Here is a 57,296-nt window from a genome sequence, read left to right on the forward strand (position 1 = left end):
AAGACCAATCTGGTCGAGGCCGTCGGCTATCTGGCGGCGCTGTCCAGCCACCGGGTCTCCACCGACGCGCCGCTGGTCCGGATGGGCGCCGAGCGCGCGGTCGTCCGGGCCCAGGTCGTGCAGGGCGACCGGCAGCAGCTCGTGGAGCTGGAGATCAATCCGGGGCGGGCCAACCGCGCCCGGATCAACCGCTCGGCGCCCGGCCGCCCGCGCGACCTGCTGGGCATCGTCCGCAGCGTGCTCTTCGCGCCGGAGGACCTGGCGCTGGTCAAGGGCGACCCGACCGAGCGCCGCCGCTTCCTCGACGAGCTGATCACCGCCCGCACCCCGCGCCTGGCCGGGGTCCGCAGCGACTACGACCGGGTGCTCAAGCAGCGCAACACCTTGCTGAAGTCCGCCGCGATGGCCCGCAGGCACGGCGGCAAGGGCGGCGATCTGTCCACCCTCGACGTGTGGGACCAGCATCTGGCGCGGGTCGGCGCCGAACTGCTCGCGCAGCGCCTGGACCTGGTGGCCGCGCTCCAGCCGCTGGCCGACAAGGCGTACGAACAGCTCGCCCCCGGCGGCGGCCCGGTCGGCTTCGAGTACCGGGGCTCGATGGGCGAGAGGATGGCCGGGGCCGAGGGCCGCGAGGACCTGTACGGGCGGCTGCTGGAGGCACTGGGCGAGGCGCGCAGGCAGGAGATCGAGCGCGGGGTGACGCTGGTCGGGCCGCACCGCGACGACCTGCTGCTCAAGCTCGGCCCGATGCCCGCCAAGGGCTACGCCAGCCACGGCGAGTCCTGGTCGTACGCGCTCGCGCTGCGCCTGGCGTCGTACGAACTGCTGTGCTCCGACGGCGGCGAGCCGGTGCTGGTGCTGGACGACGTCTTCGCCGAGCTGGACACCAAGCGGCGCGAGCGGCTGGCGGAGCTGGTCGCGCCCGGCGAGCAGGTGCTGGTGACGGCGGCGGTGGACGACGATGTGCCGGGTGTCCTGGTGGGGGCCCGGTTCGCGGTGGAGCAGGGGACGGTGGAGCGGGTATGAGCGAGCGCGGCGCGAAGCGGGCCAGGGGCGCGGGCGGCACGGCACTCCCGGCGGACGGCACGGCCGACACCGCTCCGGCAGCGCCCGCGGGTACACCGTCCGGCACGCTCCCCGAGCAGACCGGCGTCGACCTCGCGCGGGTCGCGCTGCGCGCCGCGAAGGAGCAGGCCAGGGCCCGTGGCGCGGCGGCCGTGCAGAAGAAGCAGGCCAGGCGCGGCGGGCTGCGCAGCGGCGCGCGCGCCGACGGCCGCGACCCGCTGCCGCTGGGCGCCGCGATCAACCGGCTGATCACCGAGCGCGGCTGGGAGGCCCCGGCCGCGGTGGGCGGGGTGATGGGCCGCTGGCCGCAGCTCGTCGGCCCCGAGGTGGCGCTGCACTGCGCGCCCGCGCGGTACGACGAGGAGGACTCGGTCCTGACCGTCCAGTGCGACTCGACCGCCTGGGCGACCCAGCTCCGGCTGCTGGCCCCGACCCTGGTGGCCCGGCTCAACGCGGATCTCGGCCACGGCACGGTGAAGCTGATCAAGGTGCTCGGCCCCGCGGGCCCGGCCCGCTCGTACGGACGGCTGCGCGCCCCCGGCAGTGTCGGCCCCGGCGACACGTACGGCTGAGAACGCGCCGGTGCGCGTACGGCGGGGAGCGCGTTCGTACGGCGTCCGTAGCGACTTCGCGCCGACCCTGCTCAGCGTAGCCGGGGGTTGACAGCCGGAAGCCCTGGACGCCCGTGTGAGCGGTTTTGGCACCAGGGCCGCGTGTAGGGAGTCGGGCGGCGGCGGTTCGGGACGGCACATGGGAACTCAGGTACCGCCAAAGCCCCATTCATGTCGGCGCTACCGGTAGACTGATAGGCAGACCGCCCTCCCCTGGCAGCAGACAGGGGGACACCAGCGGAACATGTCGAAGACGCAGCCGATCCCGCCCCGCGGGAGACGGCTCGTGCTGTGCCAGAAAGGGCGCTTCGTGGCCGATTCCGGCAACCCCAACGAGAATTCCAGCAAGTCCTACGACGCCAGCGCGATCACCGTGCTCGAGGGTCTCGAAGCGGTGCGCAAGCGCCCCGGTATGTACATCGGTTCGACCGGTGAGCGGGGCCTGCACCACCTCGTCCAGGAGGTCGTCGACAACTCGGTCGACGAGGCGATGGCCGGTCACGCGGACACCATCGACGTCACCATCCTCGAAGACGGCGGCGTGCGCGTCGTGGACAACGGCCGCGGCATCCCGGTGGGCATCGTCCCCTCCGAGGGCAAGCCGGCCGTCGAGGTCGTGCTGACGGTGCTGCACGCGGGCGGCAAGTTCGGCGGCGGCGGTTACGCGGTCTCCGGCGGTCTGCACGGCGTCGGCGTCTCCGTGGTCAACGCGCTGTCCTCCCGGGTCGCGGTCGAGGTGCGCACCGAGGGCCACCGCTGGACGCAGGACTACAAGCTGGGTGTGCCGACGGCGCCGCTGCTGAAGAACGAGGCGGTCGACGAGACCGGCACCACGGTCACCTTCTGGGCAGACGCGGACATCTTCGAGACCACCGACTACTCCTTCGAGACGCTGTCGCGGCGCTTCCAGGAGATGGCGTTCCTCAACAAGGGCCTGCGGATCTCGCTGACCGACGAGCGCGCCGACCACGTGGACGAGGAGGGCAAGCCGCTCACCGTCACGTACCACTACGAGGGCGGCCTCGTGGACTACGTGAAGTACCTGAACTCGCGCAAGGGCGAGCTGATCCACCCCACCGTCATCGACATCGAGGCGGAGGACAAGGAGCGGCTGCTGTCGGTCGAGGTCGCCATGCAGTGGAACACCCAGTACAGCGAGGGTGTGTACAGCTTCGCGAACACGATCCACACGCACGAGGGCGGCACGCACGAGGAGGGCTTCCGCGCGGCGATGACCGGCCTGGTCAACCGCTACGCGCGCGAGAAGAAGTTCCTCCGGGAGAAGGACGACAACCTGGCGGGCGAGGACATCCGCGAGGGTCTGACCGCGATCATCTCCGTCAAGCTCGGCGAGCCGCAGTTCGAGGGCCAGACGAAGACGAAGCTGGGCAACACCGAGGCGAAGACGTTCGTCCAGAAGGTCGTGCACGAGCACCTGACCGACTGGCTGGACCGCAACCCCAACGAGGCCGCGGACATCATCCGCAAGTCGATCCAGGCGGCCACCGCCCGGGTCGCGGCCCGCAAGGCGCGGGACCTGACCCGCCGCAAGGGGCTGCTGGAGTCCGCGTCGCTGCCCGGCAAGCTGAGCGACTGCCAGTCCAACGACCCGACGAAGTGCGAGATCTTCATCGTCGAGGGCGACTCGGCCGGCGGCTCCGCGAAGTCCGGCCGCAACCCGCAGTACCAGGCGATCCTCCCGATCCGCGGCAAGATCCTCAACGTGGAGAAGGCGAGGATCGACAAGATCCTCCAGAACACCGAGATCCAGGCCCTGATCTCGGCCTTCGGCACCGGTGTGCACGAGGACTTCGACATCTCCAAGCTCCGCTATCACAAGATCATCCTGATGGCGGACGCCGATGTCGACGGCCAGCACATCAACACCCTGCTGCTGACCTTCCTGTTCCGCTTCATGCGGCCGCTGGTCGAGGCTGGGCACGTCTACCTCTCCCGCCCGCCGCTGTACAAGATCAAGTGGGGCCGGGACGACTTCGAGTACGCGTACTCCGACCGTGAGCGGGACGCGCTGGTGGAGATCGGCAAGCAGGCCGGCAAGCGCATCCGCGAGGACTCGATCCAGCGCTTCAAGGGTCTGGGCGAGATGAACGCCGAGGAGCTGCGGGTCACCACGATGGACATCGACCACCGGGTGCTCGGCAAGGTCACGCTCGACGACGCGGCCCAGGCCGACGACCTGTTCTCGGTGCTGATGGGCGAGGACGTGGAAGCCCGCCGCTCCTTCATCCAGCGCAACGCCAAGGACGTCCGGTTCCTGGACATCTGAGTCGGCCCCCACTGGCCGTGTGAAAGGACTAATCGACAGCGATGGCCGACGACACCTCCAACGTTCCCCCCGTGCCCGACGTACCCCCGTCCGAGATGGACGAGCGCAACGAGTCGGGTGGCCTGCGCATCGAGCCCGTCGGGCTCGAGACCGAGATGCAGCGCAGCTATCTCGACTACGCGATGTCCGTCATCGTCTCGCGCGCGCTGCCGGACGTGCGGGACGGCCTCAAGCCGGTGCACCGCCGCGTGCTGTACGCGATGTACGACGGCGGCTACCGGCCCGAGAAGGGCTTCTACAAGTGCGCGCGCGTCGTCGGCGACGTGATGGGCACCTACCACCCGCACGGTGACTCCTCGATCTACGACGCGCTGGTCCGTCTCGCGCAGCCGTGGTCGATGCGGATGCCGCTGGTGGACTCCAACGGCAACTTCGGTTCCCCGGGCAACGACCCGGCCGCCGCGATGCGGTACACCGAGTGCAAGATGATGCCGCTGTCCATGGAGATGGTCAGGGACATCGACGAGGAGACCGTCGACCTCCAGGACAACTACGACGGCCGCAACCAGGAGCCGACGGTCCTCCCGGCGCGCTTCCCGAACCTGCTGATCAACGGTTCCGCGGGCATCGCGGTGGGCATGGCGACGAACATCCCGCCGCACAATCTGCGCGAGGTCGCCGACGGCGCCCAGTGGTGTCTGGCCAACCCGGACGCCACGCCCGAGGAGCTGCTCGACGCCCTCATGGAGCGGATCAAGGGCCCGGACTTCCCGACCGGCGCCCTGGTCGTCGGCCGCAAGGGCATCGAGGACGCCTACCGTACGGGCCGCGGCTCGATCACGATGCGCGCGATCGTCGAGGTCGAGGAGATCCAGAACCGGCAGTGCCTGGTCGTCACCGAGCTGCCGTACCAGACCAACCCGGACAATCTGGCGCAGAAGATCGCCGACCTGGTGAAGGACGGCAAGATCGGCGGCATCGCCGACGTCCGTGACGAGACCTCGTCGCGCACCGGCCAGCGGCTGGTCATCGTCCTCAAGCGGGACGCGGTCGCCAAGGTCGTGCTGAACAACCTGTACAAGCACACCGACCTCCAGTCCAACTTCGGCGCCAACATGCTGGCGCTGGTCGACGGCGTGCCGCGCACCCTGTCGCTGGACGCGTTCATCCGCAACTGGGTGAACCACCAGGTCGAGGTCATCGTGCGGCGGACCCGCTTCCGGCTGCGCAAGGCCGAGGAGCGCGCCCACATCCTGCGCGGTCTGCTCAAGGCGCTGGACGCGATCGACGAGGTCATCGCGCTGATCCGGCGCAGCGACACCGTCGAGGTCGCGCGCGAGGGCCTGATGGGCCTGCTCCAGATCGACGAGATCCAGGCCAACGCGATCCTGGAGATGCAGCTCCGCCGGCTGGCCGCCCTGGAGCGGCAGAAGATCATCGCCGAGCACGACGAGTTGCAGCAGAAGATCAACGAGTACAACGCGATCCTCGCCTCGCCGGAGAAGCAGCGGCAGATCATCAGCGAGGAACTCCAGGCCATCGTCGACAAGTTCGGCGACGACCGGCGCAGCAAGCTGGTGCCCTTCGACGGCGACATGTCCATGGAGGACCTGATCGCCGAGGAGGACATCGTCGTCACGATCACCCGTGGCGGCTACGTCAAGCGCACCAAGACCGAGGACTACCGGTCGCAGAAGCGCGGCGGCAAGGGCGTACGCGGCGCGAAGCTGAAGCAGGACGACATCGTCGACCACTTCTTCGTGACCACCACCCACCAGTGGCTGCTGTTCTTCACCAACAAGGGCCGGGTCTACCGGGCCAAGGCGTACGAGCTGCCGGACGCCGGGCGGGACGCGCGCGGCCAGCACGTGGCGAATCTGCTGGCCTTCCAGCCGGACGAGCGGATCGCCCAGATCCTGGCGATCAAGGACTACAACGCGGCGCCGTACCTGGTGCTGGCCACCAAGGCCGGACTGGTGAAGAAGACCGCGCTGAAGGACTACGACTCGCCGCGCGCGGGCGGTGTCATCGCGATCAATCTGCGCGAGTCCGGCGCGGTGGACGGCGACGCGGACGGCGAGGGCGCGGTGCTCGGCACCTCCGACGAGCTGATCGGCGCCGAGCTGGTCTCCGCGGAGGACGATCTGCTGCTCGTCAGCCGTAAGGCGCAGTGCATCCGCTTCACCGCCACCGACGACGCGCTGCGCCCGATGGGCCGCGCCACCTCGGGCGTGAAGGGCATGAGTTTCCGTCCAGGTGACGAACTCCTCTCGATGAATGTCGTCCGGCCCGGTACGTTCGTGTTCACCGCCACGGACGGCGGGTACGCGAAGCGCACATCGGTGGACGAGTACCGGGTCCAGGGGCGCGGCGGACTCGGTATCAAGGCGGCGAAGATCGTGGAGGACCGCGGTTCTCTGGTCGGCGCTTTGGTTGTCGAGGAGACCGATGAGATCCTGGCCATCACGCTCAGCGGTGGGGTGATCCGTACGCGGGTCAACGGGGTCAGGGAGACGGGCCGTGACACCATGGGCGTCCAACTGATCAACCTCGGTAAGCGGGACGCCGTCGTCGGCATCGCGCGGAACGCCGAAGCGGACGACGACCCGGAGTCGGCCATCGTGGCCGAAGCCGGTGAGGACGACGGAGCGGTCGCGGGCCTGGAGCCCGAGACCGGTGAAGCGGAGGAGTAAGCCGTGAGTGGAGCCACGGGCGCCGCAGGTGGGGCGGGCAGGACCGGGGGTGCCCATGGCTCGGCCAACCTCAACGGCCCGCAAGAGGGGGGATACACCGTGACTGACACGCGTCAGCCGCCGCCGCACCAGCCGGCGCAGGCGTACGCGCCGCCGGCACCCGCCACACCTCCGCCGACGCCGGGTTCGCCCGCCGCCGCGGGGGTGCGCAGGCCGCGTCCCGCGGCCCGGTCGGTGCCGCGCACCCGCAAGGCGCGGCTGCGGATCGCCAAGGCCGATCCCTGGTCGGTGATGAAGGTGAGCTTCCTGCTCTCCATCGCACTGGGCATCTGCACGATCATCGCCGTGGCGGTGCTGTGGATGGTGCTGGACGCGATCGGCGTCTTCAGCACCGTCGGCGACACCATCAGCGAGGCCACCACGTCCGAGCAGGGCGGCAGCGGCGGCTTCGACCTGGTGTCGTTCCTGTCGCTCTCCCGGGTGATGGTCATCACCTGTGTGATCGCCGTGATCGACGTCATCCTGGCCACCGCGCTGGCCACGCTCGGCGCCTTCGTCTACAACCTCTCGGCGGGCTTCGTCGGCGGTGTCGAGCTGACGCTGGCGGAGGACGAGTAGCCGTCCGTCAGGGCGGCAGGTCGGGGCGGCGGATACCGATTTTGGGACATGGCCCAGGGTGCGCTAATCTTTCGGTGCAGCGCGGGGCTATAGCTCAGACGGTTAGAGCGCTTCCCTGATAAGGAAGAGGCCCCAGGTTCAAGTCCTGGTAGCCCCACCGCGTGAAGGCCCCCAACCGCAAGTCGGTTGGGGGCCTTCGGTGTGTACGGGGGGTGTGAGGCCGCGCTGTTGAGGGTAGAACGAAAGGCCGCACAGGTCACCGTTCGGTATCGGCCGCTGTGTATAGTCGGGCGCGTCAGAAGCTCTCCCCACGGAATCAAGGAGGAGGTCACGCGATGAAGAAGTTTCTCCTGGTCGCCCTGGCCGCCGTCGCCGGACTGTTCGTATACCGACAGATTCAGGCGGACCGCGCCGAGCAGGACCTGTGGACCGAAGCCACCGACACGGTTCCGGCGGGATCCAGCACGACCGTGTGAACCGTACGTACTGTCTTCGGGCCCCGGCCGCACTCATGGGTGAGTGCCGCCGGGGCTTCGCTGTTTCCGGGGGCCGTGGGGGCGGGTCAGGGGACTTGGCCGCTGCCGGGGCGTGTGGGCGAGCCCGGCTCGGCTGTTGCGGGACCGTGACAGGAACCGCTTGAGTTTGCCTGAGCAAATCCTTAGGTTTGCTCTTGCAAATGAAGTGGAGCGAGGGGGATGTGACGGCATGGAACGACGACCACCACCGGGGCGGGCAGCCGCCACCGCCGCGCTGCTCGGGGCGCTGCTCCTGGCCTGCGCGGCCGTGCTGACCGGCGCGGGAACCGCCGCCGCGGCCCCGGCCGCACCCGCCGCCCCGGCCGCCGGCCAGGACGGCAGCCTGATCATGGTGCTGGACTCCTCCGGCTCGATGGCGGGCCCCGACGGCTCGGGCAGCACCCGGATCGCCTCGGCCCGCAAGGCCGTCGGCTCCGTCGTGGATTCGCTGCCGGACGGCTACCCGACCGGACTGCGGGTCTACGGCGCGGGCAAGCCGCACGGCTGCGACGACACCTCGCTCGCCAAGCCGGTCACCCCGCTCGACCGGGACGCGGTTAAGCGCGCGGTGGACGCCGTACAGCCCAAGGGGGACACCCCGACGGCGCTCGCGCTCACCAAGGCGGCCGACGACCTGCCCGCCGACGGGCGGCGCACGATCCTGCTGATCTCGGACGGCGAGTCCAACTGCGGGGCGCCCAAGCCGTGCGACGTGGCCGCGCGGCTCGCGGGCGACGGCAAGGACGGCATCGACCTGCGGATCAACACGGTCGGCTTCCAGGTCAAGGGCGCGGCCCGCGACGAGCTGGAGTGCGTCGCCCGCGCCGGGCACGGCTCGTACTACGACGCGCCGGACGCCGCCTCGCTCGCCCGCCAGCTCGTGCGCGCCTCCCAACTGAGCGCGGACGCGTACCGCTTCGAGGGCACCCGGATCACCGGCGGCGACTCGGCGGAGCACGCCGCCTCGATCAGCACCGGTCAGTACCTCGACACCATCGGCCCCGGCGAGACGCGCTGGTACGCCGCCACGCTGGACGGCGTCTCGACCGCCGACGCGTCGGTCACCGCGGCCCCGCAGCCGGGCGTGCCGGTCACCTACGGCGACGGCCTGGAGCTGAAGCTCACGGGGACGGGCAAGTACGCCTACTCCTGCGACACGCAGTCCGCGCACTTCGGGCAGAACGAGGGCGCGATGACGCTGACCGGCGCGGTCAGCCGGGTGCCGTCCGCCGACCACAAGGACGACTGCGACAAGGCGGGCCGCTACCTGCTGTCGGTGCACCGGACGAGCGCGCCCGCCTCCGACCGGAGCCGCTGGCCGGTCGAACTGCGGCTGGACGCCGAGGCGCCGCTGCCCGCGGGCACCACACCGGCCGCCGCGCGGACCGACTACGGGACCGCGCCCGCGCCCGTCACCGGCACGCCCAAGGACCTCGTCGGCGGCACCGGCTTCAACGACGCCGCACGGGTCGGCACCGGCGTCTGGCGGGACCACCTGCTGCCCGGCCAGACCCGCTACTACAAGGTCCACCTCGGCTGGGGCCAGCAGCTCACCTACGCGGCGGAATTCGCCAACGAGCCGGTCCTGGACGACTCCTCGTCCCACGCGTCCACCTTCGTCACCACCTCGGCCTTCGCGCCCGGCAGGCTCCCGATCGAGAGCGCCTCCGACGCCCGCGGCGAGCGCTCGTACTTCGGCAAGCCGCTGTCGGTCGGCCTCGGTACGGTCCCGGTGACCTGGACCAACCGCTGGACGGTCGGCGACCCGGCCGACACCGTGCACAGCGCGGGCGACTACTGGATCGCGGTCGGACTCGGCCCGAACGCGGCGCAGTTGGCCAAGAACGCCGCTGTCGGCGTCATCCTGCGGGTCGCGGTCACCGGCGACGAGCTGGCGGGCCCCGAGTACCAGGCGCCGAAGCTGGCCCGGCAGGGCGGCGACCGGAACGGCGCGAGCGGCGCCGACGGCGGTACGAAGGGCCGGGCCGCGGGTGACGGTGACGGTGACGGTGACGGTGACGGTGACGGTACGGGCTCCGCCGCGGGGTCCGGCATCGGCTCGGTCACGGGCAAGGACCTGCTCGCGGCGGGGACGGGCGGCGCCGTGGCGCTGGCCGGGGTCGGGGTGGCGGCGCTGATCCGCCGCGCCGGGGCCCGTCAGCGGTTCCGTGCGCAGGCCGACACGCTGGTCGGCCCTCAGACGGGCACTCGGACCGGCACACACACGAGCACACAGACCGGCACTCAACCGGGCCCACAGCCGGGCACACAGTCCGGCACTCAACCGGGCACTCAGTCCGGCGACGACTACAGGGGTGGGGCATGAAGCGCCAACTGACGTTCACCGCGGCGGCGGGCGTGCTCGCGCTCGCCGCGCTCCAGGGGCAGGCGGCGGCCGACACGGCGTCACCGTCCGCGCCCCCGTCCTCCGCGTCGGGGTCGTCCTCGGCCGGTTCCACGGGGGTCCCGACCGAGGCCCCGGCCACCTGGAAGCCGGAGGGCACCGCCGTCTCGGGGGCGCAGACCACGGCGGACGCGCCGCCGTTGAAGGCCGCGACCACGTACCGGGACATGATCAAGCCGAACGAGACCCGGATGTACGGGATCACGCTCGACGCCACGTCCTCGGCGTACGCCTCGGCCTTCGCGCTGCCGCCGACCGGCTCGCGGGTGGCGTACAACGACGGGCTGGAGCTTGAACTCCAGAGCGCGGACGGCACCACCTGCGACAGCCGGGACGCCAACTTCCGTGACGACGACGCGACCCGGCCGATCGGCTCGGCGGTCGCGCGGCTGGCGGGCGTCGGCACGTCCTGCCAGGAGGCCAACCAGTACACGCTGTCGGTGCACCGGACGAGCGCGGGGACGTCCGACCCCGGCGCGTGGCCGCTGGAGCTGCGCTTCGTCCTCGAACCCGCGCTGAAGGCCGGGACGACGGCGCAGCCCGCGCCGAACTTCGGCTCCGCGTCGCCGACCCCGCTGACCGCGGGCACGCCGCGACAGGCCCGCGGCGGCCCCAGCTTCGAGACGGCGGCGGCCGTCAAGACCGGCATCTGGAAGGACAAGGTGCTGCCGGGCGAGACGCGCTTCTACAAGGTCCCGGTCGACTGGGGCCAGCAGGCCACCGTCTTCTCGGACTTCTCCAGCGCGCCGGCCAACGGCGACAGCGCCACGTACATCGGCCAGGGCGTGCGGCTGACGGCGTACAGCCCGGTCCGCGAGCTGATCGACTCCGTCGACCACTCCTACTCCGGCGCGCCGACCTCGCTGAACGAGCGGCTGGCGCCGGTGTCGTACGCCAACAGGGCGGGCAGCGCCACCGATGTGGTGCGGGTGCGGTACGCGGGCTGGTACTACTTCGCGGTCACCGTGCACCCCGATGTCGCCAAGGCGGTGACGGGCGCGGTGCCGGTCACCCTGCGGGTGGACGTCAAGGGCGAGGCGCTGCCCGCGCCCGCGTACGACGGTGATCCGGGCGCGGCCGGCATCGGCGTCAGCGCGCACGACGTCTCGGCGGCGAACGGCTCGGGCACCGGGTCGTCCGGGTCGTCCGGCAGTTCGGGACTGCGCTTCCTCGCCTTCGGCGCCATGGGCGCCGGGACGGTGCTGCTGCTCACGCTCGTGGTGTGGTTCGTCGCCGCGCGGCGACGGGCGGCGCGGACGGCGGACGCGGTGCCGCCGCAGCCGGGGTACGGGCCGCCGCCTGCCTGGTAGCGGGTGTCTTGTACGGGCTCTCGTACGGGCTCTCGGACGGGTTCTTGTACGGGTGCCGGTAACAGTCGCTCTCCTGGAGGGCGGCTGTTACCCGTTTCCGCGCGGAGGCACGGCGGCTCTAGGAGGCCAGCAGGGCCAGGATGCCGACGACGAAGCACAGGACGGCGACGACGAGGACCGGCACGACCACCTTGGCCGAAGGGCCCGGCGTGGGCGCGCGGACCGGGAGGCGGGCCGAGACCGTACCGGCGCTGTGACCGGCCGCGGGGTCCGCGGCGGCCGGGCCGGTGGCCGCCGGGTCGGGCAGCGGGCGCGTCGGGGCCGTACGGGCGATGGGCGCGGCCGGGGGGAGCGGCTGGGCGGGGGTGTACGGCTCCGCGCGGGTCCTGGTGTGGGTGACCGGCTGTACGGGGGCGGGGGCCGTTGTCTGCGGGGCGACTGCCTGCGGGGCGGTCGTCTGCGGGGCGGCTGTCTGCGGGGTGGCCGTCTGCGGGGTGGCGAGGGGGAAGCCGGTGGTGAGGGCGCGGGCCGGTTCCGGGACGGCCGGGGCGGCGGGCGCGGCGGGTTCCGGTTCCGCGGGCCCCGCGTGCCTCGCGCGTTCCGCGGACTGCGAGGACTTGGCGGGCAGCGGGCCGTCCGGGCCGAAGCCCTCGGGCAGCGGGCCGATCTGGTCGAAGACCTCCACCGGTTCGTCGCCCGCGGCCGGTTCCCCGATCAGCTCCACGGCGGCGGCCAGCGCCTTGCGCGCGCCGTTGGCCGTACGGAATCTGGCCCGCGGGTCGGGTTGCAGCAGCGCGCCGATGACCTGCCACAGCGGCTCCGGCACCCCCACGGGCGCGGGCGGCATGCCCATCGTCAGGAAGCGCTCCGAGATCGCCTGCGCGTCCGGCTTCTGCCCGCCCAGCAGATAGAGCGCGACCAGGCCCACCGCGTAGAGGTCGGCGGGGACGTCGGGCTCGGCGCCGAGCATCTGCTCCGGCGCGAAGTAGCCGGGCGTGCCGACCACGTAGTCCGTCTCGGTCAGCCGCGGCTCGCCCTTGCGCATGGCGATGCCGAAGTCCGACAGGCGCAGGTGCGGGGTGCCGGTGCCGGTCGCCTCCAGCAGGATGTTCGCGGGCTTGATGTCGCGGTGGACGACGCCCTCGGCGTGCACGGCGGTCAGCCCGGACAGCAACTGGTCGAGCAGCACGCACACATAGTGCGGCGGCAGCGGCCCGTAGTCGCCGATCAGGTGCGACAGCGAGCCGCCGTGCACCAGGTCCATGGTGAACAGCACCTTGTCGTCGTCGGCCGCCCAGCTCGCCGGGGCCAGCACATGGGGGTGGTCGATCCGCATCGCCTGTTCGCGGACGAAACGCAGCAGCGCGTGCGCGTCGCTCTGCTGGAGGACCTTGGCGGCCACGTAGCGGCGCCTGCGGCGGTCCCACGAGCGCCAGACCGCGCCCACGCCGCCGCGGCCGATCGGGTCCACCAGTTCGTACCGGCCCGCGAAGACCTCACCCATGGTGCGCGCCCCTCCCCTCAGTCCTGATGCGCCTCGTAGTGCGCGACCGCCTCACCGGTCCGCCCGGCGCCGTACACACGAAGGAACTCTGCCAGTTGCGGGTGGGCGGGCGCGAGGGAGTGCGCCGCCCGCTCGATCTCCTGCGCGGACGCGACCGACCGCAGCACGTCCTGGATGCCCCGCACCACCTGCCGCGCGGGCGCCGCCGGGAGCTCCCCGGCCGCCGAGTGCGTCGTCGTCCCGCCCAGCACCGACGACCCGGCCAGCTCCCGGATCTCGTCCATCCGCGCCGCGGCCTCGATCGCCCCCGTCCGGCCCTCCGCCACCTGCCACGCCAGCTCCTGCAACGCCTGCAACCGCTGCACCACCGCCGGATTCCCGATCTTCGCCCGCTGCCCGCTCATGAGCTGCGACAGCATCGGAGCCGACAGCCCCAGCACCGCCGCCAGCCGCGCCTGGTTCAGCCCCAGGTCCGCCAGCAGCCGCCTGAACAGATCCCCCAACGGCTCCCCGTACCACCCCCGCTGCAACTCCCTCGCCTCCTGCGCGCGACGTGCCGAGTCCTGCGCCGACGCATCCATACGCGCTCCCAATTTGCTCCCGCGAATCCAGCAAACCCATCCTACGGACCCACCCCCATACCCGTTCGGCCCCCGCCCCCGGAACCGGTACGCTGTCTCCCGTAGCGGGGCCTTAGCTCAGTTGGTAGAGCGCTGCCTTTGCAAGGCAGATGTCAGGAGTTCGAATCTCCTAGGCTCCACAGCGTTCCCGCAGTTCAGCGGCCCCCTTGCCCGGTCCGGGCGAGGGGGCCGCTGGCGTGCGGGACACATTTAGTACACATGCGGCCGCGGCCCGCCCCGGGGCCGCCGACCTCCCGTGCCTTACGTTCGGCCTTCTCCGCTATGGCACTTGCCATGTTCAGGACGCACAGGTCGAGGACGAGCCAGGGCGTACCGTGATGGCGTGGCGAAGGAAGATCTGGGGGGTACGCTGCGGCGGTTGCGTCGCTTGGCCGATCTCACGCAGGAGGAGTTGGCGGAGCGTTCGAACGTCTCGGTGGACGTGATATCACGCAGCGGAATTCGACGCCGTGATGGAGGCGCTCCCGGCCCTGATCTCGCAGGCCCGTTCCGCCTCGGTCTCCGGCGGGGACGACGACCGTGCGGCTGGGTTCGCGGCGCTTGGCAAGGCACTGCAACTCGGCGGACACGTCGCCGTCCGGATGGGCAAGACGGACTTGGCGTTGACGAGTCTGGAACGTGCCATAGGGGCTGCCGAGCAGTCCTGCGATCCGCTGCTCGTGCCGATGATCGTCAACTCGATGGCGTGGACCTACCAACGGCAGGGCCGCCTGGAGGACGCACTGGGCATCGCGCTCGGTGCCGCCGACGCCATGAAGAAGGCCGAGCACACCGCCACGGCCGACGGGCTCAAGGTGTGGGGCGGACTCACCATGAGCGCCGCCACGTCCGCCGCGAGAAGCGGCGACTACGACCGGGCGGCGGCGATGATGGAAACGGCCGAGGCGGAGGCCGCGCGGGTCTCCAAGCTGCCCGATGGCAGCGACAATCGCATGATCAGCGTCTTCAGCCCGTCGTCGGTTCGCATCGAACGGGTCCGCCTGGCAGTCCAGTACGGGCACGCCGCCGACGCTCTGACCCTGGCCAAGGGCATGCGCCTGTCCAAGGACACGCCTCCCTCATGGCGAACGTGGCTCCTCCTCGACGTCGCCCGAGCGCACTCGGACATGGGGGACGCGCCCGGAGCCGTCAAGACGCTGGAATCGTTGCGCCGCGTCGCGCCGACCTGGATGCAGCACCACACGTTGGCCGTCGCCATCGTGCGCGACCTGTGGGCGCTCCCCAATCACCCCGCGGGGCTGCGGCCGTTGGCCGAGTTCCTGGGCGTCGCTGATTAGCGTCGCCAAAGTGGGACGCTGCGTCACTGTTGGCGCACTCGGCGCTTCGTAAGTCTGGCTCTTAGGACCCCGGCGGCCGTGCTCGCGGCCCCGGGGCATGGCCGACGCTGCGAAGGAGCGCTGACGTGCAGAACCCTAGCCGCCACCTGTTCGGTTACCGGAGGGGCGTGTGATGTCTTCTGTCGTGCCGTCAGCTCCGGCCGGATGCCGTCCCCTTGTGGAGAGAGCGTGGCCGCCCGCCCTCCTGTCGGTACGGATCGAGGTGCACGACGCCGGCTCGGGCAAGCCTGAGCGCGTCCGGGCGTCGGCGGACGCGGAGTCTGGGCGCGGCCTCGACCTGGTCGACGCCCTGACCGGCGGGGCCTGGGGAGTGAGCGACCGGGACGGTGTCGGCAAGATGGTGTGGGCCGTGTGCCTGGGCATTCGCCTTAGGGGGGCGGACGAATGACGTTTCCTGACACGACGTCGGTGCCACGTCGGTGGGAGATCGTCGCCACCGACGGTCGGGCGGCCGAGACGCTCCACGACTTCGCCGACCTGCTCACCGACCGGGTCGCGCCCGGTCTGGCCGCCGCTCATCAGCGTTGAAGTGATCTTCAGGTCTGATGAGTACGAGGCCCCCTTGGCGGTCGCAGGAGCGACAGCTTCCTGATCGACCAGCGCACCCACTCCCAACGCGGCATCGAATGCCTCCAGGAAGTCCGTTGCGGCTTCGCACCTCACCGCACCGAGCCTTGGGTCAAGGAAGTGACGAAGCGCATCGCCGGCCTGGCCGCATGACCCTCGTCTCTTCCCCGACGACCGGTCCTCGCTGAGGGGGCGGCTCACTCGCGCATTGCGGGCGAGTCGCAGCCCTGGTGTCCGATGCCCGGCCGGCCCCGGCCGACTCCTCGCACGCGAACCGCCTGAAGTTGCCCGGCCCCCGGAAACGTGGTGCGTCTCCGGGGGCCGGGCTAGTTTCAACGCTGCGAGATCAGGTGCGCCAGCACCAGAAAGATGCAGCACGCCCCGACGTGTGTGACGCCCGCTTTGACGGTTCGTACGGCGCGGCGGGCGGTGCCCCTCGGCACGGTGAGACGGGTCCGGCCGACAGTCAGATCGACGTATGCGCGGCGCTTGTCCTGCTTCTCCCGACGGCGGGAAGTCTTTATGGAGGGCATGCTTTTTCTCCTATCCGTTCGTTGTCGGACAGGACTGTGGGGCATGTGGGGGTAAGCCGCGCAACCCCACTCTGACATGCAGTTTTGTCGAAGGCAGGCGCGCCTGGCACCGACGGGGTTAGCTGCGCAAGTCCCCGTTCACGTCTGCACGGCCTCTCTCCGCAGCAGAGCACCCCCCGCCCCTCAGGCGGCAACGGTTCCTCGTGCTTGGCGTAGTGCAGGAGCTGCCGACTCCGTGCGGAATGACGAAGTTCGCTGATGTCCACGATCTTGGCGGCGGTGTTGGCGGAGAGTGGAAGCTGGCATGGCTGCCACTCATGCGCATCCAGCACACGTGCACACCGAAGACCGCGGACCCGTCCCGTGCCCGGTCCCTCACCGCCCGCGCTCCATCCTCCGTCGTTCACCGTCTCACGCGTGCGGGGTGACGACTCGGGTGGATGAGGGCAAAGCCTGCGCGAACGGGGGGAGTTGACGGTAGCGTGCGGGCCGATATGGTCCCTTTTCCTGATGATTGCGACGTGCCCGACCGCGAGGCGGTCCTCGCCCAGGCGATTCCCTTCGACCGCGACCGCTGGATATCCCGTTTGCCGGATCCGGCATGGTGGCCGGTCGCGCTCGACGCGTGTCCGCGGGACGGACGCTGGCAGCGGGTGGACCGCAGGACCGTCTTCCGCGTCGCCGAAAGCGCCGACAGCGTGGAGGGGCGTCGGCATCTGCTGGTCGCCTCTTTGGTGTGGGGATCGGGCACCAAAGCGTTGACGGTGGACAGACGGGCGAGGATCTTCGCGGATCCCGCGGCCGCCGCGGACATCGACGCCCGGCTGACCGCGGCACTCGGCACGCTCCGCACGCACGGCCCTGTCGAGGCGTACCGGGCCTTGAAGAGCGGCCAGCGGATTCGCTTTCTGGGACCGGCCTTCTTCACCAAGGTTCTTTACTTCGCGGGACACGACGGGGGAGCCGATCCGCGACCGCTCATCCTGGACAGCGTGGTCTCCCGCGCCCTCCGGAAGGCCGGGCTTGTGGACGGCGGGTGGCCGAACAACGGGTGGACCCCGCTCCAGTACGAGCGGTACCTGGAGGGGGTGTGCGCGTACGCCGAGCGACGTGGGGTGCTCCCGGACCAGGTCGAGGCAGCGCTGTTCGCGTGCGGCAAGCGGGTGTGAACGGGCCGGGGCCGGGGGCGGTCAGGTGGTGCGGGTGGCGCGTAGTGCTTCCACCGCCAGTCGCGCCGCCGTGCCGATGACGGCGTCGGCGCGCGGGAGTTTGGTGTCGGAGCGGGCGGCCTGGGTGAAGACGACGGCGGTGTAGGCGGTGCCGTCGGGGAATTCGACGACGCCCGCCTCGTGGCGCAGTGAGCCGAAGGTGCCGGTTTTGCCGTAGACGGTGATGTCGTCGTAGGGGAAGCCGGAGGCGAGGCGGTGGGTCCAGGGCTGTCGGCGCATGACGTCGCGCATGAAGGCGCAACGGGCGGCGGAGGCGGCCTCGTCGGTCCAGATCGCGCGGAGCAGCACGGCGATGTCGGCGGGGGTGCCGGACGCCGTGAAGGCCGGGTCGTACACGCCGGGGGGTGCGACCGAGTCGTTGTCGGCGACGCGGGCGAGGGCCGCGTCCAGGGAGGCGGCGCCCGTCTCGGCGACCAGGCGGCTGAACGTGCCGGCGGCGCCGCCGTGGACGCGGGTGTCGGGCATGCCCAGCTCGCGGCACATGGCGTCGACCACGTCGGGGCCGACCGCGCGGAGGACGGCGTCGGCCGCGGCGTTGTCGGAGATGGTCATCATCAGGACGACCAGGTCGCGCAGGGACATGGTGACGGGGTCGCGGAGTACGGAGACGCCGGTCGCGCCGGGGACGCGCTCGTCGGGCTCCAGCGTCACCGGGCGGCGCGGGTCGAGCAGCCCGGCGTCCGCGAGGCGGCAGAAGGCGGCCATCAGTGGCACCTTGTAGACGGAGGCGATGGGCAGCCGCTCGCCGGGGTCGATCGTCACCTGGTCGGACGGGCGGCGCAGATCCGCCACGTGCAGCCAGCCGCGGACGCCCGCGTCGTCGAACAGGGCGCGGATGGCCCGCTCGACCCCGCTCGTGTGCCGGGTGCCGCTCACGGCGCCACCCGCCGGGCCGGGACGCCGTGCGGAGAGTGCCCAGAGGTGTGAGGGGCCGCGACGCCACGGGCCAGGCTCTCCTCGAACCGCCGCGCCGTCCGCGCGGTCTCCCCCGCCCCCGGCCGCCGCGGATCCCAGGCCACCCGCAGCCGCAGCGGAAGCGGCGGATCGGCCGCCGCGCGCCGCTCCACCCCCGAGGCCGTCAGCGTGTCGTCCGCCGTGACCAGCACCGCCTGGCCCGCCGCCACGAGTGCGAGCCCGGCGCGCTCGTCGGAGACCACCACCGTCTCCACCCGGCGGCCACGGCTGGCCAGGGTGTCCACGAACAGGTCGTGGGCCGCGGGCGCCTCGGCCCGCGGTCGTACGGCGACGGGCAGCCGCGGCGGCGCGCCACCCCCATCGTGACCGTGACCGCCACCCCCACCCCCGCCGTGAGAAACGTGCGGACCTGCCGGGGTGAGGAGCCAGGTCGGCAGCAGGATCACCCGGCCCGCGGTGAGACCGTGCAGCACGGACGGGTGCCGGATCACGGCGATGTCCAGCCGCCCGGCGGCGAGGTCGTTGAGCAGTACGGCCGTCGGCGCCGTCGTCACGCCGATGCGCGTCCGTTCACCGGTCCGTACCGGCGCGCCCGCGACCTCGGCCGCCGCGTCGGCCGCGAGGGGCGCGGGCACCTCGGGGGCCAGCCCGAGGCGCAGACGGCGGCCGTCGGCCTGCTCACGGGCACCGGTCTCGCGCAGCTCCGCGAGCGCGGCCAGCGCCCGGCGGGCGTGCGGGAGCAGCAGGGCGCCCTCCTCGGTGAGGGACACCCCGCGCTCGCGGTCGAAGAGGCGGACGCCGAGCAGCGCCTCCAGCCGCCGCAGGCCCTGCGACAGCGGCGGCTGCGTGATGCCGACCCGCTGCGCGGCGCTCCCGAAGTGTCCCTCTTCCGCCAGCGCGACGAAGATTTCCAGATGCCGTTCCGTCAGCAATCCGTACCCCCTGGCGTGGGCCGATACGGCCTGTGAATCGATCCGACATCAAGAGCATATTCGACATACGGCCCGGTCGCGGGCTTGACTCCGGGACGAGGGGCCGACCGTACGGTGTGCCCCCGCACTGACGCCGTGGGCCGTCCGCGGCCACCAGGACCGGCTCACCTACTGAGCCGACCGGCGGCCCCCCGGTGCGAACCCACCCCCTTCAGAACTGCGAACCCACCCCCCCAGAACGGAGTCCCGCGCCCCATGGACACCCGCGCTCCTGTCTCCCGCCGTTCCGCGCTCGCCACCCTCGCCGGGATCGCGGCCGTGCCGATCACCGGCTGCGGCGGCTCCGGAACGTCCGCCCCGACCCGGTCGGGCGCGCGGCCGACGACGACGTCCCCGCCCGCGACCCGGCCCACCGGGCCCACGCGACCCGCCCCGGGCGCGACGAACGCCGCCGACCCCGCGACACGGCGCGCCTTCGCCGACCTGGAGAAGAAGTTCGACGCCACCCTCGGCGTCCACGCGCTCGACACCGGCAGCGGCCGTACCGTCGCGCACCGCTCCGACGAACGCTTCGCGTACGCCTCCACCTGCAAGGCCCTGCTCGCGGGAGCCGTTCTGGAGAAGAACTCGCTGCGGCGGCTCGACCGCGTCGTGCGCTACGGCCGGGGCGACCTCGTCAGCAACTCACCGATCACCGAGAAGCACGTGGCCACCGGAATGAGCGTGCGCGACCTGTGCGACGCGGCCATCCGGTACAGCGACAACGCCGCCGCGAATCTTCTCTTCCGCGAACTCGGCGGCCCCCGGCGGCTCCAGGACGCCCTGCGCGCGCTCGGCGACCACGTCACCCACTGCGACCGGTACGAACCCGCGCTCAGCGACGCCGTCCCCGGTGACCTCCGCGACACCAGCACGCCCCGCACCCTGGCCACCGACCTGCGCGCGTACGTCCTCGGGACCGCCCTCCCCGCCGACAAGCGCGCCGTGCTGACCGACTGGCTCGTGCGCAACACGACCGGGGACCACACCATCAGGGCCGGTGCGCCGCGCGGGTGGCGGATCGGCGACAAGACCGGCACCGGCGGGTACGGCACCCGCAATGACATCGCCATCGCCTGGCCGCCCGGCGGGGGCGCGCCGATCGTCCTCGCCGTCCTGTCCCGCCGCGCGGCCGAGGACGCGACCCGCGACGACGCGCTCATCGCCCGGGCGGCCGAAGTCGCCTTCGGAGCACTGACGCGGTAACGGCGTCACCCGCGTCACCCGTGTCCGTACGTCACCGCGTCGTCCCCCGCCTCGCCTCAGCCGCCCTCCCGCTTGATCCAGTCGGTGTAGCCGGGCGGGTAGTCGTAGCCGGGACGGTTCACGTCGGCGCTGGTACGGAAGGGGACGCCCTTGTTGTCGATGTGGAGGGTGCCGTGGCGGGTGCCGCTCGACCAGTCCAGGAGCAGGTCCCAGCGGACGTCGTACGCCTTGGTGGTGACGGTGACGCGGAAGACCTCGGGGTCCGACTCACTGACGCTGTACGGGAAGTCGCGCTGGCCGTTCTCCGGGGTGAGGTGCGGGCTGCCCTTGTCGAGGTCGACGCCGAAGTCCGCCGTCCCGACATTGCCGCCGCAGCCGACGGCCATCGCGTAGTCGTTCCAGGCGAGCGGCGCGGCCTTGGAGACGATCCGTACGTGCAGGGCCTCCAGGACGACGGTCTCGGAGCCGGTGCCCTGGACGGTGAGGGACAGGCGCTGTTCGTCGGAGGAGACCGCGCCGTACGCGGCGGCCCAGCGCGGTGAGTCCTGCTCGCTGGCGGGCGGCCCCATGTGCGAGGGCTCGGCGTCGACGAGGAAGTGCTGGCTGCACGGGTTCTCCTCGGCGCGGACGTAGGGGTGGACGTCGACGCTGACCGGCGGGGCCTTGCCGTCGCCTTCGCCGTCGCCGGTCCTGGTGGCGGGCGCGGCCCCGCCGGTCCTGGTGGCCGAGGGCGTGGTGGACGGGGTGCGGCTCGGCGCGGTCGAGGACGGGGTGGCGGGCGGCGTCGCGGTGGCCGCCGTACCGGTGGTCGTGGCGGCGGTGGTGCCGGTGGCGCCGACGGCCCGCTGTTTTCCGTCGGCGGAACCCCCGCCGTTCCCGCCGTCCCAGGGCCGGTCCACGGCGAGGACCACGGCTCCCAGGACGGCGGCCACGGTGACGGCCGCGATCAGGGCGTGACGGCGGCGGCGTGACGGCGGTGCGGGCGCGGGCGTGCGCGGCAGGTCGGTGACGACCAGGTCACCGTTTCCGTCGGTCTCGGCCTTGGCCTTGGCCCCGGTCCCGGCTTCGGCCCCGGTCCCGGCTTCTGCCCCGGCCCCGGCCCCGGTCCCGGTCTCGGCCCCGGCATCCGCCTCCGCCGCTTGCGACAACGGCGCCGCCTGCTCCGTACCCGGTGCCTCCGCCGCCGCCCCCGCTTCCGCCGCCGCCGCCCCCGCCCGCGCCGCCGCGGCCTGTTCCGCGCGCCGGTCGCGCGCCGCGTCCGCGAGGATCCAGCGGCGGTGCAGTTCCATCAGTTCCTCGGGCGTCGCCCGGCAGACCCGCGCCAGGCGCTCGACCGGCGCGTACTCGTTCGGCACCGCGGTGCCGTTGCAGTAGCGGTGCAGCGTCGACGTGCTCATGTGCAGCCGCTTCGCCAGCGCCCCGTAGCTCAGGCCCGAACGGTCCTTGAGCTGCCGCAGCAGGGTCGCGAACTCGTTCGTTTCACCGGCCCCTGTTGCCACCGACATCAGTTCCTCCATCCCCCCGCGTCCCAGTCACGCATTCCAGGGGATGTGCGTTCCCCCTGCTCAGAGCCGGTTTCTCCATCCCAGCGTCCCCAACTGCCCGCCGACGGTGGTGGCTGGGACGGATTGCCCCGCAAGCTCCAGTCATCCAAGCAGCACCACCACCCGAACGACTAAGGGGCACCCGCCACATGTCCAGCATCCGGAACTCCCGTACCCGTACCCGCTTCGTCACCGCCGCCGCGACCGTGGCGCTCGCCGCGTTCGCCCTGACCGCCTGCGACGACGGGTCGGGCAGCAGGGACGAGGGCGCCTCGCCGGCCTCTTCGTCCTCCTCCGACGGCTCGCCCTCGGTCACCCCGACCCTCACTCCCGGTTCCGGCTCCACCACTGCGGACGCCGGGGGCACGCCGGTCGGTTCGAAGCCTGCCGCGGACGCCTCGACCAAGAAGCCCGTGGCCAAGGCACCCGCGCCGAAGAAGCCCGGGGCCAAGGACACGGCGGTCACCTGCCAGGGCTCCAACACCAAGACGGTCGCGTCCCCGCTGAACCGTCCCGTGAACCACATGCTGCTCACGGTCACCAACACCGGCGGCAACCCCTGCCTCCTCTACACGTACCCGTCCGTGCAGTTCACCGACGCGCAGGCCGAGCCGCCGGTCATCGAGGAGTCCCAGCCGCAGGCGGTCGTCACCCTGAACCCGGGTGAGTCCGGCTACGCCGTCATCGTCCTGGCCGCCGCCGACGGCAGCGCTGAGCACGGCCGCACCGTGAAGACCCTGAACGTCTACTTCCACGGCCGCTCCGGCAACGAGAGCGTCGGCACCGGCGCCCACCCGTCGCTGCCCGCCGGGGGCACCTACATCGACGACTCGCTCAAGGTCAGCTACTGGCAGCAGTCGATGAACGACGCGATCTCCTGGTAGCCGCCCCTTCGGGGGAAGGAGCCCGCCGACGCGGGGGCGGTTGGTTGACTGGCGCCATGACGTCATCGACCTCATCGAGCTCACCGAGTTCACCGACCTCAACGGTTTTCGAGACCGTCGCTCCCGGCTCCGTCGTCTACCTCGACCGTCTCGCCGCGACCGACCTGGGCCGCTTCTACAAGGGCCGCATGCTCGACGCACTCGATGTCAGGACCGGCCAGACGGTCCTGGACATCGGCTGCGGCCCCGGCACCGACCTCGGCGCCCTCGCCGACGCGGTCAGCGGTACGGGCTCGGGCTCCGCCCCCGGCGCGGTCATCGGTGTGGACCACGACCAGGTCGCCGTCGACACCGCCAGGGAACGTACCGCCGACCGGGACACCGTCACCGTCCACCTCGGTGACGTCCACGAACTGCCCCTGGCCGACGGCAGCGTGGACCGCGCCCGCACCGACCGAGTGCTGCAACACGTCGCCGATCCCGTACGGGCGCTGCGCGAGGCCCACCGTGTGCTGCGGCCCGGCGGGCGGCTGGTGCTGGGCGAGCCGGACTGGGACACGCTGACCGTCGACCACCCCGACGACGAGCTGTCGCGCGCCTACACGCGGTACGTGACCGACGAGGTGATCCGTAACGCCCGGATCGGCAGGCAGCTCCCCCGGCTGGCGGCGGAGGCCGGTTTCACGGTGCCGACGGTCGTCCCGGTGACGCCCGCCTTCCGGGACGTCGGCGCCGCCGACAAGGTCCTCGGCCTGGAGCGGACCACGCAACGGGCCCTCGCCGCCGGGTACTTCACCGTCGAAGGGGCCCGTCGCTGGCTGGACCACCTGGCCTCAGGGCCCTTCCTCGCGGCCGTGACCTTCTACATCGTGGTGGCGCAGGCGTAGCCGGGGCGTCATTCCGCGAGCCCCCGAGGGATCAGGGAACCCTGAGGGGTCAGGGAACCCCGAGGGATCAGGCGGCCCGCACCGGCTGCCACAGCGCGTCGACGGCCTCCTCCGCCGCCGCGAGGCTCTTCTCGGCGAGCGGGATCAGCTCGGACATGGCCGGGGTGACCGGCGCGAGGGTCAGCTCGGCGGTGATGAAGCGCGGGACCAGGCCGGTCATGACCACGCCGTGCGGGAGCCACTGCTCCGCGTGGTCCCAGCCCTCGCGGGGGGTGCCGGGGGCGTAGCCGCCGCCGCGCGAGGCGAGGACGACGAAGTCGCGGCCGGTCAGCAGCGGGTCCCTCGTCTCGGCGTCGACGGAGAGACCGGGCACGATCAGGTGGTCGACCCATGCCTTGACGCTGCTGGGCGCGCCGAAGTTGTAGACGGGCAGACCGAGCAGAACGGTGTCCGCCTCCTTGACCTCACCGATCAGCGTCTCGGACAGCGCGTAGGTGGCGGCCTGCTCGGGGGTGCGGTCCTCGGCCGGGATCATCGCCACGCCCACGGTGCCGGTGTGGATGTGCGGAATCGGGTCCTTGCCCAGGTCGCGGTAGGTGACCGTGCCATCGGGGTGGGCGGCCTTCCAGGCGGCGGCGGCCCGCGCGGTCAACCGGCGGCTGACGGATCGGTCGCCCTGGACGCTGGAATCGATGTGCAGGAGGTGAGGCATCTCGTTAACCCTTCATACTTGGTTTGTGTAACGCCAACGATTTATAGCACGTCATGATTCCACGCCGCCCGATAGACTGAGGAAGTGGCCTCACTGCCCGTGCTCAACCAGCCCCCGCGACGTTCAGGCGCGCTGCTCGAACAGCTGACGCGCCGGATGCGACTGCACGCCGAGTCCGTGCTGACCCCGCTCGGCCTGCGCCCACGGCACCTGGTGGCCCTCACCGTCCTGCGTGACCAGCACGGCAGCACCCAGCAGGCGCTCTCCACGACGCTGATGATGGACCGCGCCAATGTCGTCGGCCTGCTCAACGATCTGGAGGCGGACGGCCTGATCGAACGGCTCCGCTCGCCCGAGGACCGCAGGCGCCACCTGGTGCAGCTCACCGACGAGGGCGGCAAGCGGCTGGCCAAGGCCGAATTCGCGCTCGCCCGCGTCGAGGACGAAGTCCTCTGCGCGCTCGACACCGGCCAGCGCGACACCCTCTACGATCTGCTCCAGCTCGCCGCGTCGGGACACGGCGTGGACGGGACGGCGACGGACGCGGCGTTGAGCTGCGTGACCGACGCCCCGGCCGCCGTGCCGGAGTGCCTGGGCGAGGCGGGGGACACGGAGACCTGCTGACGGTGCCCGGGGAGCAACGGGCGGCGTCGGCCCGCGCTCCCGGGCGGAGAACGGGGGCGTGATGTTCGGCATCCTGGGCGCGACGCGGGTGGTGGGCGCGGACGGCGCCGTGGTCGCGCTGGGCGGCCCCCGGCGGCGCGCGGTGCTCGCCCTGCTGCTGCTCGACGCGGGCCGGGCGGTGCCTGCCGAGCGGCTGATCGACGGCCTCTACGGCGACGAGCCGCCCGCGGGCGCGGGGAACGCCGTGCAGTCCCAGATCTCCCGGCTGCGCCAGGTGCTGCCGGTGCCGCTCGAAGGGCTCCCCGCGGGCTACCGGCTCGCCGTCGCACCGGACGAGGTGGACGCCCACCGCTTCCGGCGGCTGAGCGCCGAGGGCCGCGCCGCCCTGGCCGCGGGCGACCCGGTCCTGGCCGAGCGACTGCTGCGCACCGCCCTCGCGTTGTGGCGCGGCCCCGCACTCGCCGACGTCGGCCCCGCGCCCTTCGCCGCCGCGCAGATCACCCGGCTCGAAGAGCTGCGGACCGGCGCCGTCGAGGACCGAGTCGACGCCGACCTCGCCCTCGGCCGCCACCGCTCCCTGGTCGCCGAACTCGGCGAACTCGTCACCGCGCACCCGCTGCGGGAGCGCCCGCGCGGCCAGTTGATGCGCGCGCTGTACGGCAGCGGACGGCAGAGCGAGGCGCTGGAGGCGTACGAGGAGGCCCGGCGCGAACTGGCCGACTCCCTCGGCGCCGACCCCGGACCCGAACTGGCCGCCGTCCACCTCGCGGTGCTGCGCGGCGACCCGGCGCTGCTTCCACGGGACGTCTCACGCGAGGCCCCACGGGACGCGCCGCGGGCCGCCCGGCGGGATGTTCCACGGGACGCGCCGCGGACCACCCCGCAGGATGTTCCACGTGAAACAGGCACGGCGGACAGGGTGGGCGCCGACGGACATGTTCCACGTGGAACATCGACGGAAGGCGCGGCAGGCTCAGGGGACGGCGCGCCCGCCCCGGCCCCGCCCCGGCACGAACTCCCCGCCCAGCTCACCAGCTTCATCGGCCGGTCCGCCGAACTGGAGCGGATCGGTGAGCAGTTGGCGCGCCAGCGGCTCGTCACGCTCACCGGCCCCGGCGGCGCGGGCAAGACGCGCCTGGCGGTGGAGGCCGCGGGGCGGTACGCGCACGACGCCTGTTTCGTGCCGCTGGCCGGACTCAGCGACGGCGCGGAACTCCCGCAGGCCGTCCTCGGCGCGCTCGGCCTGCGGGCCGGCGGGCTGCTGGCGGCCGGATCGGCCGCGTCCGGCGGCCAGGGGCACGACCCCGGCCCGCACGACCCCGTCGCGCGGATCACCGCCGCCCTGGACGGCCGCCCGCTGCTGCTGGTCCTCGACAACTGCGAGCACGTGGTGGAGGACGCGGCCCGGCTGGCCGAGCGGCTGCTCGTCGGGTCACCGCTGCTGCGACTGCTCGCCACCAGCAGGGAAGCCCTCGGCATCAACGGCGAGACGCTGTGCCCGGTGCCCACGCTCGACGTGCCCCGGCCCGGCACCCACCGCGAGCAGGCGCTGCGCTCCCCCGCCGTGCGGCTGTTCACCGAGCGGGCCGCCGCCGTACGCCCCGACCTCGACCTCGACGCGACCGCGGACCCGGCCACCGTGGACGCCGTCCTGCGGCTGTGCACCGCGCTCGACGGGCTGCCGCTCGCCATCGAACTGGCCGCGGCCCGGCTGCGTTCGCTGTCGGTGACCGACATCGCCGACCGGCTCGGCGCGCTGCCCGACGACGACGCCCCGTACAGCCTGGGCGTACGGCCCGACGCGCTCTTCCGGCTGCTGTCGCGCGGCAGCCGCACCGCCCAGCCGCGCCAGCGCACCCTGCGCGGGGTCGTCGACTGGAGCTGGGACCTGCTGCCCGACGACGAGCGGGCCGTGCTCCGCCGTGTCTCGGTCTTCGCGGGCGGCTGGACGCCCGCCGCCGCGGAGGCGGTGTGCGCGGACGGCGCGCGAATCCTCGCCGAGGACGTGCTGGACCTGCTGGACGCGCTGGTCGACAAGTCCCTGGTGGTGGCCGAGCAGCCGGACGGTGCGGGCCGGATCCGCTACCGCGCGCTGGAGTCGATCAGGGCGTACGGCGCCGAGCGGCTGACGGAGGCGGGGGAGCGCGAGGCGACGGTGCGCGCGCACGCCGCGTACTTCCTGGACTTCGCGCTCACCGCCGACCCGCACCTGCGCCGCGCCGAGCAACTGGAGTGGCTGCGGCTGCTCGGCGACGAGCGCGACAACCTCCAGGCCGCGCTGCACCGCAGCCTGGAGGCGGGCGAGGTGCGTACCGCGATGCGGCTGATCGCGGCCCTGTCCTCGTACTGGCTGCTGCGCGGCGTGCGCTACGAGGGCTTCGGACCCGCCCGCCAGGTCCTCGCCGCCGTCGGCCCGAATCCGCCGGAGGGGATGGAGGAGGAGTACGCGCTGTGCGTGATGGCGGTGGTCGGGATGCTGCCCGACCCCGAGGAGTTCGCCGACCATGTCGCGGCGGCGACCCGGGTGGTCGAGGCGATGCACCGGCTGTCCCGCCGCTACCCCGTGCTCACCTTGCTGTGGGCGCCCTTCGCCGGGGTCCCCGACGAGGGCATCGACGTCCTGGAAGCGGTCTTCGACGAGTTCCTCACCGAGCGGGACCACCCCTGGTACCGCGCGCTGATCCTGCTCGGCAGCGGATTCCAGTCCTGGCTGACGCGCGCCGACCCGGTCGCCGCGCGAATCCACTGCACCGCCTCCTACGAGGAGTTCCGCCGCCTCGGCGACCGCTGGGGCATGATCACCAACCTCAACGTGCTGGCCGACCTCGCCGACCACCGCGGTGAACTCGCGCTCGCCGACTCCCTCCTCGAGGACGCGCTGCTGCTCGCCGAGGAGCTGGACTCGGCGCTCGACATGGCGGAGCTGCTCTGCATCCGCGCCGCGTACAGCACCAAGGCGGGCGACTACGCGACCGCCGCCGCGTACAGCGAGCGGGCCGTGGAGCTGTCCCGCCGGGCGGGCACCCCCGAGTGCCTGGCACTCGCCCACCTGGCGCTGGCCGAGTCCGTCCGGCTGCGCGGCGACGGCGACGGCGCCCGCGCGCTGTACGAGCAGGCGCTGGCCGAGTGCCCGGTCGGCTGGTTCTCCAGCAACGGCACCCGTTCCGCCGTCCTCGTCGCCCTGGGCCGGGTCGCCGTCGCCGACCGCGACCCGGACCTGGCCCGCGGCCACTTCCGCGAGGCGGTCACCCTCGACAGCGTCGCCATGCGGCTCCCGCTCAACGGCGCCGTCGCCGCCGAGGCCACCGCGGGCCTCGCCCTGCTCAACGGCGACGCGCCACGGGCCGCCGCCCTCCTCGGCGCCGCCGAGGCCCTGCGCGGCCGGCCGCCCACCGGGCCGGACGCCGCCGCGACCGTCGCCGCCGTACGCGCCGCGCTGGGCGACGAGGCGTACGAGCGCGAGCGCGCGCGGGCCGCCGCCCTCGACCGCGACGCGGCACTCGCCGTCCTGACGGCGTACCTCACGGCGGACTGAGCGGACGGCGAACCGCCCGCCGCGTGGGCGAGACCGGTCCCGAGACCCGCGCCCCTGACGCTCTCCGACCGCCTGCCGCGTGCGGCTCCCGTCCTGGGACCCGCGCCCCGGCCCAGCCCCGACCGCCCGCTGACCGGATCGCGCCCCGGCCCTGTCAGCCGACGGTGCGCCGGCCGTCAGCGGGCCGCCGCACGCTGCTTGCCATGACGACGACACCGAACGACGACGTGAGGGGCCGCGGGAGCGCCGCAGAACAGGCGCACCGGCGGCGCTGGGCCGTCCTGGCCATCTGCTGCGTGGCCGCCGCGCTGCTGGGCATCGACAACAGCGTCCTCAACTACGCGATCCCGTCCCTGTCCCGCGAGCTGGGCCCGTCCTCCACACAGCTCCTGTGGATCGTGGACATCTACGGCTTCGTCCTCGGCGGCCTGCTGATCGTGGCGGGCAACGTCGGCGACCGGATCGGCCGCAAGAAGCTCCTGCTGCTGGGCGTCGCGGGCTTCGGCGCCGCCTCCGCGCTCACCGCCTACGCCGACGGCCCCGGCATGCTGATCGCCTCCCGCGCGCTGCTCGGCCTGGCCGGGGCCACGATCATGCCGTCGACCCTGTCGCTGGTCCGCAGCGTCTTCGACGACCCCAAGGAGCGGACCACCGCGATCGGCATCAGCAGCGGCATCGGCGCGGCCAGCTTCGCGCTCGGCCCGGTCGTCGGCGGCGTGCTGCTCGACCACTTCTGGTGGGGCTCGGTCTTCCTGATCAACGTCCCCGTGATGGCCGCCGTCCTCGTCGCGGGCGCCGTCCTGCTCCCCGAGTCCCGCAATCCGCACCCGGGACGGCTGGACTGGCCGAGCGTGCCCCTGTCGATCGCCGGGCTCTTCGGCGTGATCTACGCGATCAAGGCCGCCGCACGCGACGGCGTCGACGACCACGCCGTCTGGATCTCGGCGGCCGTCGGCCTCGCCGCCCTCGTCCTCTTCCTGCGCCGCCAGACCACCCTCGCCGAACCGCTGCTCGACCTGCGGTTCTTCCGCAACCCCGCCTTCGCGGGGGCCGTCGGCTCCAACGTCGTGACGCTGTTCACCGCCACCACCCTGTCCCTCGGCTTCTCCCTGTACTTCCAGGTGGTACGCGGCTGGTCGCCGCTGACCGCGGGGCTCGCGCTGCTGCCGGGACCGCTGTCCGCCGCCTTCGCCGCGCCGCTGTCCGCGCTGCTGATCCCGAGGATCGGCCGGGCCCGTACCGTCTCGTTCGGCCTGCTGCTCATGGCGCTGAGCACCGCCGCGTTCGGGCTGATCGGCGCCGACACCAGCTACTGGCTGCTGCTTCCGGCGCTCGTCGTCAACGGCGCAGGACTGATCTTCGTCTTCTCGGTCACCGCCGACACCCTGCTGGCCAGCGTGCCCAGGACCAAGACCGGTACGGCCGCCGCCATTTCCGAGACCGCCATGGAGCTCGGCGGCGCCCTCGGTATCGCCATCCTCGGGTCGGTCCTCAGCGCCTTCTACCGCAACGGCCTCACCCTGCCCGCCGGGCTCTCCCCCGACCGGGCCGCCACCGCGCGCGAATCCGTCACCTCCGGCGTCGAGACCGGCGCCACTCTGCCCGGCGCCACCGGGCGGCAGGTCGTCGCCGCCGCCAAGTCGGCCTTCACCGACGGGCTGCACGGCACCCTCTACATCGCCGCCGCGCTGATGCTGGCCGGTGCCGTCGCCGCCCTGTTCGCCCTCCGCGGGGTCCCCGCCGTGCTCGACGTCCCCGAAGCCCCCGCGGAGCAGGCCCCCCAACCCGCCCCTGCCGTCTGACGACGGCGCACTTGTGCGCACGGTGGGTACGAGCCCAGAAGGGGCGCGGGGAACGGCGTGCTCAGCCCCCGCCGGGCTTTGAGCCCGAAGACAACAGCAACCGCCCCGCTGGGGACGGTTCTCACCCGCGCCACGGCGCGATCAGCCGTGACGTGCCACACACGTCACGGCTGATCGCGCGATTCGTCCCTCGTCGGCGGTTAGGGGTAGGTGCCGCCCCGGCCCTCGTCGTCGGGGCGGTCGGCGTCGGCCTGCTTGGCCTCGACCTCGGGGTCGAGGCCATCGGCCTCGAGGGAGCCGTCGACCTGGTCGATCGTGCCGTTCGGCGAGGACCCGTTGGGGTGGCCGACCGGCTCGACGACGGTGAGGGTGCCGCTGCTGTTCACGGGACCGCGGTCGGCGACGTCGGTCGCCTCGGGCGGCTCCACCAGCCAGTCCGGGTTGGTCTGCTTCGACCACCACTTCCAGGCGGCGAAGGCCGCACCGCCGACGAGACCGGCGACGACGAGCCCGCGGAAGACCCGGCCGGTGCGCTCGCGGCGCACCCGCCTGCGGACCAGCCCGTCGATCTCGGCCGCGGTCACCTGACCGCGCAGGGCGTGCAGCGCGGCGGCACCGCGCAGCACCGCCTCGTCCTTGGCCGGACCGGCGACCGAGCGGGTCGCGGTCACGGCGGACTCCACCTTGGGCGCGGTGTAGTCGGCCGCCGCCCGCACCTTCGGCGCGGTGTAGTCGGCGGCGGCCCGCGCGCCGCGGCGGGTCCGCTTGGCGGCGGTGCCGAGCGCGTCGGCGGCCTTCGGCGGCACGGCCGACTTCGCCTGTTCGCGGGCCTGGTCGACCCGGTCGGCGAGATGGGCGTCGTACTGCTGCCTGGCCAGTGCGCCGGCCTGCTGCGCGTAGTACGCGGCGTTGTCCTTAGCCGTGCTCGCGTACGGCGCCGCCACCTCCGCGGCATGCCGCACGCTGTCCTTGGTCACGTCGGCTGCGTGGCGCACGCTGTCGATGCGGGTCACGGGATCCTCCTCCTCGGTGGCGTACGGTTTTCGCCTTTCCACCCAGTTTGAAATCATGCCTGTCGATGGCGGGTCCGGCATGTGTGGACGCGCATACGGGTCAGGTACCCGTTCCGAGCGGTCCGTCCCGGTGTCCGGGAGGGCCTTCGGGACGCGCAGCCGGCTCCCTTGCCACGGACCCTCGGGGAACCCCGCGCGCGCCACCGCGTCCGTGAAAGGATTTGTCCCTGTCAGCGAAGACTATGGAAGGTAGACCGTGGCCGAGCAGCTCTACGCCACCCTGAGGACCAACCACGGCGACATCGTGATCCGGCTGCTGCCGAACCACGCGCCCAAGACGGTGGACAACTTCGTCGGGCTCGCCGAGGGCACCCGCGAGTGGACCGACCCCCGTACCGGCCGGCCTTCCACGGCCAAGCTCTACGACGGCACCGTCTTCCACCGCGTCATTTCCGGCTTCATGATGCAGGGCGGCGATCCGCTGGGGAACGGCACCGGTGGTCCCGGCTACGAGTTCGCCGACGAATTCCACCCCGACCTGGCCTTCGACAAGCCCTATCTGCTGGCGATGGCCAACTCGGGCCCAGCCACCAACGGCTCGCAGTTCTTCATCACGGTCGCGCCGACCACCTGGCTGACCCGTAAGCACACCATCTTCGGCGAGGTCGCGGACGAGGCCAGCAAGAAGGTCGTCGGGTCGATCATCGGCGCGCCGACCAACCCGCGCACCGACCGGCCGCTGGACGACGTCATCATCGAGACGGTCGTGATCGAGAAGCGCTGACGCGGCCCGCCGCCCCGCGGCCCGTATCCCGTACCCTTCGGAAGCACCTTCGGGGAACGTCTCAGGGGAACGTCTTCGGGAACATCGCGCCCCGCCCGCACGTAGGAGTGGGCGGGGCGTCTCAGCGCCTCCGCGCCGCATCGCGAGGCGCTTCATTCAGGGAGAAGGCTCATGGACCAGGCGGTCTGCTGCTACCGGCACCCGGACCGGGAGACCGGTATTCGCTGCACCCGGTGCGACCGGCCGATCTGCCCCGAGTGCATGGTCAACGCGTCGGTCGGCTTCCAGTGCCCGGACTGCGTCAACGAGTCCAGCCGGCACACGGCGGCGCCGCGTACGGTCGCCGGCGGCACGGTCGCGGCCGACCCGTTCCTGATCACCAAGATCCTCATCGGCCTGAACATCGCGGTGTTCCTGCTGGTCCAGGCGGTCGGCGACCGGCTGGTCTACGACCTCGGGCTGTACGCGGTCTGCGGCAACGACCCGTTCGGACAGCACGGCTGCATCGGCGTCGCCCAGGGCCCCGACCAGTGGTACCGCCTCATCACCTCGGCGTTCCTGCACCAGGCGGTCCTGCACATCGGCTTCAACATGCTGTCGCTGTGGTGGATCGGCGCCCCGCTGGAGCGGATGCTCGGCCGGGCCCGCTATCTCGCGCTCTACCTGGTCTCCGCGCTCGGCGGCAGCGCGCTGGTGCTGCTGCTCGCCCCGTCGTCGCTCACCCTGGGCGCCTCGGGCGCGGTCTACGGTCTGTTCGGCGCGACGGCCGTGTTCATGCGGCGGATGCGCTACGACATGCGGCCGGTGCTGATCCTGCTGGCGCTCAACATCGTGTTCACCTTCACCTGGGCCGGCGTGAGCTGGCAGGGCCACATCGGCGGACTGGTGGCGGGTACCGCGATCGCCATAGGGATGGCCTACGCGCCGCGTGAGCGCCGCGATCTGGTGCAGTGGGGGACCACGGCGGCGGTCCTGGTGGTCTCGATCGCGCTCAGCGTGATCGCTGTGGCGCAGGTCACGTCCTGAGGGACGGATTCGCGGCCGTGGACCCGTGTCCATTGGCGTTGATCACACGTTATCCACAGCGTGTAGGCGGGTCTTCGCAAGTTGTGCACAAGTCGCCGGAAGACCGTGTTTCAAGCCCGCACAAGCCCAAGATCAGCGAAAGACCGGTGGCCGACGTCCTGGCCACCGGTCGTACCGGCGTCAACCTCGTAGAGGTTATCCACAGATCTTCCGACCTTTTCCCCACTGTGGATAACCGTGTGGACAAACGTCCGGCAGCACGCCGACGCGGCCCCCGGCACCCCGCTGGGGACGGCTACTTCCACTGGGTGGACACGACGAACCCACCCGCGATGAAGCCGAAACCGACCACGATGTTCCAGTTGCCGAACGCTTCGACGGGCAGACTGCCCTGCGTCACGTAGAACAGCACGATCCACGCCAGACCGACGATGAAGAACGCCAGCATGAGCGGCGCGACCCAGTTGCGGTTGGTGTTGAACTTTATGGCGGTGGCCGTCTTCGCCGGTGGCGGCGTGAAATCGGCCTTCTTGCGGATCCGTGACTTCGGCACGAGGGACGCTCCTGTCGATGCGCTGCGTAACCGCGCGGGTGTGCGGGGTAAGCCGGGCGGGTTCTGGGCCTGGTAAGGGTCACTACCGCTTCCGGGCGTCCGTTAGCGTAGTGCTTCCTCGGGTTATAAGGAGACAGGGTACGGTGACGGATTCAGACGGGGTATCCCCCACCCCCTCCTCCCGTCCTGCCCACCGCACCGTAGCGCTGCGGACCATGAGTGCGGGAGTCTTCGCGCTCGCCGGACTGATCTTCTGGACCAGCTTCAACACCGCCAAGGGCGTCGACATCCGCAGCGACGACCCGCTGCCGAAGCTGTCCGACACCGTACGTACCAAGAACACCCGTAATCAGCAGCTGGAGGACCAGCTCTCCGGGGTGCGCAAGGACGTGGACCGGCTGACCCGGCAGGGCGACGGCGTCAGCCCCGCCGAGCGGGCCAGGCTCGACGCCCTCGACAAGGCGGCGGGCACCGGCAAGCTGACCGGCCCCGCGATCGACGTGACGCTCAACGACGCCCCGCCGAACGCGACCGCGCTGGTCCCCGGCGTCCCCGACCCGCAGCCCAACGACCTGGTCATCCACCAGCAGGACCTCCAGGCCGTGGTCAACGCGCTGTGGCAGGGCGGCGCCCAGGGCATCCGCGTCATGGACCAGCGGCTGATCTCCACCAGCGCGGTGCGCTGCGTCGGCAACACCCTGATCCTCCAGGGCCGCGTCTACTCCCCGCCGTACCGCATCACCGCCGTCGGCGACCAGGCCAAACTGCGCAAGGCGCTCAACGACAGCCCGGCCATCCAGAACTACCTCCAGTACGTGAACGCGTACGGCCTCGGCTGGAAGGTCGGCGCGCAGAAGCGGACGACGCTGCCCGGTTACTCGGGCTCGACCGACCTGCACTACGCGGAGCCGGCGTCGTGAGCGGCGGGCGTCCCCGGCCGAAGCATTGGCGAACGCATGCCGAAGCCTTTGTCCAGCCGGGCCCCCTATCACGCCGATCTCCCTTTACTCTGTTCCGGGGAAGAGGAAGGAAGGCAGCGCATGTACGGCTGGATCTGGCGGCATCTGCCGGGTAACGCGTGGGTGAGGGCTCTGATCTCGCTCGTGCTCGCCCTGGCCGTCGTCTACCTCCTCTTCCAGTACATCTTTCCGTGGGCGGAGCCGCTGCTGCCGTTCAACGAGGTCACCGTCGACAACGGGATGGCCGTCGTACGCGAGACGGGGACGGCCGCTGTCCGATGAGCGCACGCATTCTCGTGGTGGACAACTACGACTCCTTCGTCTTCAACCTGGTCCAGTACCTCTACCAACTCGGCGCCGAGTGCGAGGTGCGGCGCAACGACGAGGTCAAGCCCGCGCACGCGCAGGACGGTTTCGACGGCGTACTGCTCTCGCCCGGCCCCGGCACGCCGGAAGAGGCGGGCGTCTGCGTCGACATGGTGCGGCACTGCGCGGACACCGGGGTGCCGGTCTTCGGCGTGTGCCTCGGCCTCCAGTCGATGGCCGTCGCGTACGGCGGGGTCGTGGACCGCGCGCCGGAGCTGCTGCACGGCAAGACGTCGCCGGTGACGCACGACGGGACCGGCGTCTTCGCCGGGCTGCCGTCGCCCTTCACCGCGACCCGCTACCACTCGCTCGCCGTCGAACGCGACACCGTGCCCGAGGAGTTCCGGGTCACCGCGTGGACCGAATCCGGCGTGATCATGGGGCTGCGGCACCGGGACGCGGCCGTCGAGGGCGTGCAGTTCCACCCGGAGTCGGTGCTCACCGAGTGGGGCCATCTGATGCTGGCCAACTGGCTTGCCGAGTGCGGTGATCCGGGGGCCGTCGGCCGCTCCGAGGGGCTGGCGCCCGTGGTCGGTACGGCGGGGGGCGCCGGAGGTTCGGGGAGTCCTGCGGGGAGGGCCGGGGCGTGACCACGCTCCGCCCGGAGCGCCCCTCGGACGGCCCGATGTCCTATGAGGACACCGGGCAGTTCAAAGCCGTTGTCGAGCAGCTCGACGACCCCCTGAACGACCCTCTCCCCGGAAGACCCCCCGCGGTTCCCGAGCCGACCTACGACGAACCGGCGTACGAGAAGCCGGTGTTCGACGAGCCGGTCTTCCCGGAACCGGCGTACGAGAAGCCGGGCTTCCCCGAACCGGCCTACGAAGAGCCGGTGTTCGACGAGCCGGCCGCGCCCTGGTTCGTCCCCGAGGAGCCGCCGCAGGCGGCCCCGCCGCCTCCTGCGCCGCCCCCGGTCCGGCCCGTCACCGCGGACGAGGAGCTGGACCTCGGCACGGCGACGGTCGTGCAGCCCGTCGTACGGCCGGTCGAGCAGCCGGCCGTCGAACCGCCCGCGGACGACGTACTCGAATCCGTCTTCCCCACCACGGAGTCGGTCCCGGAACCGGCCCCCGAGCCCGCGGGTCCCGGGCCCGGTCCGGCGCCGGGTCCCGTGCTCGGCCCCGACGGCGAGGGCGGGCGGGCCGCGCGGCGGAAGGCGGCGCAGGCACAGCAGCGCGGCGGCGCCGGACACGGCGGCCACCGCGCCAGGGGCCGTACGCCCGGTGGCGCGGCCGGTGCGGCCCCCGCCGGAGCCGTCCCGCTCAGCCGGGTCGAGGCCCGCAGGGCCGCGAAGGCCGCCAAGGAGAGCCCGGCGGTCGTCGTCAGCCGTATCGTCGGTGAGCTGTTCATCACCACCGGCGTGCTGATGCTGCTGTTCGTCACGTACCAGCTGTGGTGGACCAACGTCCGCGCGCACCAGCAGGCCAGCGGCGCCGCGAACAACCTCCAGCACCAGTGGGACGCCACGAAGGACGACCCGAACCGGGTCCCCGGCACCTTCTCGCCCGGCCAGGGCTTCGCGATCATGTACATCCCCAAGCTGGACGTCAAGGCGCCCATCGCGCAGGGCGTCTCGAAGCACAATGTGCTGGACAAGGGCATGATCGGCCACTACGACGGCGTGTTGAACACCGCGATGCCGTGGGACAAGTCCGGCAACTTCGCGGTCGCCGCCCACCGCAACACCCACGGTGAACCGTTCCGCTACATCAACCACCTGGTGCCCGGCGACAAGGTCGTGGTCGAGACGGCGGACACCTACTACACGTACGAGATCACCAGTTCGCTGGCGTCCACCCCGCCGTCCAACATCAGCGTGATCAAGCCGGTGCCGACCGGCTCCGGCTTCACCGGGCCCGGCCGCTATCTGACGCTGACCACCTGCACCCCCGAATTCACCAGCACCAACCGGTTGATCGTCTGGGGAAAGCTGACCGAGGAACGGCCGCGCAGCAAGGGCAAGCCCGACGCGCTGGTGGAGTGATCCATGCTCCAAGCGGAACTTGAGGAACGGAACGGCGTGACCACGACCAAACGCGGCGGCCGGGGGCCCATCGCGGCCACCATCAGCGTCATCGGCGAACTCCTCATCACCGCGGGCCTGGTGCTCGCGCTGTTCGTCGCCTACTCGCTGTGGTGGACGAACGTCCTCGCCGACCGCCATGAGCACAAGGCGGCGGACAAGGTCCGGCAGGACTGGGCCCGGACGCCCGACGCGGGACCGGGGAGCCTCGACACCAAGGACGGCATCGGCTTCCTGCACGTCCCCGCCATGGGCAAGGACTACGAGGTGCTGGTCAAGAAGGGCACCTCGACCAAGGTCCTCAACGAGGGCGTCGCCGGTTACTACACCGACCCCGTCCCCGCCGCGCTGCCGACCGCCAAGACCGGCAACTTCACCCTCGCCGCCCACCGCGACGGCCACGGCGCCAAGTTCCACAACATCGACAAGATCCACGACGGCGACCCGGTCGTCTTCGAGTCGAAGGACACCTGGTACGTCTACAAGGTCTACAAGATCCTCGACCAGACCTCGAAGTACAACGTCGCCGTCACCGACCAGGTCCCCAAGGAGTCCGGCAAGACCACGCCGGGCCGCTACATCACCCTCACGACCTGCACCCCCGTCTACACCTCCCGCTACCGCTACATCGTCTGGGGCGAACTCGTCCGCACCGAGAAGGTCGACGCGGCCCGCACCCCGCCGGCCGAGCTGCGGTAGGCGCGTACGGCGACACACGTGAAAGGGGGGCGGCCCGCACACCAGGTGTGCGGGCCGCCCCCCTTCACGTACTGCCGGGGGGTCAGCCGCCCCCGCCGTTGCCGTTGCCGCCGACGGCGATCAGCTTGACCGGCTGGCCCTCGGAGAGCTGCGCGCCCGCTCCGGGGTCGACCGAGATGACCATGGCGTTGTCGCCGACCGGGTTGCCGCCAGGACCGACCGCGGAGACCTGGAGGTTCAGGCCGAGCCCGTCGAGTTCGGCCTTTGCCTGACCCACGGTCTTGCCACCCAGATCCCCGGGCATCTGCTTCTGCGGGTCCTGCGTCTGCGGCGGGCCGGACGAGACCGTCAGGACGATCGAGGTGTCCAGGGCGATCGGGCCCGCGCCCGGGTCCGGGGTCTGGGCGGTGACGCTGCCCTTGGCGGTCGTGTCCGAGGGGACGTCCTGCGGCGCGCGGGTGATGTTGGTGAAGCCCTGCGCCTTGAGCTGGGCGACCGCGTTGTCGTACGGGACGCCCTTGACGTCGGTGGGCGCCTTCTTCTCGGGGGCCACCGCGACGGTCAGCGTGATCTTTGTGCCCTTGGGCTGCTTCGTACCGGCCTTCGGGGTCTGGTCGAGGACGGTGTCCGGGTCTTCCGTGGTGGTCGTCTTGTTCTTGCGGTCGACCTCGAAGCCCTTGGCGGTGAGCTGGCTCGCCGCCGAGTCGTACTTGTCGTTCTTGACGTCCGGGACCTCGATCGGCGCCTGGCCCTTGGACAGGACGACCGTGACCGTCTTGTCGTCCGGGATCGCGGCGTCGGCGGCCGGGGTCTGCTTGCAGACGAGGTTCTTGTCGATGCTGTCGCAGAACTCGGCCGGACCCTGGACGATCTTCAGATCGACGTTGGTGGCCTTGGCCTGCGCGTCGGTGAGGGACGCGCCGACCAGATTCGGCACGGTGCCGTTGTCCGCGGCGCCGCTGCCGCTGAACAGCGCCTTGCCCAGGAAGATCGCGCCGACCAGGACCAGGATGCCCGCGACGACCAGCAGCACCGTGGAGGTGTTGTTGCCGCCCTTCTTCTGCCGGCGGCGGTCCGGGCGGTCGTCGTAGCCGTAACCGCCGTCCTCCTCGCGCAGCGGCGGAAGCATGGACGTGTGCTGGTCGTTCTGCGACGGCATCGCCGTGGTGGCCTGGCTGTCCGGGTAGCCGTACCCGTAGCCGACCGAGCCCATCGCCGCCGTGGCGGCCACCGGCTGCCCGTCGAGGGCCGCCTCGATGTCGGCGCGCATCTCGTCGGCCGACTGGTAGCGGTAGTTCGGGTCCTTGGTCAGCGCCTTGAGGACGATCGCGTCCATCGCGGGCGTGACCTCGGGGTCGTACACCGACGGCGGCTGCGGCTCCTCGCGCACGTGCTGGTAGGCCACCGCGACCGGGGAGTCGCCGACGAAGGGCGGCCGTACGGTCAGCAGTTCGTAGAGCAGGCAGCCGGTCGAGTACAGGTCGGAGCGGGCGTCGACCTGCTCGCCCTTGGCCTGCTCGGGGGAGAGGTACTGCGCGGTGCCGATCACGGCCGCGGTCTGCGTCATGGTCATACCGGAGTCGCCCATGGCGCGGGCGATGCCGAAGTCCATGACCTTGACCTGGCCGGTCCTGGTGAGCATGACGTTGGCGGGCTTGATGTCGCGGTGCACGATGCCGGCCCGGTGGCTGTACTCCAGGGCCTGGAGGATGCCGACCGTCATCTCCATGGCGCGCTCGGGCAGCAGCTTGCGTCCGGAGTGCAGCAGCTCACGCAGGGTGGAGCCGTCCACGTACTCCATGACGATGTACGGGATCGAGACCCCGTCGACGTAGTCCTCGCCGGTGTCGTACACGGCGACGATCGACGGGTGGTTGAGCGAGGCGGCCGACTGGGCCTCTCGGCGGAACCGGGCCTGGAACGACGGGTCGCGGGCGAGGTCCACCCGCAGCGTCTTCACGGCGACAGTGCGGCCGAGCCGGGTGTCATGGGCGAGGTACACCTCGGCCATGCCACCACGGCCGAGCACTGAGCCCAGCTCGTACCGGCCGCCGAGGCGACGCGGCTCTTCCATAGCTCTGCCCTCTCCTCAAACCCGTTCTTGACCCAAAACCGGTAATGCCGTGCCCTGCGGATGCTCGGGCATACGCTACCGGGCGTTTCTGGTCCCTTCGCGCCCTGCCCGCCCGCCGATACCCGACCGGTACCTGTCCGGTACGTGCGCCGGTCCCGGGGGCGGTCTCCGGACCGTTTCCGGCGCCGGGACCGGGCCTGACACCGGGTTCGACGCCGGGCCGGGGACCGTGCCGGGGACCGGGCCTGCCGGGCGGCCGGCCCTCACTTGTTGAGGACGGCCTCCATGACCTTCTTGGCGATCGGCGCGGCCAGACCGCCACCGCTGACGTCGTCGTGGTTGGCCGCACCGTCCTCGACGACGACCGCGACGGCGACCGGCGACCCCTGGTCGGTCATCGCGTACGAGACGAACCAGGCGTACGGCGTGCCCTCGTTGTTTATGCCGTTCTGCGCGGTGCCGGTCTTGCCGCCGACCTTGACGCCGGAGATCTTGGCGTTGGTGCCGGTGCCGGAGTTGACCACCGTCTCCATCATCGTCTGGAGCTTCTGCGCGTTCTCCGGCGACAGCGGCTGCGACATCTCGCTCGGGTTGGTCTGCGAGATGGTGCTCAGATTCGGCGCCACCAGCTTGTCGACCATGTACGGCTTCATCAGCTTGCCGTTGTTGGCGATGGCCGAGGCGACCATCGCCATCTGGAGCGGAGTGGCCGCGGTGTCGAACTGGCCGATGGAGGAGAGCGCGACCTGGTCCTTGGTCATCTTGGTGTCGAAGTTGCTGGCGTTCGCGCGGACCGGGACGAACTGCTCCTTGTTGAAGCCGAACTTCTCCGCCTCGTCGACCATCGCCTGGAGGCCCACCTTGTCCGCGCCCAGGTGGCCGAAGACGGTGTTGCACGAAACCCGCAGGGCGTCGATCAGCGACGCTTCCTTGCAGGGGATGTTGCCCTCGTTCTTCAGCGGGGTCGTGGTGCCGGGAAGGATGTAGGGCAGCGGGGTGTCGGTCTTCGCGTTGATGTCGGTCACCGCGCCGTTCTCCAGCGCCGCGGCGGCCGTCACCAGCTTGAACGTCGAACCCGGCGGGTACGTCTGGCGCAGTGCGCGGTTCTGCGTCGGGTCGTCGGGGTCGTTCTTCTTGTCGAGCGCGACCCAGTTCTTCTCGTCGGTCTTGGAGTTGCCCGCGATGGTCGACGGGTCGTACGACGGGGTGCTCGCCATGGCCAGGATCGCGCCGGTGCCGGGGTCGAGCGCGACGACCGCGCCCTTCTTGTTCCCCAGGCCCTGGAACGCGGCCTTCTGCGCCTTGGCGTTCAGCGTCGTGACGACGTTGCCGCCCTGCTTCTCCTTGCCGGTCAGCAGGTCGATGGTGCGGTTGAAGAACAGCCGGTCGTCGTTGCCGGTGAGGAACTTGTCCTCGACGCCTTCGAGGAAGGTGGTGCCGAACGCCTGCGAGGCGTGGCCGGTGACCGGCGCCCACATCGGGCCGTCGACGTAGGTCCGCTTGAACTTGAAGTCGCTGCCCGTGGTCTCGGTGTGACCGGTGATCGCCTTGCCGCCGTCGACGATGATGTCGCCGCGCGGCTGGGCGTACTGGTTGATGGCGACCCGGCGGTTGTGCACGTCGTTGGAGAGCTGGTCGGCCTGGACGAACTGCACGTAGTTCACGCGCAGCAGAAGGGCGAGGACGAGCAGACCGCAGAAGACCGCGACCCGTCGGAGAGGCTTGTTCACTGGGTGCGCACCACCTGGGTCGGTTCGGCATCGGGGGAGGGGGCCGGGCTCGGGGCCGGACGGCGGGCGGTGTCGCTGATCCGCAGCAGGATCGCGACCAGCGCCCAGTTGGCGATCACCGAGGAGCCGCCCTGCGCCAGGAACGGCATGGTCATACCGGTCAGCGGGATGAGCCCGGTGACGCCGCCCGCGACCACGAAGACCTGGAGCGCGAAGGCGCCCGACAGGCCGATCGCCAGCAGCTTGCCGAACGGGTCGCGGGCCGCGAGCGCCGTCCGCACACCGCGCTCGATCAGCAGGGCGTACAGCAGCAGGACGGCCATCAGGCCCGCCAGGCCCAGCTCCTCGCCGACGGTGGCGAGGATGTAGTCGCTCTTCGGCGCGATGCCGCCGATCAGCCGGGAGTAGCCCTGGCCGAGTCCCGAGCCGAAGATGCCGCCGGAGCCGAACGCGTACATCGTCTGCGCGGTCTCGGTGACACCGCCGTTGGACGCCAGTTGCAGGGGGTGCAACCAGTTGTGGACGCGCTCCTTGACGTGCGGCTCGATCGAGGAGACGACGACCGCGCCGCCCGCGCTGAGCAGCAGGCCGAAGACGATCCAGCTGGTCCGCTCGGTGGCGACGTACAGCATGATCACGAACAGGCCGAAGAAGAGCAGCGACGTGCCGAGGTCGGTCTCGAAGACCAGGATCAGCAGGCTGATGCCCCAGATCACCAGGATCGGGCCGAGGTCGCGGCCACGCGGCAGGTACAGGCCCATGAAGCGGCGGCTGGCCAGCGCCAGCGCGTCCCGCTTGACCATCAGGTATCCGGCGAAGAAGACGGTGATGACGATCTTCGCGAACTCACCGGGCTGGAGCGAGCCGATGCCCGGCAGCGTGATCCAGATCTTCGCGCCGTTCACCCCGGGGAAGAAGATCGGCGCGACCAGCAGGGCCAGCGCCACCATCATCGAGATGTACGTGTACCGCTGGAGGATGCGGTGGTCCTTGAGGAAGACCAGCACGCCGACGAAGAGCGCCACTCCGAGCGTGGACCACATGAGCTGGTTGGGCGCCATGGCCTTGCCCAGCGACGGCTCCTGGTCGAGCCGCCAGATCAGCACCAGGCCGAGGCCGTTGAGCAGCGTGGCGATCGGCAGCATCAGCGGGTCGGCGTACGGCGCGAATTTACGGACCAGCAGGTGCGCGATCCCCGCGAGCAGGCCGAGGCCGAGGCCGTAGCTGAGCAGCCCCGCCGGGACCGAGTCGTTCTTGGCGAGCCCGACGTTGGCGTAGGCGAAGACCGGGATGAGCACCGCGAAGACCAGCAGCGCCAGTTCGGTGTTGCGACGGTTGGGCGCGCCGATCGACGTGATGGTGGTGGTGTTGCTGGCGCTCATGACGAGCCGACTCCTCCTGCTGGTCCCGCCGCCGGCGCGCTCGCCGGTCCCCGCGGGGCTTCCGGTGCGCGACCAGCCGCTACTGCTGGCTCGTACCGCACTGCTGGGCCAGCTTCTTCTCGTCGGGCGTCAGCGGCGGCGTGGGGTCCGCCGTCGGGGTGGCGCTGCTCTTCTTCGCACCCGGCGTGCCGGTGGTGCCCGCTGCGGGCATCTTGTCCTCGGCGGCCTTCGCCGCCGCCTTGGCCTGGTCGGCGAGGGTCTTGGCCGTCGCGACCTTCTTGCAGACACCGGCCTGCGTCGCCAGCTCGTCGGCCTTGTCGTCGGCCTGGCCGAGGCTGCTGAGCGCGATGGTGTCCTGGACCTGCTTCTGCTGGTAGGCCGGTAGGTACTTGAGTTCGATGTCGGGGCGGTCCTTGTGGACCTTCGACAGCTTGATCCAGGCCAGCTTCTGGTCGATGCCCTGGTACACGGCGACGTGGTCGCCCTTGGCGCCGACGTAGTACTGCGTCTGCGTCCACGCGTAACCGCCGTACAGACCGCCGGCGATGACGGCGAGCACGATGACGGTGATCGCCGTGCGCTTGGGCCACTTACGGGTCTTGGCGGGCTTGGTCTGGCCGTCGTCGTCGTACGACCCGAAGGTGCCCAGCGGCGCGGCACCGGCCGCGCCGGGTTCGCCGCTGCCGGGCGGGCCGAAGGAGCCCGCGGGGCCCTGCTGCTGCGGCGGGGGCGTACGGCCGAGCTCGGAGGCGCGCCCCGCCGGGGTCTGGAGGTGCCGCGGGTCGCTCAGCGGGAGCTGGGTCTCGGCGACCGCGCCGACGACCACCGGGGTGTCGTTGAGCTGCGCCGCCAGCGTGTCGCCGTCGTCGGTGTCCAGCACGTCCGCGACGATGCAGGTGATGTTGTCGGGTCCGCCGCCGCGCAGCGCGAGCTGGATCAGCTCCTGCACGGTCTCGTGCGGCGCCTGGTACCCGGCGAGGGTGTCCTCCAGCGTCTGGTGGCTGACGACGCCGGACAGGCCGTCGGAGCAGATCAGATACCGGTCGCCGACCCGCACCTCGCGGATCGACAGGTCGGGCTCGACGTGTTCGCCACTGCCCAGCGCGCGCATCAGCAGGGAGCGCTGCGGGTGGGTGGTGGCCTCCTCCTCGGTGATCCGGCCCTCGTCGACCAGCCGCTGCACCCAGGTGTGGTCCTGGGTGATCTGGGTGAGGACGCCGTCCCGGAGGAGATACGCGCGGGAGTCGCCGACGTGCACCAGGCCGAGCCGCTGGCCCGTCCACAGCAGCGCGGTCAGCGTGGTGCCCATGCCTTCGAGCTGCGGGTCCTCCTGGACCATGTGCAGCAGTTGGTCATTGGCCCGCTGCACGGCGGTGCCGAGCGAGGTGAGGATGTCGGAGCCGGGGATGTCGTCGTCGAGCGTGACGATGGTGGAGATCACCTCGGACGAGGCGACCTCGCCGGCGGCCTGTCCGCCCATGCCGTCGGCAATCGCGAGCAGACGCGGACCGGCGTAGCCGGAGTCCTCGTTCCCCTCGCGGATCATGCCCTTGTGCGAACCGGCGGCGAAACGCAGGCTCAAAGACATGCGCACCTCCCCCGTCGGCTCCGGGTACATCCGCACGCTGCCCACCCTCTCGCTCGCGCGTCGTGGCTCCGCTCGCCCATAGTGCGACTACTTCCGCAGCTCGATGACGGTCTTGCCGATGCGGATCGGCGCACCCAGCGGGACAGGGGTCGGCGTGGTCAGCCGGTTCCGGTCCAGATAGGTGCCGTTCGTGGATCCGAGGTCCTCGACGATCCACTGGCCGTCGCGGTCCGGGTAGATCCTGGCATGCCGACTGGACGCGTAGTCGTCGTCGAGCACAATCGTCGAGTCATGTGCCCGGCCGAGGGTGATCGTCTGGCCCTGCAACGCGACCGTCGTCCCCGCGAGCGAGCCCTCGGCGACCACCAGTTTGGTGGGGGCGCCGCGGCGCTGGCGGTTGTTCTGCGGCTGCTGCCGCGGCTGGGCCTGCGCGGCGGCGGCCTGCTGCTGGCGCTGCTGCGGAGGGCGCGACTGGCCGTCCCCGCGGCGCGCCGCTCGCTGGGTCACCCGGGTACCGAAGAGGTCGCTGCGGATGACCTGCACCGCGACGATCACGAACAGCCACAGAACGGCGAGGAAACCCAACCGCATGACCGTCAGGGTCAGCTCTGACATTGCCCCCGCTTCACCCTTCGGCTTGCCTGTACACGATGGTGGTGCTCCCCACGACAATGCGGGAGCCGTCGCGGAGCGTAGCGCGCGTGGTGTGCTGTCCGTCCACCACAATGCCGTTTGTCGACCCGAGGTCCTGGACCACGGACGGCGTTCCGACCCGGATCTCGCAGTGTTTGCGCGATACGCCCGGGTCGTCCACCCGCACGTCGGCCTCCGTGGAACGGCCGAGAACGAGCGTCGAGCGGGAGATCTGGTGGCGGTTGCCGTTGATCTCGATCCAGCGGCGGGTGGCCGCGCCGGGGGCCCCCGCGGGAGCGCCGGTGCCGGGCAGCCGCGTGACGGGCGCCACACCGTGACGGGCGCCGCCGCCGCCGGGGGGCGGGGCCGCGGGCATCGGCGGCGGACCCGAGGGCCGCTGCGATCCGCCGGGCTGCGCGTACGTCGGACGCTGCGGCGCCTGCGGCTGGTGCTGCGGGCTCTGCTGGTACGAGGGGGCGGCCGGGGCCTGGTGGGCGGCCTGGTGTGCGGCTTGGGGCGCGCCGCCCTGGTGCTGCGACTCGCTGGAGGCCAGCGTGCGGCTGCGCACCCGGTAGAGCCCGGTGTCCAGGTCGTCGGCCCGCTCCAGGTGCACCTTGATGGTGCCCATGAACGTGTAGCGCTGCTGCTTGGCGTAGTCGCGGACCATCCCGGCCAGCTCGTCGCCGAGCTGCACCGCGTACGGGCTCAGCCGCTCGAAGTCGCCGGAGCTGAGCTCCACGATGAAGTCGTTGGGCACGACGGTGCGGTCGCGGTTCCAGATCGTGGCGTTGTTGTCGCACTCGCGCTGGAGCGCGCCCGCGATCTCGACGGGCTGCACCTCGCTCTTGAACACTTTGGCGAAGGTGCCGTTCACCAGGCCCTCCAGGCGCTGCTCAAAGCGCTTCAGTACTCCCACGGGGCACCTCCCTCCTCGCGACCTTCCGGCCCAACGATTTCCGATACTGCTTACTGATCGTATCCACGCGCGGGAAAAACCTGTGGTTCCCCGAATCCCCTGGACCGGGCAGTGTCAACCCTCACACCGCCCGCGCCTCCTCCGCCGTCCCCCACTGGGATGGTAGATGCGCGTTCTGTCCATGGTGCCCGGTTCGCCGTCGTTCACCGCCGCCCTGTCCCCTCCCAGTGTCCCGCACCGCCCCCGGGTCCCTCTCCCACCTGCCCCCGCCCGGCTCCCGGCACTCCCCGGGCCGCCCGAACGCATGTGATTCCACCCCGGACCTCGTGCTAATCTTCTGCATGTCGGGAGGCCCTCCCACACCACTCGGACCCACCGGTCCGGACCGTGTGTGAGAATCAAACGGCAACACCCATGCGCGGGTGGCGGAATAGGCAGACGCGCTGGATTCAGGTTCCAGTGCCCGAAAGGGCGTGGGGGTTCAACTCCCCCCTCGCGCACAAAGAGGTACCGACGACGCGGGCCTCCGGAAGTGACGAAAGTCGCGGCCGGAGGTCCGTTTCTCATTCCCCGGCGGGCCGGCTCCGGCCGGCAGGTCGCCTTCCCCCCGCCGATCCCCGCGGATCGGTCACGGCGGACGGCCCCGCGCGGCGCATCCCGGTGACGTACTGAAGGCCCGGGGGATCGAACGGCGGCGAACGGTGGCATCGGGGCGGGAACCGGTGCAGGGTGGTGTGCGTTGGAGTCATTGGGCAAAGGAATCGTCAAGTGGCGCGGCCCGCGCCGGATTGAGCAGGGAGATACACCATGGGTGTCAGCCTCTCCAAGGGCGGCAATGTCTCACTGACCAAGGAGGCCCCCGGACTCACGGCGGTCACTGTCGGCCTGGGCTGGGACGTGCGCACGACCACCGGTTCGGACTTCGACCTGGACGCGAGCGCGCTGCTGCTCGACGCCACGGGCAAGGTCCTGTCGGACAAGCACTTCATCTTCTTCAACAATCTCAAGAGCCCGGACGGCTCCGTCGAGCACACCGGCGACAACCTCACCGGTGAGGGCGAGGGCGACGACGAGGCGGTCAAGGTCAATCTGGCCACCGTGCCCGCCGAGGTCGACAAGATCGTCTTCCCGGTCTCGATCTACGAGGGCGAGAGCCGTCAGCAGAGCTTCGGCCAGGTGCGCAACGCGTTCATCCGCGTCGTCAACCAGGCGGGCGGCGCCGAGATCGCCCGCTACGACCTCACCGAGGACGCCTCCACGGAGACCGCGATGGTCTTCGGCGAGCTGTACCGCAACGGCGCCGAGTGGAAGTTCCGGGCCGTCGGCCAGGGCTACGCCTCCGGCCTGCGCGGTATCGCCCAGGACTTCGGCGTCAACCTCTGACGTGACGCCGTCGTTTTCGACGCGGCGCTTGACGTAGAGTCGGGCTCGTAGCGGCCCCGCCCGCGACCGTGCAGGTCGCGGGCGGGGCCGTTTTCGCTTGAAGGGCCCGTGCTTGACGAGGCTGCGCGTGACGGGACCTCGTAGGACGGGGCCGCCCGCGGGTTACGGCAGCGGGTGCGCCGCCGCGTCCGCGTTGTAGCGGACCAGATACGCGGCGAAGCGCGCCAGATCCTCCGGGTCCCAGGCGGCCAGCCGCTCCTGGAAGATCTCCTTGCGGCTGACCCGCGCCGCGGCCAGCGTCTCGATCCCGTGCTGCGCGAGGTGCAGCACCTGCACGCGGTGGTCGGTGGCGTCCACCCGGCGCTCGATGTACCCGAGCCGTTCCAGCGCGGCCACCTGGCGGCTGACCGTGGACTTGTCGAGCAGATAGTGCGCGGCGAGGTCCGTCGCCCGGCAGCCCTGCTGCTCCTCCAGGTGCGCGAGGATGGTGAACGACACCAGCGACAGCTCGGGGTGCATGCGCGCGGCCGTGGCACGCGCCCGGCGCGCGAAGGCGGTCAACTCCCGCTGGATGCTCTCCACGGACGCCTCCCGTGCGGACATCGCGGCCACTCCATCCCGTCTCCACCTGCGCCGTTGTGGGACGCAACGGTATCAAGCGGGCAACGGAAGTTCGAACCAGACGACCTTCCCGACCGCCTTCCTGCTGGTGCCCCAGCGCCGCGACAGATTCGACACCAGCGCCAGCCCGCGCCCCTGCTCGTCGTCGGCGTCCGCGCGCTGCAACTGGGGCAGATTGTGGTTGTCGTCGCTGACCTCGACCAGCAGTTTCCCGACCCGCATCAGCCGTAGCTCGACCTCGTACGAGGCGGCCCGGATCGCGTTGGTGACCAGCTCGCTGACCAGCAACTCCGTGGTGTCGCTGAGGCGTTCGAGGCCCCACGCGGCGAGCTGGCGGCGGGTCAGGTCGCGGGCGGTGGCGACCTCGGCGTGGTCGAGCCGCAGCGTCCACTCGGCCACGTCCTGCGGCGCGATGCCCTCGAACCGGGCGACGAGCAGCGCCACATCGTCCCTGCGGTCCTCCGAGTGCAGGCGCGCGAGGATCTGCGCGCAGACGTCCTCGGGGGTCTGCTCCGGCTCGATGACGGTGGCGCACAGCGCGGCGAGCCCCGCGTCTATGCCCTGGCCGCGCACCTCGACGAGGCCGTCCGTGCACAGCACCAGCCAACTGCCGTCGGGCACCGGGATCTCCACCGTCTCGAACGGCACCCCGCCGACGCCGATCGGCGCGCCGCCGGGGATCTCCAGCAGCTCGGCCCGCCCGTCGTAACCGACCAGGACCGGCGGGATGTGACCGGCGTTGGCGAGCGTGAGGCTGCGGTGGATCGGGTCGTAGACGGCGTAGACGCAGGTGGCGAGGTGTTCGGTGCCGAGCCGGTGCGCCAGGTTGTCCAGGTGCCGCAGCAACTGGGCGGGCGGCAGGTCCAGGGCGGCCATGGTGATGACCGCCGTACGGAACTGGCCCATCACGGCCGCGGCCTGAAGGCCGTGGCCCATCACGTCGCCGACGATCAACGCCACACGCCCGCCGGGCAGTTGGATGGCGTCGAACCAGTCGCCGCCGACCTGGGCCTGCCGGTCGCCCGGCATGTAGTGGTGTGCGATCCGGACACCGGGAATCCGCGGCGGCCGGGTGGGCATCATCGAGCGTTGCAGTGTGGCGGCGGCGCGCGACTCCTGACGGTGCAGGCGGGCGTTGTCGATGTGGACGGCGCCGCGCGCGACGACCTCGGTGGCCGTGGCGGCGTCCCGCGCGTCGAACGGGCGGCGGCCGGGGCCGCGCAGGAAGCAGACCCGGCCCAGTACGGTGCCGCGCGCGGTGAGCGGCGCCACGATCATCGAGTGTCCGGGCAGCAGCGGGCCGAGCGCGGGCACGCCGAGGTCGAGCGCTATGTCGGGTGCGACCGAGGAGTCCACGACGGGGACGAGGACGTGGTCGCCGAGCCGCGGCACGATCCCGTCGACGGCGAGCGAGAGCAACTCGCCCTCCGGCAGGGCCGTTTCCCACGGTCCGGGCGGTCCGTCGTGGGCGATGGCGACGCGCCGGACGAGCACGGTGGCGGCCGGGCGGTCGTCCTTGGGCGGCTCGGAGTCGGAGAAGAGCTGGTCCACGATCAGGACGGCCGCGAAGTCCGCGAAGCGCGGCACGGTCACCGCGCACAGCTCGCGGGCGGTGGTCTGGAGGTCGAGCGTGGAGCCGACCACCGCGCCGGTCTCGCGCAGCAGCGCCAACTGCTCGTCCAGCGCGGTGCCCGGCAGGTGGGAGGCGTAGGGGCGGCCGAGTACGTGGCCGCCGAGCGGGTGCGCGCCGGACGCGGGGCCGCCGGGTTCGGGTCCGAACGGGGCGTGCCCGAAGGGCGGTTGGCCGAAGGGGGCCTGGCCCGGTGGCGTGCCGAGCGGCTGGACGGACGGCGGGCCGCTGAGGACCGGGGCGAGGCCGGGCGCGAAGCCGGGGGCGAGACCAGGGGTGAACTCGGTCGGGGACAGCGGCTGTTGACCGGTCAGGGCGTCCGCCGAGCCGTTGGGGCCGAGGTCGGAGGTCAGGGAGGTGAGGGAGGCGAAGGGCACGGCGGTCAGTGCCGAGGCGCTGGAACGGTCGCCTGCGGGGGCGGCCTCCGCGCCGCCGTTCGCCCCGTGGACGTACTCGGGGTCGCGGCCGGGGCCGTACGCGGCGGTGTGTCCGGGGGTCTGGTCGGGGGGCTGGTCGTGGCCGGGTCCGTGGCCGGGTGCGGGTCCGGGGCCGTGTTCCGCTCCGGGGCGCGGGCCGGGCAGCAACTCCCTGCGCAGGGACGGGTCCTGCTGGTCGGCGCGGGCGGCGGCGGCCATGCGGGCGTAGTCGTGCGGGGTGACCGGGAGCCGTGTGCCGCCGTCCACTTCGAGCGCCGGGGGACCGAGCGGCGCGATCTGCCGGACGAGCCGGTCGAGCCGTCCCGCGCTGACACCGGGCAGTACGGTGCCCAGCCGGGCCGCGAGGGCCAGCGCCTGCGCCGGGTCGGCGACGCTGCCCAGGACGGCGGCCACCGAGATGTCCTGACGCTGCGGGCCTTCCGCGGTGTAGGGGAGTAAGCGACCGCCGAGCGCGATCCGCAGGCCGCCCGTGCGCAGCGGTTTGGCGTGCGCCGCGATGGCCAGCAGGCTGCGTCCGCCCGGTTCGGCGACGCGGTACGTCCACCACAGGACGTCCTTCAGCGCGCCGTCCCGGTCGGTGGCCGCGAGCGCGCCCGCCCACGCGGGCTGCGTGAGGTCGTCCAGCAGGTCGAGGGTGTCCTGGTGCGGCGAGGACGAGGTGCGCGCGGCGCCCGCGGCGGACCGGGCGGGTGTCAGCAGCCCCGAGGCCCGGTGGCCGAAGACGTGATCCCAGCGGTGCCCGAACAGCTCCTCCGCGCCGCGGTTCCAGTACGAGATCCGGCCGTCGGGGTCGACGCAGAGGACGGCGAGGCGTAGCAGGGCGGCCACGCCGGTGAGGCCGTCGCCGAGCGGGCTCCGGCCGTTGGCGCTCCGGCCGTTGGTGCTCCGGCCGCCGGGGACTTGGGTGGTGGGGCCTGGGGCGTTGGGGCCTTGGGCATGGGGACCCTGGCCGTCGGACTCTCGCGTGTGGGGACCCGCGCTGTCGTGACCTGCGCTGTGGGGCGCGTCGAGGCTCGTACGGACGCTGTCCGTACCGGCGTGCTCCGTACCGGCCCTGTCCGTATCGACGTCCTCCGTACGGCTGCTGGTGTCGCTGCCACCGGTCGGCGGGTGGTCGGAGGCATGGGGGTCGCGCCGTGGGTGCCGCTCGGTGCCCTGGCGCGGCCGGTCTGCCTGTGCCGACTCGTCGGCCCGGGGTTCCGGATGCTCCGGTTGGTCGTGGAGGTCCTGCTGTTCGCGCTGTTCGTAGCGGGCGGAGCGGTCCGTCCGGTGTTCTGCGTCGCTGGCTGCGGGCTGCCGGGTGATCTCGTCCAACGTCGTGCACCTGCGGTTCGGCGCTGAGTAGGGTCCTGACGTCAAGGCAAGCACGAAACCCTGTGCGGGGTCGACCTATTGGCCGGATTACCCCCGGCGGTGGGGATTTGGCGTCCGTCCGTTGACGTGGGCGGTGGGGAGGGTGACCGGTGGATTCGAGAGTGCCGCATGTGGCGGGATTCGCGCGATGGCCGCATGGGGCGTCGCCGAAGCGGGCGGGGAAGGCGCTGCGGGAGAAGGTGCCGCGCGCCGCGCACGGCCGGCCGCCCTCCGGCATGTGGCGCGACACGGCGGACGTCGTCCCCGCGGTGGCCGGCGCGCTCGCGGCGACCGCGCCCCGGACCTCGGCCGCGCCCCGGACCTCGGCCGCCCCCTGGACTTCGGCCGCGCCCTGGACCTCGGCCGCGCTCCGGGCCGTCCACGACTCCAACGCGGGCCGGATACCCGAGCTGATACCGCTGCGCGTCGGCCGTATGGCCGCGAGCCCCTTCGCCTTCCTGCGCGGGTCCGCCGGGCTGATGGCCGCCGACCTCGCCGACAGCCCGGTGACCGGTGTCGGCGCGCAGATCTGCGGTGACGCGCACGCCGCGAACTTCGGCCTCTACGGCGACGCCCGCGGCCGTCTTGTCATGGACATCAACGACTTCGACGAGACCGTCGTCGGCCCCTGGGAGTGGGACGTCAAACGGCTCGCGGCCTCGCTGGTGCTGGCCGGGCGGGAGGCGGGCGCGGCCGAGGACGTGTGCCGGGCGGCGGCGTACGGCGCGGTGGGCGCGTACCGGCGGACGATGCGGCTGCTGGCGACGCTGCCCGTGCTCGACGCGTGGAACGCCATCGCCGACGAGGAACTGGTCACCCACGCCGACGCCCGCGACCTGCTCGGCACGATCGAGCGGGTCTCGGCGAAGGCCATGGCCAACACCAGCGCCAGATTCGCGGCGAAGGCCACGGCGGCCGTGGACGGCGGCGGGCGGCGCTTCACCGACGCGCCGCCCGTGCTGCGCCGGGTCGCGGACCGCGAGGCGACGGCGGTCGCGGGCGCCCTGGACGGCTATCTGCGGACGGTCGGCGAGGACCGGCTGCCGCTGCTCGCCCGTTACTCCGTCCACGACGTGGCCTTCCGCGTCGTCGGCACCGGAAGCGTCGGCACCCGCTCGTACGTGGTGCTGCTCCTCGACCACCTGGGAGAGCCGCTGGTGCTCCAGATCAAGGAGGCCAGGGCGTCGGCGCTGCTGCCGTACGTGGCCAAGGCCGGATTTCCGGCCGGTCCGGTGGGGCACGAGGGCCGCAGGGTGGTGCTGGGCCAGAAACGTATGCAGGTGGTGAGCGACTTCCTGCTGGGGTGGACGGACGTGGACGCGGTGCCGTACCAGGTGCGGCAGTTCAGGAACCGCAAGGGCAGCGTCGATCCCGCCGGGCTGGAGCCGGGCCTGCTCGACGACTACGGGCGGATGACCGGCGCCCTGCTGGCCAGGGCGCACGCCCACAGCGCCGACCCCCGGCTGATCGCGGGCTACTGCGGCAAGGGCGAGGCGCTGGACGAGGCCGTCGCGGACTTCGCCGTCGGCTACGCGGACCGTACGGAGGCGGACCACGCGGAGCTGCTGGCGGCGGTCCGGTCGGGGCGGCTGCCGGCGGAGCTGGGGGTGTAGGGGGTTCCCCGGCCGGGGCGTCCGGGGTGTCCGGGGCGACCGGGGTGCCGGGGGCGTCCGGGTTGCCTGGGCGGTGTCAGGGCCGGGCGATGCGAGCCCGTACGGGGGCGGGCGCGCGGGTCGGCGCAGGTGGGCGGGGCACCGTGGCGTGATCCGGGCGGGCGGGCGCTGCCGCGCCCCGCGGCCCCGCGAAGATCGACCGTGCAGGGCCTAGGCTGTCCGAGTGACGAACAGCTCAGGAACCGAGTCCTCCGCCTCTTCCGCCACCTTCGCCGGACCCTCCGAGCCCGGCTCGCAGGATCGGCTGGCGAAGGCGGTACGCGCGGCTGAGCAGGCGTTGATCGAATTCGAGATCGCGGTCGAGACCTTCCGGGTCGAGGTGGAGAACTTCTCCCGGCTGCACCACCAGCGGCTCGGCCCGATGTACGCGCGGCTGGACGAGCTGGACGCGCTGGTCGCGGAGGCCGTCGCCGCCCACAGCGGTGAGCGGGAGGACATCGAGCGCGCCTGGGAGGCCAGGGCGCTGGTGATGCCGATGCCGGGCGTCGAGGAGCTGTTCGGCGGGCTGCTCGGCACGGACGGGGTACGGCCGGTCGACGACCCGAACCCGCCGCGCCGCGTCCGCCCCGGCAAGGAGGCGCAGCGCCTCTACCGCGAGCTGGCCCGTAAGGCGCACCCCGACCTCGCCCAGGACGAGAAGGAGAAGGAGCGCCGCAGCGCCTTCATCGCCCGCGTCAACGAGGCGTACGCCTACGCCGACGAGGACACGCTGCGCGCCCTGTCCGCGGAGTGGGACGCGGGTCCCGTCGCGGACGAGGAGCTGCCGAGCGAGGCCGAGGTCCTCTACGCCCGGCTGGAGTGGCTGGCCGAACGCAAGGAGAAGCTGGCCGCCATCGCCGTCGAGCTGGACGAGAGCGCCATCGGCCAGATGATGAAGCTCTCCCCGGACGACCCCGACGCCCTCCTCAACGAGATCGCCGAACAGCTCCTGACCCAGGTCGCCCAACGCGAGGCCCGCCTGGCGGAACTGGTCCGCGACCCCGAATAGCGCCCTCTCCGGCCCGCTCGCACGACCCGAGCTTCTGCCCGAACGCCCCCTGCGGGCCCGGGCCCGGTGCGGGCGCCGGGGGACCCCGGGGAATCGGGCGGGGCGGGGGGTGGTTGGGGGCTGAGGTAGGTTTTTTCGGGTCAGCCAGGGATCTGGTGAGCCAAGGTGAGCGGGCCGCGGTTTCGCGGGCCGCGATTTCGTGCCCAGGAGGCCGCGTCCGATGTTCCGCTCTGAGCTGCCCGCGGTGGATGCCGCCGCCGTACCGGCCGACGCGATCCTGCTGGACGTGCGGGAGGACGAGGAATGGGCGGCCGGTCACGCCGAGGGCGCCGTGCACATCCCGATGGGCGAGGTCGTCTCGCGGATCGGTGAGGTGCCGGAGGGCGGCCGGGTGCACGTGGTGTGCCGCGTCGGCGGTCGCTCCGCCCAGGTCGCGCAGTACCTGATCGCCCAGGGCGTGGACGCGGTGAACGTCAGCGGCGGCATGCTCGACTGGGAGGCCGCGGGCCGCCCGGTGGTGGACGGCAGCGGCAGCGACGGCTTCGTCCTGTAAGCAGCCCCGCAGGGGTCACGTGGTCAGCGGATGGGCGGCGATCAGGTCGCCCAACGCCTCCTCGTGGGCCGCGGCCGGGCCCAGCGCCAGCTCCCACTGCTTGGCCCACGCGTGGTACCGGTGCAGCGGATAGTCGGTGTCCGCGCCGAATCCGCCGTGCAGGTGCTGCGCGGTCTGTACGACCCTGCGGACGCCCTCGGCCGCCCAGATCTTCGCCACCGCCACATCACCCGTGACCGGCAGGGGTCCGGGCGCCGAGGTGCTGAGCCGCCAGGCCGCCTGCCACAAGGTGGCCTCCATCGCCCGCAGGTCGATGTAACGGTCGGCGGACTGCACCGCGACCGCCTGGAACGTGGCGATCGGATACCCGAACTGCTGCCGCTTCGAGGCGTACGCGCTGGTCATCCCCAGCACCGCCTCCCCCAGCCCGAGCGCCAGCGCGCAGGTGCCGACGGTCAGCGCCTGCCGCAGCCACTCCCAGGCGCCGTCCGCGTCCAGCACATCCGTCGCGGGCACCCCCACACCGTCCAGCGTGACCTCGGCGAACCGCTCGCCGCTGGTGGAGACCTGCTCCGCCGGCGCCACCCCGTCCGCGTCCAGGGGAACGACGGCCACCACCGCCGCGCCGTCCGCCGTGTGCGCGGGCACCAGCACCAGGTCGCAGCTCCGCGCCCACGGCACCCCGGTCTGCACCCCGTCGAGCACGAAGCCGCCGCCGTCGGTGCCGCCGACGTCCACCCGCTGTGCCCGGACGGCGAGTTCGGCCCCGTCGTGCCCGCTGCGGCCGTTGGCGGCGACGGTGAGGACGGTCTCGCCGCGACCGGCCGCCGCCAGCAGCCGTTCGCGCAGGGGCGCGGAGCCGTAGCGCTGGACGGCGAGCGCCCCGGCGCAGCTCTCCAGCAGCGGGACCCGCGCCAGCACCCGCCCCGCCTCGCGCAGTACGAGGCAGAGCGCGATGGGGTCGAGCCCCGCCCCGCCGTACGCCTCGTCCAGCGTCAGGCTCAGCAGGTCGCCGTCGGCGAGCTTGCGCCACAGCGCGCGGTCGAAGTCCTCGGCGACCGCGCCGGGGGTCAGCGCGGGGCTGGGCACCCCGTCCACCGCCACCCCGGAGAAGACGGACTTCGCCGCCTCGACCGCCGCCAATTGCTCTTCGGTGAAGCCGAAGTCCACGATCCGCTCCTCCCGCCACCAATTCTGACGATGCGTCAGATTAGGGCGGTCAGGCGTCGAAGTCCACCTCGACGACGGAAGTCACCGGGTGCGACTGACAGGCCAGCACATATCCGGCCTCCGTCTCCTCGGGCTCCAGCGCGTAGTTCCGGTCCATCCGCACCTCGCCGCTGACCAGCCGCGTCCGGCAGGTCCCGCAGACCCCGCCCTTGCAGGCGTACGGGGCGTCCGACCGGTTGCGCAGCACCGTCTCCAGCACCGACTCCCCTGCCAGGGACGGCCATTGACCGCCACGGCCGTCGAGCGTCGCCCGTACGGTGCCGCCGCCGGGTATCGGCTCGGCCGCGGTGACGGCCGCCGGTACCTCGTCCACATGGAAGATCTCCTGGTGGACGCGGGACCGGGGGACACCCAGTGTGCGCAGCGCCCGCTCGGCCGCGCCGACCAGTCCCAGCGGGCCGCACAGATACCAGCCGTCCACCGCCGCCACCGGCATCAGCGCCGGGAGCAGCGCCGTCAGCCGCTCCGCGTCCAGCCGCCCCGACGGCAGCCCCGCCTGCTGCTCCTCGCGGGACAGCGCGGACACCAGGTGGAAGCGGTCGGGCCAGCGGTCCTTGAGGTCCGCGACCTCCTCCAGGAACATCGTGGACGCCGCCGTACGGTCGCTGCGCACCAGGCAGAAACTCGCCCCCGGCTCACGCGCCAGCGCGGTGCCGATCTGCGACAGCACCGGTGTGATGCCGCTGCCGCCGACCACCGCGGCGAACCGCCCCGGCCTCGGCTCCAGCACGAACCGCCCCGCGGGCGTCATCACCTCCAGCACATCGCCCGCGGCCAGCTCCTTGAGCGCGTAGGTGGAGAACTCCCCCTGCTCGACCAGCCGCACCCCCACCCGCAGGGTCCGCGGCCCGGTCTCCACGCCGTCGTTCCCGAAACCCTCCTCGGGCAGCACCGGGTCGCACAGCGAATACGTGCGGCGGATCTCCACCCCGTCGGCGAACCGGCGGATCGCTATGTGCTGCCCCGGCGCGTACCGGTACTCCGCGCGCAGCTCCTCGGGGACCTCGAAGGCGATGGTCACCGAGTCGTCCGTGAGCGGGCTGACCTCCGTCACCCGGAGCGGATGGAACATTCACAGCTCCTTGAAGTGGTCGAAGGGCTCGCGGCAGGACTCGCAGCGGCGCAGCGCCTTGCAGGCGGTGGACGAGAACGGGCTGAGCAGCCGGGTGTCGGTGGAGCCGCAGTGCGGGCAGCGCACGGTCAGCTCCACGGCGACGGGCCCGCCGCCCGCCGGTCGCGCACCGGCCAGCGGGCGCGGCGGCGCCACACCGTGCTCGGCGAGCTTGCG

47 protein-coding genes, 3 tRNA genes and 1 pseudogene (2 of these 51 running past the window's edge) are annotated in these 57,296 nt (G+C 72.0%); 32 read left to right on the plus strand and 19 right to left on the minus strand.

From position 1 onward, the window contains the following. The 9 genes from recF to ACIOC1_RS02745 form a co-directional block, all read left to right on the plus strand. Positions 1–1,026 carry the 3' portion of a DNA replication/repair protein RecF gene (gene recF, locus ACIOC1_RS02705; RefSeq protein ID WP_355336672.1) on the plus strand. The gene continues 105 nt to the left of window position 1, outside the view, so only the last 1,026 of its 1,131 coding nucleotides appear in the window; its start codon lies beyond the left edge, outside the window; its stop codon occupies positions 1,024–1,026. Next, positions 1,023–1,637: a DciA family protein gene (locus ACIOC1_RS02710; RefSeq protein WP_355336673.1), complete on the plus strand. Its 615-nt coding sequence runs from the start codon at positions 1,023–1,025 to the stop codon at positions 1,635–1,637. The genes recF and ACIOC1_RS02710 overlap by 4 nt, the downstream gene beginning before the upstream one ends. Positions 1,638–1,962: 325 nt before the next feature. After that, positions 1,963–3,963, plus strand: coding sequence for a DNA topoisomerase (ATP-hydrolyzing) subunit B (gene gyrB / locus ACIOC1_RS02715; RefSeq protein ID WP_355336774.1), 2,001 nt, complete (start codon positions 1,963–1,965; stop codon positions 3,961–3,963). Positions 3,964–4,004: 41 nt separating this feature from the next. Then, positions 4,005–6,656, plus strand: coding sequence for a DNA gyrase subunit A (gene gyrA / locus ACIOC1_RS02720; protein ID WP_391042009.1), 2,652 nt, complete (start codon positions 4,005–4,007; stop codon positions 6,654–6,656). A 3-nt stretch (positions 6,657–6,659) separates the two neighbouring features. Further along, on the plus strand, positions 6,660–7,274 hold the full coding sequence (locus tag ACIOC1_RS02725; RefSeq protein WP_391042007.1) for a DUF3566 domain-containing protein: 615 nt from the start codon (positions 6,660–6,662) through the stop codon (positions 7,272–7,274). An 83-nt stretch (positions 7,275–7,357) separates the two neighbouring features. Then, positions 7,358–7,431: transfer RNA gene (locus ACIOC1_RS02730), tRNA-Ile, on the plus strand. A gap of 178 nt (positions 7,432–7,609) precedes the next feature. Next, positions 7,610–7,750, plus strand: coding sequence for a DLW-39 family protein (locus ACIOC1_RS02735; RefSeq protein ID WP_223187219.1), 141 nt, complete (start codon positions 7,610–7,612; stop codon positions 7,748–7,750). A 229-nt stretch (positions 7,751–7,979) separates the two neighbouring features. Next, positions 7,980–10,115 carry a VWA domain-containing protein gene (locus tag ACIOC1_RS02740; RefSeq protein ID WP_401851339.1) on the plus strand — a complete coding sequence of 712 codons (2,136 nt, stop codon included), beginning with the start codon at positions 7,980–7,982 and terminating at the stop codon, positions 10,113–10,115. Then, positions 10,112–11,503 carry a hypothetical protein gene (locus tag ACIOC1_RS02745; RefSeq protein WP_401305471.1) on the plus strand — a complete coding sequence of 464 codons (1,392 nt, stop codon included), beginning with the start codon at positions 10,112–10,114 and terminating at the stop codon, positions 11,501–11,503. The genes ACIOC1_RS02740 and ACIOC1_RS02745 overlap by 4 nt, the downstream gene beginning before the upstream one ends. 118 nt (positions 11,504–11,621) lie before the next feature. On the opposite strand, the gene ACIOC1_RS02750 is transcribed toward ACIOC1_RS02745, so the two are convergent. Together ACIOC1_RS02750 and ACIOC1_RS02755 are read right to left on the minus strand one after the other, a co-directional pair. Beyond that, complete coding sequence (locus ACIOC1_RS02750) at positions 11,622–13,007, minus strand: serine/threonine-protein kinase (protein WP_401851341.1); 1,386 nt, start codon at positions 13,005–13,007, stop codon at positions 11,622–11,624. A 17-nt stretch (positions 13,008–13,024) separates the two neighbouring features. After that, entirely contained in the window at positions 13,025–13,588 is a 564-nt protein-coding gene (locus tag ACIOC1_RS02755) for a DNA-binding protein (RefSeq protein WP_355336678.1), read from the minus strand. Positions 13,589–13,694: 106 nt separating this feature from the next. Here ACIOC1_RS02755 and ACIOC1_RS02760 point away from each other — a divergent pair. The 5 genes and pseudogenes from ACIOC1_RS02760 (at position 13,695) to ACIOC1_RS02780 (ending at position 17,254) form a co-directional block, all read left to right on the plus strand. Then, positions 13,695–13,767, plus strand: a tRNA-Ala gene (locus tag ACIOC1_RS02760). Between the two features lie 203 nt (positions 13,768–13,970). Further along, positions 13,971–14,925 (plus strand): annotated as a pseudogene (locus ACIOC1_RS02765) (transcriptional regulator). A 217-nt stretch (positions 14,926–15,142) separates the two neighbouring features. After that, positions 15,143–15,373: a hypothetical protein gene (locus tag ACIOC1_RS02770; protein ID WP_391041998.1), complete on the plus strand. Its 231-nt coding sequence runs from the start codon at positions 15,143–15,145 to the stop codon at positions 15,371–15,373. After that, positions 15,370–15,513: a hypothetical protein gene (locus ACIOC1_RS02775; protein ID WP_391041996.1), complete on the plus strand. Its 144-nt coding sequence runs from the start codon at positions 15,370–15,372 to the stop codon at positions 15,511–15,513. Before ACIOC1_RS02770 ends, ACIOC1_RS02775 begins: the two co-directional genes overlap by 4 nt. A gap of 1,093 nt (positions 15,514–16,606) precedes the next feature. After that, positions 16,607–17,254, plus strand: coding sequence for a hypothetical protein (locus ACIOC1_RS02780; protein WP_401851345.1), 648 nt, complete (start codon positions 16,607–16,609; stop codon positions 17,252–17,254). Between the two features lie 21 nt (positions 17,255–17,275). Here ACIOC1_RS02780 and ACIOC1_RS02785 read toward each other — a convergent pair whose 3' ends face one another. Both ACIOC1_RS02785 and ACIOC1_RS02790 read right to left on the minus strand, forming a co-directional pair. Beyond that, positions 17,276–18,190, minus strand: coding sequence for a serine hydrolase (locus tag ACIOC1_RS02785; RefSeq protein ID WP_391158777.1), 915 nt, complete (start codon positions 18,188–18,190; stop codon positions 17,276–17,278). After that, positions 18,187–19,161: a LysR family transcriptional regulator gene (locus ACIOC1_RS02790; RefSeq protein ID WP_401851348.1), complete on the minus strand. Its 975-nt coding sequence runs from the start codon at positions 19,159–19,161 to the stop codon at positions 18,187–18,189. Before ACIOC1_RS02790 ends, ACIOC1_RS02785 begins: the two co-directional genes overlap by 4 nt. A gap of 255 nt (positions 19,162–19,416) precedes the next feature. On the opposite strand from ACIOC1_RS02790, the gene bla reads away from it, so the two are divergent. Beyond that, positions 19,417–20,406 carry a class A beta-lactamase gene (gene bla / locus ACIOC1_RS02795; RefSeq protein ID WP_401851350.1) on the plus strand — a complete coding sequence of 330 codons (990 nt, stop codon included), beginning with the start codon at positions 19,417–19,419 and terminating at the stop codon, positions 20,404–20,406. Between the two features lie 56 nt (positions 20,407–20,462). Here bla and ACIOC1_RS02800 read toward each other — a convergent pair whose 3' ends face one another. After that, the gene (locus tag ACIOC1_RS02800; protein ID WP_401851353.1) at positions 20,463–21,911 is read right to left on the minus strand and encodes a helix-turn-helix domain-containing protein; all 1,449 of its coding nucleotides are present in this window, start codon (positions 21,909–21,911) and stop codon (positions 20,463–20,465) included. 188 nt (positions 21,912–22,099) lie between these two features. On the opposite strand from ACIOC1_RS02800, the gene ACIOC1_RS02805 reads away from it, so the two are divergent. Both ACIOC1_RS02805 and ACIOC1_RS02810 read left to right on the plus strand, forming a co-directional pair. Then, positions 22,100–22,834 (plus strand): DUF4232 domain-containing protein, encoded by a 735-nt coding sequence (locus tag ACIOC1_RS02805; protein ID WP_401851356.1) that lies wholly within the window; start codon positions 22,100–22,102, stop codon positions 22,832–22,834. A 56-nt stretch (positions 22,835–22,890) separates the two neighbouring features. Continuing rightward, positions 22,891–23,721: a methyltransferase domain-containing protein gene (locus tag ACIOC1_RS02810; RefSeq protein ID WP_401851359.1), complete on the plus strand. Its 831-nt coding sequence runs from the start codon at positions 22,891–22,893 to the stop codon at positions 23,719–23,721. Positions 23,722–23,788: 67 nt separating this feature from the next. Here ACIOC1_RS02810 and ACIOC1_RS02815 read toward each other — a convergent pair whose 3' ends face one another. Further along, complete coding sequence (locus ACIOC1_RS02815; RefSeq protein ID WP_355336689.1) at positions 23,789–24,433, minus strand: NAD(P)H-dependent oxidoreductase; 645 nt, start codon at positions 24,431–24,433, stop codon at positions 23,789–23,791. Between the two features lie 84 nt (positions 24,434–24,517). On the opposite strand from ACIOC1_RS02815, the gene ACIOC1_RS02820 reads away from it, so the two are divergent. The 3 genes from ACIOC1_RS02820 (at position 24,518) to ACIOC1_RS02830 (ending at position 30,394) form a co-directional block, all read left to right on the plus strand. After that, positions 24,518–25,057 (plus strand): MarR family transcriptional regulator, encoded by a 540-nt coding sequence (locus tag ACIOC1_RS02820; RefSeq protein ID WP_391041982.1) that lies wholly within the window; start codon positions 24,518–24,520, stop codon positions 25,055–25,057. A gap of 61 nt (positions 25,058–25,118) precedes the next feature. Continuing rightward, complete coding sequence (locus ACIOC1_RS02825) at positions 25,119–28,592, plus strand: AfsR/SARP family transcriptional regulator (RefSeq protein WP_401851362.1); 3,474 nt, start codon at positions 25,119–25,121, stop codon at positions 28,590–28,592. A 203-nt stretch (positions 28,593–28,795) separates the two neighbouring features. Beyond that, complete coding sequence (locus tag ACIOC1_RS02830; protein WP_401851365.1) at positions 28,796–30,394, plus strand: MFS transporter; 1,599 nt, start codon at positions 28,796–28,798, stop codon at positions 30,392–30,394. Positions 30,395–30,594: 200 nt separating this feature from the next. On the opposite strand, the gene ACIOC1_RS02835 is transcribed toward ACIOC1_RS02830, so the two are convergent. Further along, positions 30,595–31,407, minus strand: a complete 813-nt coding sequence (locus tag ACIOC1_RS02835; protein ID WP_355336692.1) for a DUF5324 family protein — start codon at positions 31,405–31,407, stop codon at positions 30,595–30,597. 256 nt (positions 31,408–31,663) lie between these two features. On the opposite strand from ACIOC1_RS02835, the gene ACIOC1_RS02840 reads away from it, so the two are divergent. Next, positions 31,664–32,191, plus strand: coding sequence for a peptidylprolyl isomerase (locus tag ACIOC1_RS02840; protein WP_355336693.1), 528 nt, complete (start codon positions 31,664–31,666; stop codon positions 32,189–32,191). Positions 32,192–32,362: 171 nt separating this feature from the next. Beyond that, positions 32,363–33,217: a rhomboid family intramembrane serine protease gene (locus tag ACIOC1_RS02845; protein WP_401851369.1), complete on the plus strand. Its 855-nt coding sequence runs from the start codon at positions 32,363–32,365 to the stop codon at positions 33,215–33,217. 295 nt (positions 33,218–33,512) lie between these two features. Here ACIOC1_RS02845 and crgA read toward each other — a convergent pair whose 3' ends face one another. Beyond that, a complete protein-coding gene (gene crgA, locus ACIOC1_RS02850) occupies positions 33,513–33,770 on the minus strand; it encodes a cell division protein CrgA (protein WP_188281586.1) in 258 nt (85 codons plus the stop codon). Positions 33,771–33,985: 215 nt separating this feature from the next. On the opposite strand from crgA, the gene ACIOC1_RS02855 reads away from it, so the two are divergent. The 5 genes from ACIOC1_RS02855 to ACIOC1_RS02875 all read left to right on the plus strand — a co-directional run bounded on the left by ACIOC1_RS02855 (position 33,986) and on the right by ACIOC1_RS02875 (position 37,817). Continuing rightward, entirely contained in the window at positions 33,986–34,690 is a 705-nt protein-coding gene (locus ACIOC1_RS02855) for a DUF881 domain-containing protein (RefSeq protein WP_355336695.1), read from the plus strand. A 120-nt stretch (positions 34,691–34,810) separates the two neighbouring features. Further along, entirely contained in the window at positions 34,811–35,011 is a 201-nt protein-coding gene (locus ACIOC1_RS02860) for a hypothetical protein (RefSeq protein WP_355336696.1), read from the plus strand. After that, positions 35,008–35,685 (plus strand): aminodeoxychorismate/anthranilate synthase component II, encoded by a 678-nt coding sequence (locus ACIOC1_RS02865; protein ID WP_355336697.1) that lies wholly within the window; start codon positions 35,008–35,010, stop codon positions 35,683–35,685. Before ACIOC1_RS02860 ends, ACIOC1_RS02865 begins: the two co-directional genes overlap by 4 nt. Further along, on the plus strand, positions 35,682–37,079 hold the full coding sequence (locus ACIOC1_RS02870) for a class E sortase (RefSeq protein ID WP_401851373.1): 1,398 nt from the start codon (positions 35,682–35,684) through the stop codon (positions 37,077–37,079). The genes ACIOC1_RS02865 and ACIOC1_RS02870 overlap by 4 nt, the downstream gene beginning before the upstream one ends. Before the next feature lie 36 nt (positions 37,080–37,115). Then, entirely contained in the window at positions 37,116–37,817 is a 702-nt protein-coding gene (locus ACIOC1_RS02875) for a class E sortase (RefSeq protein WP_391041969.1), read from the plus strand. A gap of 82 nt (positions 37,818–37,899) precedes the next feature. Here ACIOC1_RS02875 and pknB read toward each other — a convergent pair whose 3' ends face one another. The 6 genes from pknB to ACIOC1_RS02905 all read right to left on the minus strand — a co-directional run bounded on the left by pknB (position 37,900) and on the right by ACIOC1_RS02905 (position 46,140). Then, positions 37,900–39,891: a Stk1 family PASTA domain-containing Ser/Thr kinase gene (gene pknB / locus ACIOC1_RS02880; RefSeq protein WP_355336700.1), complete on the minus strand. Its 1,992-nt coding sequence runs from the start codon at positions 39,889–39,891 to the stop codon at positions 37,900–37,902. 263 nt (positions 39,892–40,154) lie between these two features. Continuing rightward, positions 40,155–41,621 carry a penicillin-binding protein 2 gene (locus ACIOC1_RS02885; protein WP_355336701.1) on the minus strand — a complete coding sequence of 489 codons (1,467 nt, stop codon included), beginning with the start codon at positions 41,619–41,621 and terminating at the stop codon, positions 40,155–40,157. After that, positions 41,618–43,003: an FtsW/RodA/SpoVE family cell cycle protein gene (locus ACIOC1_RS02890; RefSeq protein ID WP_355336702.1), complete on the minus strand. Its 1,386-nt coding sequence runs from the start codon at positions 43,001–43,003 to the stop codon at positions 41,618–41,620. Before ACIOC1_RS02890 ends, ACIOC1_RS02885 begins: the two co-directional genes overlap by 4 nt. Positions 43,004–43,082: 79 nt before the next feature. After that, positions 43,083–44,621 carry a Stp1/IreP family PP2C-type Ser/Thr phosphatase gene (locus ACIOC1_RS02895; protein WP_355336776.1) on the minus strand — a complete coding sequence of 513 codons (1,539 nt, stop codon included), beginning with the start codon at positions 44,619–44,621 and terminating at the stop codon, positions 43,083–43,085. A gap of 57 nt (positions 44,622–44,678) precedes the next feature. Next, positions 44,679–45,206, minus strand: coding sequence for an FHA domain-containing protein (locus ACIOC1_RS02900; protein WP_355336703.1), 528 nt, complete (start codon positions 45,204–45,206; stop codon positions 44,679–44,681). A 10-nt stretch (positions 45,207–45,216) separates the two neighbouring features. Further along, positions 45,217–46,140 (minus strand): FhaA domain-containing protein, encoded by a 924-nt coding sequence (locus tag ACIOC1_RS02905; RefSeq protein WP_401851378.1) that lies wholly within the window; start codon positions 46,138–46,140, stop codon positions 45,217–45,219. A gap of 416 nt (positions 46,141–46,556) precedes the next feature. Here ACIOC1_RS02905 and ACIOC1_RS02910 point away from each other — a divergent pair. Then, positions 46,557–46,640 (plus strand) — tRNA-Leu (locus ACIOC1_RS02910). A 307-nt stretch (positions 46,641–46,947) separates the two neighbouring features. After that, the gene (locus tag ACIOC1_RS02915) at positions 46,948–47,523 is read left to right on the plus strand and encodes a TerD family protein (protein WP_355336705.1); all 576 of its coding nucleotides are present in this window, start codon (positions 46,948–46,950) and stop codon (positions 47,521–47,523) included. Positions 47,524–47,685: 162 nt separating this feature from the next. Here the strand turns inward: ACIOC1_RS02915 and ACIOC1_RS02920 are convergent, their stop codons facing one another. Together ACIOC1_RS02920 and ACIOC1_RS02925 are read right to left on the minus strand one after the other, a co-directional pair. After that, positions 47,686–48,126: a MarR family winged helix-turn-helix transcriptional regulator gene (locus ACIOC1_RS02920; protein ID WP_355336706.1), complete on the minus strand. Its 441-nt coding sequence runs from the start codon at positions 48,124–48,126 to the stop codon at positions 47,686–47,688. Between the two features lie 51 nt (positions 48,127–48,177). Next, positions 48,178–51,525: a SpoIIE family protein phosphatase gene (locus tag ACIOC1_RS02925; protein ID WP_401851381.1), complete on the minus strand. Its 3,348-nt coding sequence runs from the start codon at positions 51,523–51,525 to the stop codon at positions 48,178–48,180. A gap of 149 nt (positions 51,526–51,674) precedes the next feature. Here ACIOC1_RS02925 and ACIOC1_RS02930 point away from each other — a divergent pair, with 149 nt between their 5' ends. The 3 genes from ACIOC1_RS02930 to ACIOC1_RS02940 all read left to right on the plus strand — a co-directional run bounded on the left by ACIOC1_RS02930 (position 51,675) and on the right by ACIOC1_RS02940 (position 54,778). Continuing rightward, positions 51,675–53,177 (plus strand): DUF2252 domain-containing protein, encoded by a 1,503-nt coding sequence (locus tag ACIOC1_RS02930; protein WP_401851384.1) that lies wholly within the window; start codon positions 51,675–51,677, stop codon positions 53,175–53,177. A gap of 223 nt (positions 53,178–53,400) precedes the next feature. Continuing rightward, positions 53,401–54,225, plus strand: a complete 825-nt coding sequence (locus ACIOC1_RS02935; protein WP_355336709.1) for a hypothetical protein — start codon at positions 53,401–53,403, stop codon at positions 54,223–54,225. A gap of 220 nt (positions 54,226–54,445) precedes the next feature. Further along, positions 54,446–54,778 carry a rhodanese-like domain-containing protein gene (locus ACIOC1_RS02940; RefSeq protein ID WP_401851388.1) on the plus strand — a complete coding sequence of 111 codons (333 nt, stop codon included), beginning with the start codon at positions 54,446–54,448 and terminating at the stop codon, positions 54,776–54,778. A 15-nt stretch (positions 54,779–54,793) separates the two neighbouring features. Here the strand turns inward: ACIOC1_RS02940 and ACIOC1_RS02945 are convergent, their stop codons facing one another. The 3 genes in view from ACIOC1_RS02945 to paaD are tightly spaced (at most 49 nt apart) and all read right to left on the minus strand, a layout consistent with a single transcriptional unit that may run on beyond the window. Further along, positions 54,794–55,948, minus strand: a complete 1,155-nt coding sequence (locus ACIOC1_RS02945; protein ID WP_401851391.1) for an acyl-CoA dehydrogenase family protein — start codon at positions 55,946–55,948, stop codon at positions 54,794–54,796. A 49-nt stretch (positions 55,949–55,997) separates the two neighbouring features. Then, positions 55,998–57,080: a 2Fe-2S iron-sulfur cluster-binding protein gene (locus ACIOC1_RS02950; RefSeq protein ID WP_401305511.1), complete on the minus strand. Its 1,083-nt coding sequence runs from the start codon at positions 57,078–57,080 to the stop codon at positions 55,998–56,000. Further along, positions 57,081–57,296, minus strand: partial view of a 1,2-phenylacetyl-CoA epoxidase subunit PaaD gene (gene paaD, locus ACIOC1_RS02955; RefSeq protein ID WP_391041941.1) — the end only. The gene runs 318 nt beyond the window's last position; only the last 216 of its 534 coding nucleotides appear in the window; the start codon falls outside the window, past its right edge — the gene reads right to left on this strand; it ends in the stop codon at positions 57,081–57,083.

Source organism: Streptomyces sp. NPDC088197 (assembly GCF_044741185.1).
Taxonomy (GTDB): Bacteria; Actinomycetota; Actinomycetes; order Streptomycetales; family Streptomycetaceae; genus Actinacidiphila.

Excerpts from the sequence above, each read along its gene's own strand:
- ACIOC1_RS02775 (WP_391041996.1), top strand. The coding sequence starts at position 15,370 with ATGACGTTTCCTGACACGACGTCGGTGCCACGTCGGTGGGAGATCGTC.
- ACIOC1_RS02890 (WP_355336702.1), bottom strand. The coding sequence starts at position 43,003 with ATGAGCGCCAGCAACACCACCACCATCACGTCGATCGGCGCGCCCAAC.
- pknB (WP_355336700.1), bottom strand. The coding sequence starts at position 39,891 with ATGGAAGAGCCGCGTCGCCTCGGCGGCCGGTACGAGCTGGGCTCAGTG.
- ACIOC1_RS02735 (WP_223187219.1), top strand. The coding sequence starts at position 7,610 with ATGAAGAAGTTTCTCCTGGTCGCCCTGGCCGCCGTCGCCGGACTGTTC.
- ACIOC1_RS02800 (WP_401851353.1), bottom strand. The coding sequence starts at position 21,911 with ATGTCGGTGGCAACAGGGGCCGGTGAAACGAACGAGTTCGCGACCCTG.
- ACIOC1_RS02805 (WP_401851356.1), top strand. The coding sequence starts at position 22,100 with ATGTCCAGCATCCGGAACTCCCGTACCCGTACCCGCTTCGTCACCGCC.
- ACIOC1_RS02855 (WP_355336695.1), top strand. The coding sequence starts at position 33,986 with ATGAGTGCGGGAGTCTTCGCGCTCGCCGGACTGATCTTCTGGACCAGC.
- ACIOC1_RS02815 (WP_355336689.1), bottom strand. The coding sequence starts at position 24,433 with ATGCCTCACCTCCTGCACATCGATTCCAGCGTCCAGGGCGACCGATCC.
- bla (WP_401851350.1), top strand. The coding sequence starts at position 19,417 with ATGGACACCCGCGCTCCTGTCTCCCGCCGTTCCGCGCTCGCCACCCTC.
- ACIOC1_RS02755 (WP_355336678.1), bottom strand. The coding sequence starts at position 13,588 with ATGGATGCGTCGGCGCAGGACTCGGCACGTCGCGCGCAGGAGGCGAGG.
- ACIOC1_RS02920 (WP_355336706.1), bottom strand. The coding sequence starts at position 48,126 with ATGTCCGCACGGGAGGCGTCCGTGGAGAGCATCCAGCGGGAGTTGACC.
- gyrA (WP_391042009.1), top strand. The coding sequence starts at position 4,005 with ATGGCCGACGACACCTCCAACGTTCCCCCCGTGCCCGACGTACCCCCG.
- ACIOC1_RS02810 (WP_401851359.1), top strand. The coding sequence starts at position 22,891 with ATGACGTCATCGACCTCATCGAGCTCACCGAGTTCACCGACCTCAACG.
- ACIOC1_RS02895 (WP_355336776.1), bottom strand. The coding sequence starts at position 44,621 with ATGTACCCGGAGCCGACGGGGGAGGTGCGCATGTCTTTGAGCCTGCGT.
- ACIOC1_RS02830 (WP_401851365.1), top strand. The coding sequence starts at position 28,796 with ATGACGACGACACCGAACGACGACGTGAGGGGCCGCGGGAGCGCCGCA.
- ACIOC1_RS02745 (WP_401305471.1), top strand. The coding sequence starts at position 10,112 with ATGAAGCGCCAACTGACGTTCACCGCGGCGGCGGGCGTGCTCGCGCTC.
- ACIOC1_RS02710 (WP_355336673.1), top strand. The coding sequence starts at position 1,023 with ATGAGCGAGCGCGGCGCGAAGCGGGCCAGGGGCGCGGGCGGCACGGCA.
- ACIOC1_RS02825 (WP_401851362.1), top strand. The coding sequence starts at position 25,119 with ATGTTCGGCATCCTGGGCGCGACGCGGGTGGTGGGCGCGGACGGCGCC.
- ACIOC1_RS02845 (WP_401851369.1), top strand. The coding sequence starts at position 32,363 with ATGGACCAGGCGGTCTGCTGCTACCGGCACCCGGACCGGGAGACCGGT.
- ACIOC1_RS02950 (WP_401305511.1), bottom strand. The coding sequence starts at position 57,080 with ATGTTCCATCCGCTCCGGGTGACGGAGGTCAGCCCGCTCACGGACGAC.
- ACIOC1_RS02940 (WP_401851388.1), top strand. The coding sequence starts at position 54,446 with ATGTTCCGCTCTGAGCTGCCCGCGGTGGATGCCGCCGCCGTACCGGCC.
- ACIOC1_RS02900 (WP_355336703.1), bottom strand. The coding sequence starts at position 45,206 with ATGTCAGAGCTGACCCTGACGGTCATGCGGTTGGGTTTCCTCGCCGTT.
- ACIOC1_RS02865 (WP_355336697.1), top strand. The coding sequence starts at position 35,008 with ATGAGCGCACGCATTCTCGTGGTGGACAACTACGACTCCTTCGTCTTC.
- ACIOC1_RS02750 (WP_401851341.1), bottom strand. The coding sequence starts at position 13,007 with ATGGGTGAGGTCTTCGCGGGCCGGTACGAACTGGTGGACCCGATCGGC.
- ACIOC1_RS02740 (WP_401851339.1), top strand. The coding sequence starts at position 7,980 with ATGGAACGACGACCACCACCGGGGCGGGCAGCCGCCACCGCCGCGCTG.
- ACIOC1_RS02860 (WP_355336696.1), top strand. The coding sequence starts at position 34,811 with ATGTACGGCTGGATCTGGCGGCATCTGCCGGGTAACGCGTGGGTGAGG.
- ACIOC1_RS02915 (WP_355336705.1), top strand. The coding sequence starts at position 46,948 with ATGGGTGTCAGCCTCTCCAAGGGCGGCAATGTCTCACTGACCAAGGAG.